The sequence below is a fragment of the Pseudonocardia sp. ICBG1034 genome (assembly GCF_020131375.1).
Taxonomy (GTDB): domain Bacteria; phylum Actinomycetota; class Actinomycetes; order Mycobacteriales; family Pseudonocardiaceae; genus Pseudonocardia; species Pseudonocardia alni.
This window is the reverse complement of record NZ_JAHLEK010000010.1, coordinates 1-56575: the sequence shown is the minus strand read 5'-3', so window position 1 is coordinate 56575 and position 56575 is coordinate 1. Positions and strand designations below refer to the sequence as shown.

At 69.7% G+C, this 56575-nt stretch carries 54 protein-coding genes and 6 pseudogenes (1 of these 60 cut by a window edge); 34 read left to right on the top strand and 26 right to left on the bottom strand.

The window, feature by feature from the left end; translation table 11 throughout:
* Both KPF22_RS00795 and KPF22_RS00790 read left to right on the top strand, forming a co-directional pair.
* A protein-coding gene (locus KPF22_RS00795) for a DUF664 domain-containing protein (RefSeq protein ID WP_208622862.1) crosses the window boundary here: on the top strand, positions 1-52 show its end. 482 nt of this gene lie to the left of the window's left edge; the window shows 52 of its 534 coding nt (coding positions 483-534); its start codon lies off the left edge, out of view; it ends in the stop codon at positions 50-52.
* Positions 53-193: 141 nt separating this feature from the next.
* The gene (locus tag KPF22_RS00790; RefSeq protein ID WP_100877172.1) at positions 194-679 is read left to right on the top strand and encodes an HIT domain-containing protein; all 486 of its coding nucleotides are present in this window, start codon (positions 194-196) and stop codon (positions 677-679) included.
* On the opposite strand, the gene KPF22_RS00785 is transcribed toward KPF22_RS00790, so the two are convergent.
* The 11 genes and pseudogenes from KPF22_RS00785 to KPF22_RS00740 form a co-directional block, all read right to left on the bottom strand.
* Positions 642-1283: a hypothetical protein gene (locus tag KPF22_RS00785; RefSeq protein WP_100877173.1), complete on the bottom strand. Its 642-nt coding sequence runs from the start codon at positions 1281-1283 to the stop codon at positions 642-644. The genes KPF22_RS00790 and KPF22_RS00785 overlap by 38 nt on opposite strands.
* Before the next feature lie 54 nt (positions 1284-1337).
* Positions 1338-2066, bottom strand: a pseudogene (locus tag KPF22_RS00780) (DUF4158 domain-containing protein).
* Positions 2067-2957: 891 nt separating this feature from the next.
* Positions 2958-3227, bottom strand: coding sequence for a transposase (locus KPF22_RS00775; RefSeq protein ID WP_374107443.1), 270 nt, complete (start codon positions 3225-3227; stop codon positions 2958-2960).
* Positions 3212-3337: a hypothetical protein gene (locus tag KPF22_RS31725; RefSeq protein WP_255624024.1), complete on the bottom strand. Its 126-nt coding sequence runs from the start codon at positions 3335-3337 to the stop codon at positions 3212-3214. The genes KPF22_RS00775 and KPF22_RS31725 overlap by 16 nt, the downstream gene beginning before the upstream one ends.
* A 113-nt stretch (positions 3338-3450) precedes the next feature.
* Positions 3451-4911 (bottom strand): cytochrome P450, encoded by a 1461-nt coding sequence (locus KPF22_RS00770; RefSeq protein ID WP_100877177.1) that lies wholly within the window; start codon positions 4909-4911, stop codon positions 3451-3453.
* A 417-nt stretch (positions 4912-5328) separates the two neighbouring features.
* Positions 5329-6369 carry a BtrH N-terminal domain-containing protein gene (locus KPF22_RS00765; protein WP_208622863.1) on the bottom strand — a complete coding sequence of 347 codons (1041 nt, stop codon included), beginning with the start codon at positions 6367-6369 and terminating at the stop codon, positions 5329-5331.
* Positions 6370-6422: 53 nt separating this feature from the next.
* Complete coding sequence (locus tag KPF22_RS00760; protein WP_224400935.1) at positions 6423-6872, bottom strand: PaaI family thioesterase; 450 nt, start codon at positions 6870-6872, stop codon at positions 6423-6425.
* Between the two features lie 167 nt (positions 6873-7039).
* Positions 7040-7339 carry a ferredoxin gene (locus KPF22_RS00755; RefSeq protein WP_224400934.1) on the bottom strand — a complete coding sequence of 100 codons (300 nt, stop codon included), beginning with the start codon at positions 7337-7339 and terminating at the stop codon, positions 7040-7042.
* 75 nt (positions 7340-7414) lie between these two features.
* Complete coding sequence (locus KPF22_RS00750) at positions 7415-8716, bottom strand: cytochrome P450 (RefSeq protein WP_100877224.1); 1302 nt, start codon at positions 8714-8716, stop codon at positions 7415-7417.
* A gap of 78 nt (positions 8717-8794) precedes the next feature.
* Positions 8795-9160, bottom strand: a pseudogene (locus KPF22_RS00745) (acyl-CoA dehydrogenase family protein).
* The gene (locus KPF22_RS00740) at positions 9160-10317 is read right to left on the bottom strand and encodes an acyl-CoA dehydrogenase family protein (RefSeq protein WP_100877225.1); all 1158 of its coding nucleotides are present in this window, start codon (positions 10315-10317) and stop codon (positions 9160-9162) included. Before KPF22_RS00740 ends, KPF22_RS00745 begins: the two are co-directional and overlap by 1 nt.
* Before the next feature lie 384 nt (positions 10318-10701).
* Here KPF22_RS00740 and KPF22_RS00735 point away from each other — a divergent pair, with 384 nt between their 5' ends.
* The gene (locus KPF22_RS00735; RefSeq protein WP_100877180.1) at positions 10702-11331 is read left to right on the top strand and encodes a TetR/AcrR family transcriptional regulator; all 630 of its coding nucleotides are present in this window, start codon (positions 10702-10704) and stop codon (positions 11329-11331) included.
* A gap of 373 nt (positions 11332-11704) precedes the next feature.
* Here the strand turns inward: KPF22_RS00735 and KPF22_RS00730 are convergent, their stop codons facing one another.
* Positions 11705-12340 (bottom strand): TetR/AcrR family transcriptional regulator, encoded by a 636-nt coding sequence (locus KPF22_RS00730; RefSeq protein ID WP_157818132.1) that lies wholly within the window; start codon positions 12338-12340, stop codon positions 11705-11707.
* 960 nt (positions 12341-13300) lie between these two features.
* On the opposite strand from KPF22_RS00730, the pseudogene KPF22_RS33525 reads away from it, so the two are divergent.
* Positions 13301-13600 (top strand): annotated as a pseudogene (locus tag KPF22_RS33525) (site-specific integrase); the annotation flags it as partial.
* 292 nt (positions 13601-13892) lie between these two features.
* Here the strand turns inward: KPF22_RS33525 and KPF22_RS00720 are convergent.
* From KPF22_RS00720 to KPF22_RS33520, 5 genes are all read right to left on the bottom strand, one after another.
* The gene (locus KPF22_RS00720; protein WP_224400982.1) at positions 13893-14276 is read right to left on the bottom strand and encodes a hypothetical protein; all 384 of its coding nucleotides are present in this window, start codon (positions 14274-14276) and stop codon (positions 13893-13895) included.
* Positions 14273-14470, bottom strand: coding sequence for a type II toxin-antitoxin system HicA family toxin (locus KPF22_RS00715; RefSeq protein WP_100877226.1), 198 nt, complete (start codon positions 14468-14470; stop codon positions 14273-14275). Before KPF22_RS00715 ends, KPF22_RS00720 begins: the two co-directional genes overlap by 4 nt.
* A gap of 64 nt (positions 14471-14534) precedes the next feature.
* A complete protein-coding gene (locus KPF22_RS00710; RefSeq protein WP_157818134.1) occupies positions 14535-14684 on the bottom strand; it encodes a hypothetical protein in 150 nt (49 codons plus the stop codon).
* A 64-nt stretch (positions 14685-14748) separates the two neighbouring features.
* Positions 14749-15177 carry an ABC transporter permease subunit gene (locus tag KPF22_RS00705; RefSeq protein ID WP_224400933.1) on the bottom strand — a complete coding sequence of 143 codons (429 nt, stop codon included), beginning with the start codon at positions 15175-15177 and terminating at the stop codon, positions 14749-14751.
* 2 nt (positions 15178-15179) lie between these two features.
* On the bottom strand, positions 15180-15368 hold the full coding sequence (locus tag KPF22_RS33520) for a putative RNA methyltransferase (protein WP_357461251.1): 189 nt from the start codon (positions 15366-15368) through the stop codon (positions 15180-15182).
* On the opposite strand from KPF22_RS33520, the gene KPF22_RS31720 reads away from it, so the two are divergent.
* Together KPF22_RS31720 and KPF22_RS00700 are read left to right on the top strand one after the other, a co-directional pair.
* Positions 15337-15465, top strand: coding sequence for a hypothetical protein (locus tag KPF22_RS31720; RefSeq protein WP_255624023.1), 129 nt, complete (start codon positions 15337-15339; stop codon positions 15463-15465). The two genes, KPF22_RS33520 and KPF22_RS31720, sit on opposite strands and share 32 nt — an antisense overlap.
* Positions 15466-15521: 56 nt before the next feature.
* Positions 15522-16193: a hypothetical protein gene (locus KPF22_RS00700; protein WP_100877183.1), complete on the top strand. Its 672-nt coding sequence runs from the start codon at positions 15522-15524 to the stop codon at positions 16191-16193.
* Positions 16194-16581: 388 nt separating this feature from the next.
* Here the strand turns inward: KPF22_RS00700 and KPF22_RS33515 are convergent, their stop codons facing one another.
* A complete protein-coding gene (locus tag KPF22_RS33515) occupies positions 16582-18006 on the bottom strand; it encodes an Lsr2 family protein (RefSeq protein ID WP_374107442.1) in 1425 nt (474 codons plus the stop codon).
* Positions 18007-18415: 409 nt separating this feature from the next.
* Between KPF22_RS33515 and KPF22_RS00690 the strand changes: the two genes are divergently transcribed.
* The 3 genes from KPF22_RS00690 (at position 18416) to KPF22_RS00680 (ending at position 21201) form a co-directional block, all read left to right on the top strand.
* Entirely contained in the window at positions 18416-19324 is a 909-nt protein-coding gene (locus KPF22_RS00690) for an aminoglycoside phosphotransferase family protein (RefSeq protein ID WP_100877184.1), read from the top strand.
* 337 nt (positions 19325-19661) lie between these two features.
* Entirely contained in the window at positions 19662-20312 is a 651-nt protein-coding gene (locus KPF22_RS00685) for a hypothetical protein (protein WP_100877185.1), read from the top strand.
* A 181-nt stretch (positions 20313-20493) separates the two neighbouring features.
* Positions 20494-21201: a hypothetical protein gene (locus tag KPF22_RS00680; RefSeq protein WP_100877186.1), complete on the top strand. Its 708-nt coding sequence runs from the start codon at positions 20494-20496 to the stop codon at positions 21199-21201.
* A 450-nt stretch (positions 21202-21651) separates the two neighbouring features.
* Here the strand turns inward: KPF22_RS00680 and KPF22_RS00675 are convergent, their stop codons facing one another.
* Together KPF22_RS00675 and KPF22_RS32855 are read right to left on the bottom strand one after the other, a co-directional pair.
* Positions 21652-22359 carry a DUF4352 domain-containing protein gene (locus KPF22_RS00675; protein ID WP_157818136.1) on the bottom strand — a complete coding sequence of 236 codons (708 nt, stop codon included), beginning with the start codon at positions 22357-22359 and terminating at the stop codon, positions 21652-21654.
* A gap of 61 nt (positions 22360-22420) precedes the next feature.
* Positions 22421-22576: pseudogene (locus KPF22_RS32855) on the bottom strand (nicotinate-nucleotide--dimethylbenzimidazole phosphoribosyltransferase); the annotation flags it as partial.
* Positions 22577-22744: 168 nt separating this feature from the next.
* Between KPF22_RS32855 and KPF22_RS00665 the strand changes: the two are divergent.
* Together KPF22_RS00665 and KPF22_RS00660 are read left to right on the top strand one after the other, a co-directional pair.
* Complete coding sequence (locus tag KPF22_RS00665) at positions 22745-23410, top strand: AlpA family transcriptional regulator (protein WP_100877188.1); 666 nt, start codon at positions 22745-22747, stop codon at positions 23408-23410.
* Between the two features lie 1045 nt (positions 23411-24455).
* Entirely contained in the window at positions 24456-25097 is a 642-nt protein-coding gene (locus tag KPF22_RS00660) for an inositol monophosphatase family protein (protein ID WP_100877189.1), read from the top strand.
* 1393 nt (positions 25098-26490) lie between these two features.
* Here the strand turns inward: KPF22_RS00660 and KPF22_RS00650 are convergent.
* Positions 26491-27141, bottom strand: coding sequence for a TetR/AcrR family transcriptional regulator (locus KPF22_RS00650; RefSeq protein WP_224400932.1), 651 nt, complete (start codon positions 27139-27141; stop codon positions 26491-26493).
* A gap of 49 nt (positions 27142-27190) precedes the next feature.
* On the opposite strand from KPF22_RS00650, the gene KPF22_RS32850 reads away from it, so the two are divergent.
* From KPF22_RS32850 to KPF22_RS00630, 4 genes and pseudogenes are all read left to right on the top strand, one after another.
* Positions 27191-27415, top strand: a complete 225-nt coding sequence (locus KPF22_RS32850; protein ID WP_208622865.1) for a hypothetical protein — start codon at positions 27191-27193, stop codon at positions 27413-27415.
* Positions 27416-27534: 119 nt separating this feature from the next.
* A complete protein-coding gene (locus KPF22_RS00640) occupies positions 27535-29001 on the top strand; it encodes a carboxylesterase/lipase family protein (protein ID WP_157818137.1) in 1467 nt (488 codons plus the stop codon).
* A 225-nt stretch (positions 29002-29226) separates the two neighbouring features.
* Positions 29227-29487 (top strand): annotated as a pseudogene (locus KPF22_RS00635) (transposase); the annotation flags it as partial.
* 137 nt (positions 29488-29624) lie between these two features.
* Positions 29625-31435: pseudogene (locus tag KPF22_RS00630) on the top strand (serine hydrolase domain-containing protein).
* Between the two features lie 141 nt (positions 31436-31576).
* Here the strand turns inward: KPF22_RS00630 and KPF22_RS00625 are convergent.
* Positions 31577-32890 carry a hypothetical protein gene (locus KPF22_RS00625; RefSeq protein ID WP_224400931.1) on the bottom strand — a complete coding sequence of 438 codons (1314 nt, stop codon included), beginning with the start codon at positions 32888-32890 and terminating at the stop codon, positions 31577-31579.
* Positions 32891-33703: 813 nt separating this feature from the next.
* Between KPF22_RS00625 and KPF22_RS00620 the strand changes: the two genes are divergently transcribed.
* Complete coding sequence (locus KPF22_RS00620) at positions 33704-34075, top strand: hypothetical protein (protein ID WP_224400930.1); 372 nt, start codon at positions 33704-33706, stop codon at positions 34073-34075.
* 135 nt (positions 34076-34210) lie between these two features.
* Here the strand turns inward: KPF22_RS00620 and KPF22_RS00615 are convergent, their stop codons facing one another.
* Positions 34211-35140, bottom strand: a complete 930-nt coding sequence (locus KPF22_RS00615; RefSeq protein WP_157818140.1) for a hypothetical protein — start codon at positions 35138-35140, stop codon at positions 34211-34213.
* Between the two features lie 185 nt (positions 35141-35325).
* On the opposite strand from KPF22_RS00615, the gene KPF22_RS00610 reads away from it, so the two are divergent.
* From KPF22_RS00610 to dnaB, 4 genes are all read left to right on the top strand, one after another.
* On the top strand, positions 35326-36498 hold the full coding sequence (locus KPF22_RS00610) for a nucleoside hydrolase (RefSeq protein ID WP_100877230.1): 1173 nt from the start codon (positions 35326-35328) through the stop codon (positions 36496-36498).
* A 38-nt stretch (positions 36499-36536) separates the two neighbouring features.
* Positions 36537-37952 carry an ABC transporter permease gene (locus KPF22_RS00605; protein WP_157818141.1) on the top strand — a complete coding sequence of 472 codons (1416 nt, stop codon included), beginning with the start codon at positions 36537-36539 and terminating at the stop codon, positions 37950-37952.
* Positions 37953-39926: 1974 nt separating this feature from the next.
* Complete coding sequence (locus tag KPF22_RS00600) at positions 39927-40673, top strand: hypothetical protein (protein WP_157818142.1); 747 nt, start codon at positions 39927-39929, stop codon at positions 40671-40673.
* 5 nt (positions 40674-40678) lie between these two features.
* Complete coding sequence (gene dnaB, locus KPF22_RS00595; RefSeq protein WP_100877200.1) at positions 40679-42052, top strand: replicative DNA helicase; 1374 nt, start codon at positions 40679-40681, stop codon at positions 42050-42052.
* Between the two features lie 70 nt (positions 42053-42122).
* Here dnaB and KPF22_RS00590 read toward each other — a convergent pair whose 3' ends face one another.
* The 3 genes from KPF22_RS00590 to KPF22_RS00580 all read right to left on the bottom strand — a co-directional run bounded on the left by KPF22_RS00590 (position 42123) and on the right by KPF22_RS00580 (position 44360).
* Complete coding sequence (locus KPF22_RS00590; protein WP_100877201.1) at positions 42123-43058, bottom strand: ParB/RepB/Spo0J family partition protein; 936 nt, start codon at positions 43056-43058, stop codon at positions 42123-42125.
* Positions 43055-43717: a ParA family protein gene (locus KPF22_RS00585; protein WP_208622866.1), complete on the bottom strand. Its 663-nt coding sequence runs from the start codon at positions 43715-43717 to the stop codon at positions 43055-43057. The genes KPF22_RS00590 and KPF22_RS00585 overlap by 4 nt, the downstream gene beginning before the upstream one ends.
* A gap of 349 nt (positions 43718-44066) precedes the next feature.
* The gene (locus tag KPF22_RS00580) at positions 44067-44360 is read right to left on the bottom strand and encodes a hypothetical protein (RefSeq protein ID WP_100877202.1); all 294 of its coding nucleotides are present in this window, start codon (positions 44358-44360) and stop codon (positions 44067-44069) included.
* A gap of 1732 nt (positions 44361-46092) precedes the next feature.
* Here KPF22_RS00580 and KPF22_RS00575 point away from each other — a divergent pair.
* From KPF22_RS00575 to KPF22_RS00510, 14 genes are all read left to right on the top strand, one after another.
* Positions 46093-46437 (top strand): hypothetical protein, encoded by a 345-nt coding sequence (locus KPF22_RS00575; RefSeq protein WP_157818143.1) that lies wholly within the window; start codon positions 46093-46095, stop codon positions 46435-46437.
* On the top strand, positions 46434-46994 hold the full coding sequence (locus KPF22_RS00570) for a DUF6879 family protein (protein WP_100877204.1): 561 nt from the start codon (positions 46434-46436) through the stop codon (positions 46992-46994). The genes KPF22_RS00575 and KPF22_RS00570 overlap by 4 nt, the downstream gene beginning before the upstream one ends.
* 5 nt (positions 46995-46999) lie before the next feature.
* The gene (locus KPF22_RS00565; protein ID WP_100877205.1) at positions 47000-47869 is read left to right on the top strand and encodes a helix-turn-helix transcriptional regulator; all 870 of its coding nucleotides are present in this window, start codon (positions 47000-47002) and stop codon (positions 47867-47869) included.
* Positions 47870-48075: 206 nt separating this feature from the next.
* A complete protein-coding gene (locus KPF22_RS00560; RefSeq protein WP_100877206.1) occupies positions 48076-48366 on the top strand; it encodes a WhiB family transcriptional regulator in 291 nt (96 codons plus the stop codon).
* Complete coding sequence (locus tag KPF22_RS00555) at positions 48363-49394, top strand: hypothetical protein (protein WP_100877207.1); 1032 nt, start codon at positions 48363-48365, stop codon at positions 49392-49394. Before KPF22_RS00560 ends, KPF22_RS00555 begins: the two co-directional genes overlap by 4 nt.
* Before the next feature lie 116 nt (positions 49395-49510).
* Positions 49511-49726, top strand: a complete 216-nt coding sequence (locus KPF22_RS00550) for a hypothetical protein (RefSeq protein WP_100877208.1) — start codon at positions 49511-49513, stop codon at positions 49724-49726.
* Positions 49723-50025 (top strand): hypothetical protein, encoded by a 303-nt coding sequence (locus tag KPF22_RS00545; RefSeq protein ID WP_100877209.1) that lies wholly within the window; start codon positions 49723-49725, stop codon positions 50023-50025. The genes KPF22_RS00550 and KPF22_RS00545 overlap by 4 nt, the downstream gene beginning before the upstream one ends.
* A complete protein-coding gene (locus KPF22_RS00540; RefSeq protein ID WP_179763170.1) occupies positions 50022-50549 on the top strand; it encodes a hypothetical protein in 528 nt (175 codons plus the stop codon). Before KPF22_RS00545 ends, KPF22_RS00540 begins: the two co-directional genes overlap by 4 nt.
* A gap of 10 nt (positions 50550-50559) precedes the next feature.
* Positions 50560-51006 carry a hypothetical protein gene (locus KPF22_RS00535; protein ID WP_100877211.1) on the top strand — a complete coding sequence of 149 codons (447 nt, stop codon included), beginning with the start codon at positions 50560-50562 and terminating at the stop codon, positions 51004-51006.
* A gap of 6 nt (positions 51007-51012) precedes the next feature.
* The gene (locus KPF22_RS00530) at positions 51013-52041 is read left to right on the top strand and encodes a hypothetical protein (RefSeq protein ID WP_157818144.1); all 1029 of its coding nucleotides are present in this window, start codon (positions 51013-51015) and stop codon (positions 52039-52041) included.
* 110 nt (positions 52042-52151) lie between these two features.
* Entirely contained in the window at positions 52152-54368 is a 2217-nt protein-coding gene (locus KPF22_RS00525; RefSeq protein WP_100877213.1) for an ATP-binding protein, read from the top strand.
* Positions 54369-54603: 235 nt separating this feature from the next.
* On the top strand, positions 54604-54873 hold the full coding sequence (locus KPF22_RS00520; protein ID WP_179763270.1) for a WhiB family transcriptional regulator: 270 nt from the start codon (positions 54604-54606) through the stop codon (positions 54871-54873).
* Positions 54870-55373 (top strand): SsgA family sporulation/cell division regulator, encoded by a 504-nt coding sequence (locus KPF22_RS00515; RefSeq protein WP_179763171.1) that lies wholly within the window; start codon positions 54870-54872, stop codon positions 55371-55373. The genes KPF22_RS00520 and KPF22_RS00515 overlap by 4 nt, the downstream gene beginning before the upstream one ends.
* A gap of 944 nt (positions 55374-56317) precedes the next feature.
* A complete protein-coding gene (locus KPF22_RS00510) occupies positions 56318-56551 on the top strand; it encodes a hypothetical protein (protein ID WP_224400929.1) in 234 nt (77 codons plus the stop codon).
* Positions 56552-56575 lie beyond the last annotated feature (24 nt).

The window sequence follows — 56575 nt, the reverse complement described above, 5'->3', positions numbered from 1 at the left end:
CGGCCACGCCGACATCCTGCGCGAACAGATCGACGGTTCCGTCGGTCGATAGCGACGGCCGGCATACCTCGAGCTGGCGCGAGCTCGGACCGGCGCGGCGGTGCTGGGTGTCAGCATCCTTGCGCATCGGGGAACTGCAGGCAGAGTGGAAGCTGATCCGCGCGAAACGGTGAACCCTCATGAAGGGGGACGGATGTACGAGAGAATCGCGGCCGCCGAGCGAGGCGAGAACCCGACGGTCATGATCCGTATGTCGACGGGCTGGGCGGTCATCGGAGACACGCAGCACCTTCCCGGCTACAGCCTGTTGCTCTATGCAGGCACGGCCAATCATCTCAGTGATCTCGACAGGGTCGAACGCGCCGATTTCCCGATGGACATGTCCATCCTCGGTGAGGCCGTGGCGAACGTGTGCCAGCGGTTCGACAGTGGATACCGAAGAATCAACTACGAGATACTCGGAAACTCATTCGAGCATCTTCACGCACACGTGCATCCACGTTACGAGTGGGAGCCTCCCGCGCATCGCCACAGCCCGGTCTGGACCTACCCCGACCGCAAGTCACCCCGCTACGCACTGTCAGATCGTTACCATCTTCTGCGCGAGGCGATGACCGCCGAGCTCCAGCAACTCGTCCATCTCACCTCGGTGGGGGAACGGTCGGACTCCCCGGTGTGAACCTCTGCTCAGGACGGATCGCGCTGTTCGGGATCGGACAGATCCGGTGCCGGAGCCAGCGGACCGGGCGGGTCATCGCCGGGGCGAGCTTCGGGTGGCGGTCGGTCTGTCCGGGGCCAGCGCGGTAGAGCTTCACGCGGTTGATCTGCTTGATCCGCGGCAGCAGCTCGGCGTCCGGATTGCGCCACCGCTGCGCCCCGGTCACCCAGACGTCCTTGCAGCGCAACCGCTCGCGCAACGCCTGGAACGTCGCGATCTCGTACGCGCTGCGCACCACGCGGCGCCGGCCGCGGGTGTCGCTGCGCCACACCAGCGGCTCCCAGTTCCCGCCCAGCCCCGGATGGAACGGGACGTCCTCATCGAGGGGGTAGTAGGAGCGGTTTCCCGACGCGGCGTGCCGCCCGATCAGCTCCAACGCGTCCAGCACCGGGCGGTGGGTGTTCGACGACCGGAACTCCAGCACGTCGAGCAGCCGGATCAGGCCACGCCGGTGGTGGTTGGTGTACGAGGCGCGCAACGTCGTGCGCACCGTGTGCTGATACACCGGCCCCTTGGTCTTGTACTCGTGGACCAGCTCCCGCAGCGTCTGCTCCCCACCCGACACGGCCCTGGCGGACCGCGGTCAGCTTGTCGATCTCGGTGAGCATGCTCTCTAAGCTCACCGCGCCCTGCTCGCTGCGGATCCCAGCAGCTCCGGACCCGCACCCGCCGCGTCCGACCTGGTCACCGTGCCCGCATCACCGGCTGCGCCGGCGTCGTCTGCGTCGTCGACGGCGTCCTGGTCGAGCTCCACCACGGCCGCTGCGTCGCCCTCGTCCACCGCGGTGTCCACGGCGGCGTCGACGAGCTCGCGAACTCGCGTGGACTGCGGGGCGGCGAGCCGTCCGGCGATCCGGTCGAACAGCGTCTCCTCGGCCCGGTACAGCGCGACCGACACGATCCGCCCCACCCGATCCGGTGTCGGCGGCTCGATCCGTTCGTCGCGGCAGCGCCCCAGCAGCACCTCCCGCACCAGCTCTGGGCGCCGCTCGGCCCGCGCCACGTGCGCGATCAGCCAGTCGATCAGCTTCTCGGAGTCCTCCACCGAGCACTCCCGAAACCCCAGCACCCGGCGCACCTCGGCCCGATGCACCCGAGCCGTCCGGCTCGACTAGTCGTAGTAACCCAGCTCCGAAGCCGGCACCCCGACCTGGCCGAAGACGAACTGGACCACCTCGTCACCGAACTCCGAACGCCCCGCCGGGAACCGGCCCGCGCGCACGAAGAACTTCAGCATCAGCGCGAACCCCAGCCGAGTCGCCCCGGCCTTGTTGCGCAACAACGCCGTCTCATCAGCCAGCAACGTGAAGTGCTCGACCAACTCGTCGAGCTCCAAGACCCGGGCCACACACGCCTCCACCACACCGGCCCCGACCAGCAGGAACCACGCTAGCGCGTGATCACCGGTGCCCGATCCCGGGCCCCCAGCGCAGATCCGCTCACTGGACACGCAGCCGATCACGCAGAGGAGCGATAACCACTCACTTCTCCTTGGTGTCGCGCTCCTTAACAGCAACCCGTCTACCAGAAGCTGTCCCAGCGCGGCGTCGACGCCGACCGCACCCTGCGCCAGCTAGGCACCCTGGGGATCGGCATCGAACCGGTCACCGCCACCGACGCCACCCTGTGGCCGGCCACCCGCACCGCCGGACTCTCGCTCGGCGACCGGTGCTGCCTGGCCCTGGCCACCCGCCTCACCGGACCCGCGATCACCGCCGACACCGCCTGGACACAGCTCGAGGTCGGCGTGACGGTCGTACCCATCTGCTAGACCTACAGGTGCACCACCGTGCACCCGGCCACTCGAGGGAGAGCCACGATGAGACGCTCCTGGTCACGGTCCAGCTGGTCGTGCTCGCGGTCCTGGTCCTGACGGTCGCCCACGCCATCTATCGCGGGAACACCGTGCCCGACCTCAGCCCTGATGGCGCAAACTGAGTCTCTCCACTCCCGCTAGATCAACTGCCCCAGGTTGAGCTGGACGGGGCCCGGCGTGGCGTCGGGACCGAGACAGGTTGCCGCTGAGCTGCCGTGATGAGTGGTCGTCGGCGGAGTGGTGGGAGGCCCGGGTGTTGTCCTGGCCGCGGCATCGCTACCGCTCCAACCGTTGCCGCAAGACGGGGTGCCGTTAAGGGGCGCGACACCAAGGAAAAGTGAGTAGCTATCGCACTCTGGTGTTGTTGCCTGGCGTGTCCGGGGTGCGGGGACCCAGTCCGGGGCCGGGGTCGGCTGCCGATGATCACGCGCTAGCGTGGTTCCTGCTGGTCGGGGCCGGTGTGGTGGAGGCGTGCGTGGCCCGGGTCCTGACCGGGTCGAAGCTGGCGTCGCGGTCGCGCAGGACCTCGATTCGTACCGGGCCGATCTCGGTCAGCGCGGTCTTGGCGCGGGTGCCGTTGCGGGAGTTGCCGCTGTCGTGTCTGGCCCGGTCGTGAGGCTCGTAGCCCAGGTGCTCGCTCATCTCGGCCTCGAGCGCGGTCTCCAGCACCGCCTTGGTCAGCCCGGCGAGCAACGCGCCCGGCCGACGAGCTCCACGCCGTCGGCGCGAGCCGCTTCCACGAGCTGCTGGGCGAGTTGTCGCTGATCAATGCGGTCGGGCACAAGTTCGATCGTGCTGGTCATAGCTGTTCCTCCCGCCGAGCTGCGCTTGGCGTGTCGGACCCGTTACATCCAAGACCGGACAGTCCCAGTCACCGCAGCTCGTCCATGTGCCGGTCGGTTGACAGGTGAGGTGATCAGTGCAGAGGGCGAAGGTGCATGAGTAGTCCGTCGGCCGGGACCGGTAGGGAGGTGTTGTCCCAGCGCGGGCGGTACGCGGGGTCGACGCTCCAACGGTGGGCGCGCAGCATCTCGTGCATGATGGCGGTTACCTCGAGGCTGCCGAAGAGCATGCCGATGCACTTGTGCACTCCGCCGCCGAAGGGGATCCACGCGTCTCGGTGGTTCTTGTCTTCGCGTCGGGGCTCCGCGAAGCGGTCGGGGTCGAACGTGTCCGGCTCGCTCCAGCACGACGGATCGAAATGGTTGACGGCTCCGGCAACCATGATCAGTTGCCCCGCCGGTATGTGGTGTCCGCAGACGGCGGTGTCCGCCACGGTGCGGCGCATCACCACCGGCACCGGCGCGATAAGTCGCAGGGATTCCTTGATCACGCGGTTCAGCGTGTCCAGCGATTCCAGGGCTGCGCGGTCGGGCGGGGCGTCTCCGAGCGCAATCGATTCGGCGCGCGCTTGCTCCTGCCACTCCGGGTTCGCGCCGAGTAGGTAGGCGGCGGCAGAGCTTGTGATGGTCGATGTATCGTGGGCGGCCATCATGAGAAAGATCATGTGATTGATGACGTCGTCATCAGAGAAGGTCTCGCCGTCCGGTGTTCGAGCCTGACATAGCGCTGAGAACAAGTCGGCCCCGTTACTGGCCCGTTTGGCGGCGATGTTCGCCTGGAAGTACCGTTCGAGAACGCGACGACCACGAAGGCCGGCGTGCCAACGTGTGCCTGGGAGGTCCCATTTCACGATGCTGCTGGCCGCACGGACACAGTCCACGAAGGCTTTGTTGACCTCCTCGGCTTCCGGTCCGGGCCGTTCATTCATGAATACTCGGGTGGCGACATCAAGCGTGAGGCTTTTTAGGGCAGGGTAGAGGCGGATGGGTGCATCTTGTCGCCACGTCGGCACGGTCTCCCGGACGCAGGCAACGGTTTCGTCGGTGTAACCCCGCAGGCGTTCGGCGGTGAAGGCTTCCTGCATCACTCGGCGGTGAAAGCGGTGCTCATCGAAATCTAGGAGCATCAGTCCGCGGTGAAAGAAATTGTCGATTAAGAAGCGCCAGCCCGCCTGCGAGAAGGCCTTGTCGGCGTTCGTGAGTACAGCGTGCGTCGCCTCCGGTCCAGCGACCTGGACGACGCGCTCACCTAGGAACCCGGTCCAGGAGACCGGGCCGTACCGCTCGAATCGCGCACGAGTGAATTCGGAGCCGAAGCGGATGTACTCGAGTGTGCGGCCGAGCCCAGGCAGGCCCTGATCGCCGAGAACGGGCAAGAGGCCTGAGCCTGGCGGTGGCGCAGCGAGGGGCGTGCCCGACGCATGGCGTACCTGGTCGAGCAGGCGCCGATCGATCTCAGTAGGTAGAGGAGCGAGCAGTGCTGAGGACATTCGTTCGCGGACGGCGCGTCGAGCGTAGTTGGTGAGGGTGGTCATGCGAGCTCCTTCGGCGATACGTCATGCGATGACTTCAACTGGACCGCGAACAGATGGACGGATGCGCTCGATGCACTGGGAGGATATTTGTAGCGACCGCCTCCAGAATGGGCGACGCCCCAGTAATCACCGAGACTGGATAGAGCAGCGGACTTGTTTTCAAGAGTCGGGCCTGGCACCGAGCGACGCTGTCTGAAGCTGAGCCGAACAACGAGCGCCCTCGTGCGGTGGAACTAGTCGGAGTCGATGCCCATGAGCACCTTTCTGCGCGCGCCCTATCTCGCCTCGAACGGCCGATTCCCTGAAACCCGACTCTGTCCGTCCAGGCCCGTGATGGCCAATCATCAGAAGGTCGGTGACCTCCACCTGGCACCGCACCAAGGGGGGTCCGGCCGGCGAGCGGCGGCCGGTCAGCCCTCAGGAGGCGAGGACGCGGGCGAGGTCCTGGAGGTGATGTGCGCCGTCGGTCTCAAGTTGTGGCAGGCGGCGGGCGCGGTCTTGGACGTTGCGCCAGCGAGTGGCCGGGGGACCCGCCGTCTTGTCGACGGCTCGGGCGGCGATCTCTGACCAGGTACCGGCGAGTTCCTCGTAGATAACGGCGGCGGGGTGGGCGCGCGCGTCGATGTCGGTGAGTTCGGCGAGGAACTGTGCTTGGAGGCGGCGGAATAGGCCGCCGCCGGTTCCAGCCTTCTCGATGAACACCGCGAGGGTGCTCAGGGCGGCGTGCAGGTCGTGCTCGGGGGTCTCCCCGGTACGGTCGAGGACGTCGGGCCATGCCTCGAGGTCGGCGAGGAAGGTGGCGACGCCGCCGAGACCGTGGCCAGCAGCTGGCGCCCCGGGGACGGTGATGATGTTGCCGTCGGTGGGGGCAGTCATGGACTGTGCGGATTGCGCGCAAGCGCTCGCGGCGGCGGTGCGTTGGTCGGGCAGGGAGTCGGGGAAGCGCAGCGGGTAGCAGGTGTGCCTGGTCGGGGTGGGGAAGCCTGTGGAGCTGCGGGCGGCGGCCAAGGCCGCGGCGGGGATAACCTGCGGTTCGGCACGGTCGTTATCGATAACACGAACCTGTTGGCGGTTAGGTTCGTACCCAGTGACGACGATGTCGTGGCGGCTCATCTGCATGCGGACCCGGAGGTAGGGAAGCTCGCTCATGTCGGCCCAACACAGAAGGGGGCGGCCGGCGTTGAGCTCGCGGTCCAGCCAAGCGCGACCCTCGTCTGGGTCGTCGGTGTCATGGGCGAACCCAGCGATGCCGAGGCGTGTGGACAGCGATTCGGTCAGACCGCTGCCACGGCCGACGAGGTAGAACGGGGTGCCAAGCCCTGGTCCGCGTAGGTAGTTGAAGCTGAGGCATCCGCCGAGCCCGAAAACGGTGCCCTCGCTGAGCGGTTTGCCGCCCCAGGACAGACCGGCCCACTCGAGCAGGTCGCGGAGCGCACCGGAGCCGCAGTGCCCGGCCATACGATGTGGGTAGTCCTCGACTCCGATCCAGCCGTGCCCGTCTGTCGTCGTTGTCATGGAAGAGGCTGGCCTTTCACGAGTTCGGGTTCGTCGGTGTCCGCAGCTGGGATGGTCGAGGGGTTAGCGAAGACGTGGCTGATGGCCTCCGGGGAGCCATAGCGATGGAAGTGGGCGAGCGGGACCACGATGAACACAGCGCTGGCCTCGAAGCAGAGCCGACCGCTGGGGTCCGTGCCGGTCGCGTGCATGTGTAGTCGTCGGCCGTCGCGCCGCTCGAGCCGGGCCCAGATGCTGTAGGTCGTGCCGAGGACGGCAGGGGAGTGATAGTCGACCTGCAGCGATCCGGTGACGGCTGGCTCGCCGACTACGTAGAGCAGGAAGCCGAACAGGTCGTCGCAGGCGGTTGCGACCACTCCACCGTGTGCGAGACCGGGCGCGCCGACGTGCCGGGCTGTGAAGACGACGTCGGAATGGACGGCGTCATCCTTGCGGAAAACACGCATCGCGAGCCCAGCCGGGTTAGCGGGGCCACAGCCCAGGCACTGATCGCTGTGCGGAGTCAGTTCTCGAGACCCCGAGGCCGGCGCGCACTCGTCGTCGCGATCGGTTCCAGCCGCTGAGCGTGCCATTCATGGCCTCCGTCGAAGTGTGCCCGTGATATGCGATGGGATCACTCAAGCAGAGTCAGCGCGGCGGTGGGGCACACCGCCGCCGCCGATCTGATTTGCTCGCGGTGCTCCTCAGCAGGTTGATCGGTCTGCAGGTGCACGACGCCGTCGCTGCCGACCTCGAACACGTCCTCGGCTTCCAGCTCGCAGAGTCCGTGCCCAGTGCAGCGGTTGTAGTCGACCCGAACTTCGAGCATTGTGTCCTTCTCTCGCCGGTTCTCGTCTCGGCACCGGGTAAGTTCGTAGATGATTCGGCCTTCTCGGACTTCCTTACAACCCTCGTTGATGCTTTCGAGGCGCACTCCCCCGAGTGATGAGCTCGCTCAGTTTGCGCGGACCATGGTGTAGAGCTTCGCCCGAAGGGACACCCGAAAAGATCAGCCCTGGCGCCAGCAGGGCAAGCGCTTGACGACGTTGAAGAAGTTGCCAGGCGTGAGCTCGGGTTCCCCGACGACGAGGTCGGGCATGCGAGTGAGCAGCTCCGTGAAAAGCGCCTTGAGCTGGAAGCGTGCGAGCTGGTTGCCTAGGCAGTGGTGGATGCCGCCGCCGCCGAAACTGATGTGCGGGTTCGGGTGGCGGGAGAGATCGAAGTCGTGGGGGCGCTCAATGCGTGTCTCGTCCCGGTTGGCCGAGCTGTAGAACATGACCACTTTGTCGCCCGCGGTGATCTTCTGGCCGGCCAGCTCGCAGTCCCGGGCCGCAGTTCGCCGGAACGTCATGATTGGGGTCGCCCACCGCACCATCTCTTCGACCGCGTCGGGCATCCGTCCCTCGATGTCGGCCAACAGCCACGAGCGCTGCTCGGGGAACTCGGTCAACCCCAGGAGGCCGTGGCTGGTGGACTGCCGGGTTGTGTCGTTGCCGGCGATGGTGAGCAGGACGAAGAAGGCGCCAATCTCGTGGTCGGTTAGCTGCTCACCGTCGATCTCGGCCTGTGCGAGAGCTGTGATCAGGTCGTCGGTGGGGTGTTCCCGGCGCTGGCCGGTCAGCTCCGCGGCCAGGGTGTGCATGTAGGTCATCGCCTGGAACAGCGCGGTGAAGACCTCTTCACGGGTCTCGCCGACGAGCTCGGGGTCGTTCCAGCTGGTCCCGACCTTCATGTGGTGGGCGGCTTCTTGTCGCTGGCCGTCCGGCACACCCATGATGTCGTTGATGTTGTGCATCGGCAGCAGCTCGGCGCACTCAGCGACAAAGTCGGTCCGGCCGCCGTCGCGCTCTAACGCGGCGATCAGGTTGTCGACGACCTTCACGGCGTTGGCCTGGATGCGGTCGTTGATCCGGCGCATCTGCTTGGGGGTGAAGGCGGCTGCTACCAGGCGCCGCAGCTTGGTGTGTCGGGGCGGGTCCATCCCGATGATGGACTGGCCGGCTTCGACGAACTCGGCCGGAAGGTTCTCCATGAGGATGCCGGGCCCGGACAGGAAGTCCTGGTGCCGCTTGGTCACCTCCACGAGGTCGTCGTAACGGGTGACCGCCCAGAAGCCGAAGTCGTGCTCGTCCTCGAGTAGCTGCTCCTGGAACGGCGGATGCCAGGTAACCGTGCCTCGCTCGCGCAGCAGTGCGAACGTCTTCTCCCGCACGTCGGCCGAGGTCGACCAGAACGCTCGGGAGGAGATGTCCACGTCGTCGTAGGAACGGTCGGGGTTGCCGCTGGCTGAGCGGGTGACATGGTCGGTCATCGCTGACTCCTTCGTCGCACGAACCTCGGTCGACATCACGTCCACTGAGCGGAATATTGGACGGTAAGGCTTCTCATGTCAAGACATGAGAGCCTCGTACGTCCACTTTTGCTCGTGGGTGTGACGTGGCCGGGAGGCCCGATAGGCGCGTCGGTGGACCCCTATATGCCGTTCATCGTGTCGATGATCCGCATGTCGCGGAGGAAGCGGGCGCCCGATCTCCTCGGAGAGGACCACAGTGAACAGGTGGTCGGCGCCTTGCCCGGCGTAGGCCTTGTCGTACTCCAGGCCCAACCAGCCCAGTGCGCCGCGCTTGCCGAACGGCTAGTGGGTGGGCAACCTGCCGTCGCGTTCCCAGGCGTCGACGTACGGGTCGATCTCCCGCTCGACAAATGTCCGCACGGACCTCCGAAACGCGGTGTACTCCTCGGTGAAGGCGACCATCAGCCATCCAGTCCCAGTCGCGACGCGACGACCTCGTCCATGATCTCGTTCGTCCCGCCGCCGATGCCGAGGATGCGGGCGTCTCGGTAGTGCCGCTCCACCTCGACGCCATGCAAGTAGCCGGCGCCGCCGTGGAGCTGGACGGCCTCGTTGACCACCCAGTCACAGGCCTCGACCGCCTGGTTCTTTGCCATCGCCAGTTCGATGACGACGTCCTCTCCGGCTTCCCAGCGCACGAACACGTCCCGCACGTAGACCCGCGCCACCGTCGCCCGCCGCGCCATCTGGGCGATCCGGTGTCGGACGACCTGCCGGGTCGCCAGCGGCGCACCGAACGTTTCCCGCTGCCTTGCCCACGCGATCGTCAGGTCCACGCAGCGCTGCGCGGTCGCGGCTGCCTGGACCGCGAGCGAGAGCCGCTCCGAGCCGAAGCGCTCCATGATTTGCCGGAACCCGCTGCCCTCCGGGCCCACCAGGTTCGACACCGGCACCCGCACCTCGTCCAGGGAGATCGTCGCGGTGTCCGAGCAGTGCCAGCCCATCTTGCGCAGCGCGGTGCGGTGCACCCCGAGGCGGTCGGTCTCGATCACCAGCAGTGAGATCCCGCGGTGGCCGGGGCCACCCGTGCGCACCGCCGTCGTAACGAAATCTGCGCGGGTACCGGAGGTGATGAAGGTCTTCGCGCCGGTCACCACGTAGTTCTCGCCGTCGCGTACCGCGCGAGTGGTGATGCCTGCGACGTCGGACCCGGTGCCCGGCTCAGTAATGCCCAGCGAGCCGATCAGCTCGCCGAGCAGGGCGGGACGAACAAAGCGATCGGCGAGCTCCGGCGTACCGAACGAGGCGATGTGCGGGCAGGCGATCCCATGGGTGAACAGGCCCGCGACCACCCCGCTTGAGCCGCCCGCGAGAATCAGCTCCTCAGTAGCGATCGCCGAGTCGAGGTGCACGCCCTCGCCGCCGACCGCCTCGGGGAATCCCAGCGCCAGGAGCCCCAGCGCTCCAGCCCGCGCGTGCAGCGAGCGCGGCATCGCACCGGCGTCCTCCCACGCCGCGAGGGAGGGCAGGATCTCCCGCTCGGTAAAGCGGCGGACCAGGGCCCGCAGCTCACGGCGCTCCTCGGTGTCCCACACGGCGTGGGCGAGCGTCGCGGTCACCGCAGCACCGCCGTGGGCGAGGCGGGCGACCCGCACCCGGGATCTTCACGTCCCGGGCGCAGCGGAAGTTGGTCGAGTCCGCGGAAGGACAGGGCGCGCCGCCACTGCGGCGCTCCTGCGACGGTGAGGTGAGGGAAGCGGGAATCGCTGAGTAAGGTCTCAAGCAGTCCCTGCTCCAACGCGACGTCGGCCTCTCCTGCTGCCCCAGCGGCCGAGCTCATCGGGCGACCCGGCCTTCGGCGGCGCAGTACCCAGGGTCCAGGACTCGAACGGCCCACCAGCGGACATCAGCCATGAGCGCACGATGGGCGCAGCGCCGCCAGGTGTCAAGACGTACAGATACGATGTGTCCAGTTCTGAGGGAGATCAGTACACTCCAGAGCCATGAGGGCTGCGGATGACAGCGGACGACGTCAGACCATCGAGGCTGCCCTCTCCGTCGCCGCCGAGGAAGTGGCCGCTCACGGATGGGACGGCCTGCAGATGCAGACCGTCGCCGCCCGCGTGGGCGTCAGCCGCCAGACCCTCTACAACGCGTTCACCAACAAGCACGGACTCGCCCAAGCGCTCGTCCTCCGGCTCACCGAGCAGTTCCTCGCCGGTGTCGAGGATGCTCTGACGCGGGCGGACGACATCGTCGGGCAATGGCGCGCGGCCGTTCTCTACACCCTCAAGACAGCCGCAGCCGACCCGCTGCTCAAGGCTGTCCTCACTGCCGAGAGCCGCGACGAACTGCTACCCCTGCTGACCAGCGACGCCGGACCGGTCATCAACGTCGCCCGCCAACGACTCGCCGGAGCGATCCTGACCGCACGCCCCGACGTCGACCCGGCCACCGCACGCCACGCCGCCGAGACCGCCACACGACTGGCCATCAGCCACATCGTCCTCCCGCTCCACCCCAACGAGGAGGCCGCCGCTCTCATTGCGACCATCGTGGACCGCTACATCGGAACACCAACAGCCCTCGGGCTGACGACGCGACCATCACCCGCTGGTCGCTCGGGAGCCTGACCCGGTTCCCCGGACACGATCCGTGTGCTGATCATGCCGCGGTAGCGGCGATGGCGTGAAGTCATTCGTAGTCGGCGGGGGCGAGGTGGCCGATGCTGCTGTGGCGTCGGCGGGGGTTGTACCAGACCACGCCGAAAAAGTTCACGCTCTCCGAGCGGGGCCGGGAAGATGTGGGTCAGCAGCTCGTCATTTGACCCGGCGGCCCGCCGCGGCGCAGCTAGAGTGCGAGACGCAGAACAAGATCGTCGGAGTCTAAATGATCCAGCTACGTGGCTGCCGCTGAATCTAGATATCTAGATCGGCACAGTAAATCTTGGCTCAATTAAGGTCAGCTGCGCTAATTGGTCGAGGCCGCTCGCCGGATGCGGGGCCGTCAATGCGACCGTAGACGACCATGACCGGTCACAATCTCCACATGCCGGGCGAGTAAGGAGACCAGGTCGCGCCGGTCGCACGAGAACGTCCCTGTCGATGCCAGTCCCATCGCAACGGCCCGCACGACGGTCGCGGCCCGGACGGCGTCAGCCGTCGCAGGGGTGTCGTCTTCGCCATGGGCTGCGCGAACGATGACGTCCTGCCACATCAGGTCGACTGCCGCGACTGCTGCGACTGTGATCTCGCCCGGCCAGCATCGGATCGCGCGCTCCAGCGCAGGTGGGTGGGAGAGCAGTACCTGGATGACCCTGGCGGGGTCCGGCGGGTTGGCTCCGGCGAGCTGTTGTATCGCGTTGTGGTGCGTCTCCACCCATCGCATGACCACCGCCCGGAGGTAGGCCGACCATGTCGGGAAATGGTGGTAGAAAGAACCGGTAGTACTACCCAGCTCGTTGCACACCCGTCGTACCGACAGGGCGCGATTGCTTCCGTTCTCGTCGAGGATCCGTAGCCCGACGGCGAGGTAGTCGCCTGGTGCGAGGGGGGAGGCCGCGCGCTCGGTCACGGTGTCGAAGACGATGCAATCCTCCGGCACCTGATCCGCGAGCCCCTCACGCTCCACGACGCTCGTCACCTGCATCCGCTTCAGCAGGTCCGCGTCGGCAACTGGAGGCATATCGTGGGAACCGGGCAAGGGGTACCAGAACCATGGTCGACACCTCGTCGTCGTCGATTATTGCGGCGGACCGGCTGTGATGGTCAGTCGCGCGCAGCCAGGCGCCTCGGTCACGCAGCAGGCAGGGTAGCGCCTAAGCATTGTGTCGTCATCGCGTGCGCCGTCGGCTACGCCCACTCCCGGCCGTAGCCGGGGGCTTCTGCGCTCTGCTGCGATGGTGGGGCCTCGGGCCGTCCAGGCTGGCGTGCGCCAGGGGGTATTGCACCGCTCAGCGCCGGGTCATTCTCTATGGCCTACCGTCGTTGGGGGCTGTACACCGGCGGCAGAAGCTCGAGCATGGCGCATCTATACACCGGGCTGACCAGAGGAACGGGGGGGGGTCGGATGCGGGTCGGCGCAGCCGCCTGGAGAAGAAGGCTAACCCAGGATCCCCGCGGCTACGGCCCTGCTACGGGGCTCACAACCCGAGCCGGGTCACGGCGTTATCAGCGAGTGGGGCGTGGTCGTAGGTTTCGATCATGGAGTCGCTGGTGTGGCGGGTCTGGCGGCGTACCGAGCGGCGGTCGGCGCCGTTACGGCGGGCGGTGGTGACAAACCTGGCCTCCACTGATCTGCCTCGTCCTCACCCTGCTCACTCCCGCCTGGCTGAGGGCCAAGGCCCGGTCCGGCGGGCACCGGGAGCGGAACGAGCTGCTCGCCGAGTCCTACCGCCGGTACCTGCCTCGCCGCGATGGCGGGTAGTCCGGCACACGCCGAACTGGCCGGACACTGCACGGTCGTCGCCCCGCGCCCAGGGGCCCTTGCCCGGGCCCGGAGGAGACCTCGGAGACCGCCAGTCAGCGCCGCCACCGCCGCACACTGCGTCGTCGCGGCGCGGGTCCCAGGTGAAGCCGGACCGGTCCGCTACCGTGGCTGATCGTGTCCAATGGCCAGTCCCGCGAGCTCACCGCCGCGGCCGCGGCCGCCGGGCTGGTGCCCGTCACCGACCTCGACGGCGGCCCGCTCTCGGTCGAGGAGGCCGCCTACGGCCAAGCCTCGAAGGCCGCGGCGACCATCGAGGCCTACCGCGCCGACTGGGACGAGTTCTGCGACTGGTGCGCCGGCGCACACCATGCGCCTGCACCCGCCCCACCGGCCGCGGTCAGCGGGTACCTGACCGCCCTGGCTCGAGCCGGAGCGAAGGTCTCCACCATGAGCCGGCGCATGGCCGCGGTCCGGTTCTTCCACGCCCTGCAGGACCTACCCGACCCGACCAGCCCGGCCCGGGTCACCACGGTCTGGGAGGGCATCCGGCGCGTCCATGGCGCCCCACCCGATCAGGCGCCGCCGCTGATGCCCCCACAGCTGTTCGACCTAGTCGCAGCCACCGCCATCACCCGCGACTTCCGCACCCGCCCATCAGAGCCGGAACTGGCTGGCGCCCGCGACCGCGCCCTGCTGCTGATCGGGTTCTTCTGGCGGGCTCGGTCGCTCAAGACGCTGGCCACCAACCGGCTATCCTCTTCCCACGTCACCGGGACGCCTTCCGCAGGTCCGACACTCGGGACCGGGACAGCTGAAGGACGCGAGCGATCTCCGTCCCGGACAGCCCGAGGTCGTCGAGCAGCGCGACGGCGGCGCGGGACTCCTTCGCCGCGGCCTCCTGCTCCAGCTGCGCGGCCCGGGTCCGGGCACGGGCCGCGGTGATGCGCTCCTGCACCGCCGAGTCGAACACCGGCCGGATCTCGACCGGGGCGTCACCGTCGCGGTCGTCGAGCGCGAGATAATCCCGCACCATCGCCTCCGCCCCACCGAGGGTCCGAGACTGCGTCACCCCGACCTCGGCGCCGTGCTCGTCGGCGATGTGGAGTTCCCATCCGCGCTCCCACCGGCGCGCGGTCACGAAGTACCTCACTGCAACCACCCTTCCGGCAGGCACGCCATGCGCTTGCCGATGCTGCGCACCACCCCGGGCGAGATGGTGCGATGCCGGGGGACCGGCGTGGTGTGGGCGCCGCAGGGGCAGCCCCACTTGTTGTGCGGTCCGGCCTCGGACAGCACGCGGCAGTCGTGAGTGAGGAGGGCCCGCTCGACGTCGCGGAGCTTCATGGACGGGACCACACCGACGAGGGTACGCCCCGGAAGGACTGCCGTGTCCACCCCGGGTGGACAACTACGGCTGTGCGCCGAGCCCTGACCCGCCGCGCCGGAGCTTCCCCGACGCGAAATCGACGAGGATCTCGTCCCCGAACGCCAGGTCGCCCCGCGCCGCGGGGGTGTTCTCGACGGCACCTCCGCAGGCCGACACCAGGAGCGTGGCCACGGTTGCGAGTGTGAGCAGGGTCAGGGTGCGCAGCCGGCGGGACCGTCCCCGGGGCGCAGTCGTGTCAGGCACCGTTGCCTACGGAGCCCGCGCCGAACCGGCGGGGCAGGTAGCTGAGCAGGAACATGATCGCGCAGTAGACGAGCGCGGTCGCCGAGGCCTCGCGCAGGGCGCCGCCGTTCTCGAACTGGTCGTAGATGGCGATCGAGAGGATCTCGGTGTCGGTGGTGTAGGGGAACAGCGGGACGGTCAGCTCCCGCATGCTGAGCATGAGCAGCAGCAGGAACGTGGACAGGACCGCGACGCGCAGCAGCGGCAGAGTGATCACTGCGACGGCCCGGCTGCGGCGGGCGCCCAGCATCACGGCGCTGTCCTCCAGGTCACGGTCGGTGGACCGGATCGAGGCCGCGATGCCACGGAAGCCCTGCGGCATCTGGACCGCGACGAACCCGATGATCAGGACCCAGAGCGTGCCGTACACCGGCAGCGGCATGATCAGCCAGGTCCACAGCAGATGAGAGCGGTGATGGTGGAGCGCAGCGGCCGGTAATGGTCGCCGGTCAGAAAGGCCTCGCGGTCGTCGACCATCGCTGCGGTGTCGCCGCGGTGGCGCCGGCGCCCGGGCAGCAGTGACAGATGCCCGGTCCGGGCGATGTCGAACGCATGCCCGGACGGGCACCGCATGGTGCGGCTGGCGCGGTTCAACGGGCTGGCGCAGTGCGGGCAGGTCAGCCACTTCGCGACCGCGTCGAGTGCGCGGCTGGCGTCACCTGAGGAGTAGCGGTGCCGGCCCGCCGGCGATCGCGGTCCTGTGGTCTCAGCTGTCAGACTCAGACGATGGGACCTGCTCCACCCCACGATCGCGGCCACCCTCCGATCGACTTCCCGTTCTTCGGGGGCTTCCCGTGGACGGGCCCGACCTGGGTCGAGTTCTACGAAGGCGCGCTCGGCTACCCGATGACCACTCTCTGGCTGGGGCACCGGGTCGAGAACGGCCGTGCCCACATCTCCGTGGGCACGAACACCTACCGACCCGGCGGAATCGAGCTGGGCGAGGAGCTCGCCTTCGGCAGCCTCTTCACGTTGTCCGAGCGCATGCGCCCAGACCGAACCGCCGTCGAGTTACCCGAGGGCTTCAACAAAGCCCAGGTCGACCACGTCTACGAGTCCTCCCAGAGGTGGCGGGAATGGCCCACCATCCCGTGCGAGGTCGACGGACGGGAAAAGGTCCTGTCCCACCGCCGCTACGCTTGGGGCTGGGCCGGGTTCATCTGCGACGTCGGGGTGGCCGGGGTCAAGCTCGTCGCCGTCGACGTCGAGCCGGACACCATCGCGTTGCGAACGGTCAGGACACCGCAGACCTACGGCTTCGACCCCTCGCAGCGGCTGTCCGTCTCCGATCTCCACGAACAAGCGGACCTGGCCGGGGACGCCCGTCTGCCACTGCCGTGGGCCGACACGGTCCATCCCGACCAGCAGGCGCTGATCGATCACCACGGTCTCGGGTGATGAGGACGGGATCTGCTGCGGGGCGCTCGGAACTCGCGGTCGGCGCTGCGCGTGCAATCGGTGGGAACGCGGTCGTCGTCGACCGGTGCCACCCGTTCGCCGCCGCGATCGACACCGACGGAGCGGTCTCTGCGACGGCCTCGTGGGCTCATCTGCTGTCCCCGCCGAACGCGTGGCACCACCCCCGCCGCCGTCTGCTGCACCTCGACGCGACCTCGGTCGCCGTGCACGACGTCGGCACTGCCACGGCCGCACGCCTGACCGACGGCCGCGACGGACCGCTCGCCGTCGAAGCGGTCGCCCTCGCCGGACTCTGTTGCCGATCATCGGCTCGGTGTAACCACCACCGATCGCCCCGGGCGCCGTCGATGTAGGCCGGCGCGCGGGACTATCCGCTGAACTGGGCGGGCTGTGGCCGCTTCGTCGGCGCGGCCTTCTCCGGCGCGGACGGCGAGGTGTTCGAGTCGTGGTCGCGGTAGGCCTCGACGACCTCGGCAGGAATACGGCCCCGCGCGGAGACGGAGTATCCGTTCTCCCGAGCCCACACACGCACCGCTTGGTTGTGGCGCCGGGCCTCGGTCGAGCCCGCCGCCGTGGCAGCGTCGCGACGTTGTGCGCGCCGGTTGCCTCCTGCGGTTCGCGCGGCGGAAACGAACGGGGCGAGCTTGTCCCGGAGCGTCGCTGCGTTGGCCGCATTGAGGTCGATCTCGAACTGCTTCCCGTCGAGGGTGAAAGCGACGGTCTCATCAGCGGTCGCGCCGTCGAGGTCGTCGATCAGCTGTACCGTTTCAATTCGCGCCACCGTGTCACCCTCTGCTGTATTGATGCTCGGCGACGAGGGTAGTGGATGCTCTCCGGGAGACATGTCTTCCCCCGGATTAGCGATACTGCGGGCCAGCGTTGTCGTGATGGCTCGGGCGGTGGCGCTTCCCGGATGATAGGCGAGGTAGGTGGCCAGGACCCGCAGGGCGGTCAGGGCCTCGTTCTCCCGCTCGACCCACTCGCTTCGGCGGGCATCGCGTGCGCTCTGCAATTCCGACTGCAGCTGACGAGACAGGGCGGTTCCTGCCACGATGACGGGGTCTGACATCACGGTCCTCTCGCACAGCGCCGGGGACGGGAAGCCGCCCGTGTTGTGCAGGTCGGACCCGCGTGCGAGCAGCATCACCCACCTGTCGCCGCGCGGCGCGATCGCGATGTCGAAGAAGCCCTCGTCCAGTCCGGCGAACACGCGCGGCGGCGTCCAACCGGTCAGGCCGTCCTCGCTCTCGACGCATTGCAGCTCGTAGTCGGGGTGCTCGCCGGGACCGATCTCGTGCGGGTTGGCCTGATACCACATCCGGTAGCGACCCCTGGAGTGAATGACGCGCGGTTCGAGCACGCTCCACCGCGGGGCGCTGCCCTCCAGCACCGGCTTTCCGCGCCGCTGCCACTGGCCGTCGGTGTGCTCCAGCACGCCGATCGCGTAGCTGCTCCCGGGCCCGTAAAGCTTGGCGTTCGCGCGGCCCGAGTAATAGATCCGAGCGCCGTTGCCCGCAGCCGGCGGGACGTAGCTCGGGGTGTGCATGCCCGCAGCGTCCCGACTGCCCTTCGGCGGGTCGGCGGTCAGCGGTCGGGCCCGGCCCCGAGGGGCGCGGTCGACCCGCCATGGACCGCTGGGACCGGTCGCCTCGTCGACCAGGTGCGCGCGGAACAGGCGGTTGCGGAACGTGGTGGTGAAGCCGCCGACGAACAGGGTCCACCGGTCATCGACGAGGTGGACGTTCGGGTCACCGACACCGAGAAGCCCTCGCGGCATCGGACCGTCAAGCATGTCCCACAGCACAATCGGCGCGGGGCTGCCCTGCGATCGCCACAGATCGGGCTGATCGGCGTCCGTGGGGGCGACCTCCTGGCCGGAGACGCGCGGCAGCGCGCTGACTCCCCTGCGGATCAGGTAGGTCGGTTCCCAGAAACTACCGCGGTGTCCGGTTCGGCAACAACCGGTTCACGCGATGCCCGCGGTTCCAGTGCAGCTACAGCGCTCGGCCGCGGCCGGCCGAGTCGCGCGCTGCCGCCGAGCGCTCGTGCCCGCGACCGCACTCGTGCCCGCGGCCCGACACGATCGCTTCACGGCGCCTGTTCACTAAGTGTGCTGAGCGAGGGTGCGGGTGAAGTCCGGGCAGTGCGCGGGCTGGCCTGGTGTGGTCTCGGTGTCGGCATGCCCCGCTACGGTCTGTTGCGTGTCGCAGACCGAGCCGGAGATCACCGAGGGCCTGGTCCGCGAGCTGCTGCAGGACCAGCATCCCGACCTGGCAGGTCTACCTCTCGGTGAGGTCGAGGGCGGCTGGGGCAACCAGATGTGGCGCCTCGGGGACACGCTCGCGGTGCGGATCCAACGCATGGACACCACCCCGGAGCCGCAACTCAAGGAACGGCGTTGGCTACCCCAGCTCGCGCCGCGACTGCCGTTACCGATCCCCGTCCCGGTCCGCACCGGCACGCCGTGTGAGCGCTTCGGGAAGCTCTGGACCGTCATGACCTGGGTGCCCGGTTGCCCGCTGGACCAGGGGGTGATCGCCCGGCCCGAGCACGCTGCTGACACCCTCGCCGCGTTCCTCCAGGCCCTGCACAGTCCGGCACCCGACGACGCACCCGAGGACGGCATTGGCCTCGGTGCCCACCCCCGCGACAGCACCGGAGGCTTCGAGCACTTCCTGGGCTCGATCGACACAGCCGCGTTCGATGTCGATACCGCCGGAGCTCGTGCGGTCTGGGAGGACGCCGTCGCCACGCCCGGGTGGGCCGGGCCGCGGGTGTGGGTGCACGGCGACTTGCACCCCGCGAACGTCGTCATCGCGGACGGGACGCTGACCGGGGTGGTCGATTTCGGGGCCCTGTTCGCCGGCGACCCCGCGGTGGATCTCGCGGCCGCCTGGGTGCTGCTCCCAGCGGGTATGGCCGAGCACTTCTTCTTCGCCTACCGAGCGGTCGACGAGGCGACGATGCGGCGTGCTCGGGGGCTGGCGCTGCTCAAGAGCTTGTTCCTGATGCTGATGGGCCAGAACGGCGAGCGCGGCCTACCCGGCGGCAAACCGGCCTGGGGACCGGCCGGCCGGGAGGCGCTGGACCGGGTCCTGAACCATGAGTGACCCGGCAAATCGAGCGGTGACCGATCGTGCGGGTCCGGGGCCTGCCGCATCACCGCCCCGGGACGCCGCAGGTGCCGGCTACGGGCGGGAGTGGGCGTTGTTCTGCGACTACGCCGCCGCGATCGGGCAACCAGCTCTGCCGACCACGGTGCCTACGCTGGTCGGGTTCTTCGCTGCAGTGCCGGCCCGCCCGGCCACCCAGGCGCGGCGGGTGCGCGCGATCGCCGCCGCTCACCGCCAGACCGGGTATCTGCTCCCTCGCCCCGAGACCGGGCCCGCCGCGCTTCCGCGGCCGCGGCCGCGGGCTGCTCGCGTGGGCGTCCCTGATCCGGGGGAGATGATCGCTGCCTGTGCGACCCGCGGCTGGCCCCACGGGCTCCATGGCCGCCGTGATGCCTTCCTCGTCGTCGCCACCGTGGTCCTGGACCTGCCGCGGGCACGGGTGCGGGAGCTGGTGCCCGCCGCGGTCACCGTCGACGACGAGGGCGTGCGGGTCGGGACGCAGCCTGTGCTTGTCGACCTCGACCCACGGCGCTGCCCGACGTGTGCCGTCGTGCGCTGGCTGGAGCTCCTCGGCGTCCTCGACGGGCTGGGCCGCGGATCGGCCCGCATGGACCTCACCCGCGCCCACGCCCCGACCGCCACCGGCCCGCACCGTCACCAGTGCCAGGGACCGCAGCGGTGGTGCGCCGCCGCCACACTCCTGCCGGCCATCGACCGCTACGGCTGGCACGACGACTACCGCCCCATCACCGCGCGCACCATCCGTACCCGGCTCGCACTCACCGCCGCCCGCGCATCACAGCCCTGCGAGCACGACGCGCCGACTCCGCACCCGCGAACACCGGCTGCGGCCGCCCCCCTGCAGGCGACCGCGGGGCGAGAAACACCCAGTCTGGAACAGGTCCTCACCCTCCTCGACAGCATCGCCGACGACGCCGACGCGCTCAACGACCGGATCATCGCGCTGCTCGAGGGAAACCCGTGAGATCCCTACGCCCTCGCCGGCCACTCTTCGCACACCCCCAGTACAGGAAGGCAGCCATGACCAGAACCGCACCCAGTACGGTCACCGCTCGCCCCACCCCGCGCCTCATGATCACCATGGCCGGGCCCGAGGCGGTGTGGACCGCGGTAGAGGACCCCACCGCGCACCGAGGGCGACGGTCATGACCGGCCCGCAGGCGGGTGATCCTCGGATCGAGGAGCTGTTCGAAGCGGTGGCCGCTCTGCGCGCCACACTGCGCGCTCACGACGAACGCCACTCCTACACCGAGCGCAGACTCGGCGAGCTCGATCAATACAGCCGGGAGCAGGCCGCGGTCTTGGCAGAGCTCGCACCCCAGATCGACGAACTCGCGGCCGCGACCGCCCCAGGCCCGCCCGACCGCGGCGAGGCCGGGCCAGTGGTGTGGGCGCGACTGTCCGCCCAGGAGGCTGTAGCCGCGTGGGACGAGCTGGCCCGCTGGATGGACACCATCGCCATCCCCACTCTCGCCCCGACCTGCCGCCAGATCCCGCCCTGCTGGCCCATGCACCACTGGGGCCGCGAAACCCTGTCCTGGCTCCACCAGACCCACGTCCACGCCTACGGCCCCGACGGCTCCCCGGTCCTGGTCGCGGACTGGCACACCCGTTGGGTCCCGACCGCCTACGCCATGATCGACACCAAACAAGCCGCCCGCGCCGGCTACTGCTCCACCAGCGAGCACCGCTGCGACCGGGTCGAAAACGCCGAGCCCTTGCGTACTCAGGACTGGGGGCCCTGGCTCATCCAGGCCTGTAACGACGACATGGCGGTGCGGGCCACCCCGCACGCACACCGAGACGAGTCGCCGCCCACCCCCGCCCAGCCCAGCGGAGGGAGCCCGGCATGACTCGCTCTAAGGACGCCTCTCCCACCGGTAGCGGCGACGGCCGGGAAGGTCGGTGGCGCACGCTGGGTGACACTCCCGACGAGGCTGCGGCCCGGTCGGGTCTGCCTACCGGTGGCCGCCCCTGTTCTGACGGGCGTGAGCCGGTGATGACGGAACGCCATACTTGACCTTGGTCAACAAGAGCTGCCGTGCAGCTCCCCGTCGAGCAGCGGCCCGCTTCCGACGCACACATCGTCCCGATGTCCTCATACCGCCCTCATCCCAGCTTCCAGGGTTCTGGCACGACATGGCTGTGCTCCGTCGCCGCGCGGGACGACCACGACCCCGCATTTCGGGTGAAGTGCGGGGTCGTGGCCTTCTTGCGGGGGTGCCCGGTCGGAGGTCTGGTGCGTGACTACTCAGGTGACCCCGACCGGGCACCGGTCGGTGAGTGGTATGGAGTTCAGGGAATCACTGGAAGGTGATCTCGTGCATGATCCCGAAGCCGGGGTTGTAGACCACGGTGGTGACGCCGGTGGTCTGGGTGTCGGCGCAGACCTGGCCGGAGACCTTCCCGCCTGGGGTGAGCTGCCCGGTGTTGAGCGCCTTGTCGGCGTTGAACGGGATGTTCGCCGTCACCTCGACCCCGTCCTTGGTGCGGAACTTCCAGTCGAACGGGGAGAACGACTTCTGGGAGTCGGCCTCGTTCCGGAGCGTGACCGTGGCGCATGCCTGGGTACCGAGGTAGGGCTGGGAGAGTTCCTTTGGAGCTTGAGCGGTGACGATCATGCCGCCCGCGTTGACCTCTTCGCCGAACGAGGCGGTCTTCTTCCCGTAGCCGTCGGCGTTCTCTTCGGCGGCCGGGACCGCCTCGGCCTGCGCCGGCGCCGCGGAGGCCGGTGCGGCAGCGGCAGGGGCCGCGGCTGCGGTGGTGTCAGCGGGTTCGTCCTTGCCGCCGTTGATCATGCCGACCAGGACGAGCAGGCCGACGACCGCGACGACCCAGCGTAGCTTCCCGCCCTTCTTCTTCGGCGGCTCCGGCGGCGGGGGCGGGGTGGCGGCCCACTGCTGCTGCGGCGGGCCCCCACTGCTGGGGCTGCCCGTACTGGGGCTGGCCAGCGGGTCCAGGCCGGTAGGGGGCGGGTTCTGCGGGCTGTTGGGGCCGTACGGAGTAGTCACGTCCGGCATATCCGCGATCGCCGGAAGGGCGTTTCCTCCCCGACGCCGGGATGCCCATGTCCCCGGTGAGCAGGCAGCGGTTCCCGGCGGCGACCAGGTCGCGGGCGACCTCGATGCCGTGCTCGAGTGCGGCGCGGGCCTGCTCGCGGGTCATGGCCGGGCCGGTGGTCATGTCGGCGGTGCCGCGGGCGACCTTGCGGGGCAGCAGGCCGGGCACCGGGTCGAGCTCGGATCACCGTCGCCGAGTCGATCGGCGTCGGGAACCGCGCCGATCATCAGAAGTAACTACATGCGGTAGCAGCTCCGCCACGGCTGTCCTGGCGAGCCGCTCACCACACACATACGACAGTAGACAATTGTCTATTAGAGTCGTAGGGTCGGGAGCGTGGACTCCTCCCCCGCCGACCGGCTCCTCTCTCTGTCGATCACTCTGGCCATCGACCCGCCGATCCCGGCCGATACCGATGTCCACGAGATCGGCCAGGCCGTGGCCGCAAGGATCGGCAACGACGGGGTCGCGATGACCACGGCCCCCATTCGCGGTGAGCCGATCGGCCGCCTCGGCTGGGTCATCCCCACCACCACCAATCGCGCCATGGGCAGCGGCCTCGCCGACTTCGCACGCGTTCTGGAGGCCGCCGCTCGTGAGGGTCTCGAACGCGTCGTCCCCCTGACGACCCCGGAAAACCGCGGCCGCGTCCGCACCGTCGCCCTGGAAGTCCTCACACTCGACGAGGTCGATCGTCGCCTGGCCATCGACCGCTTCCCCGACGTTGTCGGCATCGACGAGGTCTGCCACATCCTCGGCGTGAAACGAGCCATGGCCTACCGCCACACCTCCCGCGACAGCTTCCCCCCGCGTGTCCGCGAGGGGGTCGCGATCTGGTTCCGCGCCGGCGTCGAGCGCTACGCCGCCGAGCTACGTGGGGAACCAGACCCCATGATCGAGAAGATGCGCAGCCTCGGATACCCCACAGCGCCCGTTGAGATCGGAACCTCGCCGACGGCCGCAGCCGGTAGGGAGGACATCAAGACCACCGGCCCCAGCTGATCCGCAGCCGAGGACGCCCGGCACGGCCTCGCGCGCGTCGGAGATTCTGCGCTGGCGGGTGGCACCGCCCCGGCCTGACCCACCGCTCACACCGGTCCCCGGAGACGCTGGCTACCGTGCCTGGACCCAACTTGCCACAGCGGCGCGGTTGTGCAGGCTGCAACCGAGCACGTCTGCCTGCGACCTAGCGAGCTCGAAGCTGATCGAAGACCCGTTAGGAGACGGAAGTACGAGACGCTCTAACGATTGAGCGTTCCGGATGCTGGCCGGCGACAAGCTGACCTGACCTGCTCGGGCTTCCGATCTGCCAACCGCGAGAGTCGCAGCACGGGCAGCAGCGAAAGTGACGGCCGAATCCTTTCGCCAGGGCAGCGGATAGACGACGACGCCTCGATCGGCGGCCACGGTCAACGTCGTGGTGAAGCTCAGGACGTCGACGACTACGGCGATATCGCAGTCCGAAACCACAGCAGCGGCTCCGGCGAGACCCCACTCCATGCGGAGCGAATACGCGCTCTGCCCATGGGCAGCCGACCCTGATATCACGCGGTGAACAGTACTTCGATCAGCGATGCAGCGGATGATCACAGTCACCCGAAGACTAGTCCATGACGCGCGGCTCCTCGTCGCACCGGCGAAGACTGTCTTCTCCGTGCAGATAGGTTCCGGGAGGGCAACGGGCGCATCCAGCGGACGTTCCTGGCCCAGCTCGTCCACTACGCGGGATACGAGCTGCGCTGGACCGGGATGGACCCGGCCGAGAACAACCGAGCGTCCGCGCTCCCGTTGGCCGGTGGCAGTTCCGCCCTGCACCGGGTCAGACTCCCTCGTGACCAGTAGCCCGGACCAGATCTGGACTAGGGAGCCCCTGAGCGCGATTGGGCGGGCTCCCGGATCGCTGTCGTCATGCCTTCTCGCCGGTCGTACTGCTACGAACTCGTGGATCCGTTGCTCCACCTGAGTCACCCGACTCCGCAACCCTGCGCTCGACACCACGAACGTTCCGGTGGGACTAGATCTGCGCTGTGCTGCACTGTGGACGACTATGGGTAACTACGACCTGCACGCGGTGCTCGACTGCGCCGTGTCAGCTGCGCGGACCGCCGGGCGGGAGATCGCCCGCGCGGCGCAGGCGGACGGCGGGCCGGTACTGCGGATGAAGGACGGCGTCGAGCCGGTCACGGACTCCGACCTGCGCTCGGACCGGATCATCCGGGGCGTACTCGGCAGCTGCATCCCAAGCGTCCCAGTGTTGAGCGAGGAGTCCGGTGACCTGCCCGTCGTCGGCGAGGGACCGTTGTGGATCGTCGACCCGATCGATGGGACGGCGAACTTCGCACGCGGGCACCGCTACGTCGCCGTCTCGATCGCCTTTGCCATCGACGGCGTCGTCCAGGCTGGCGTGGTGCACGCTCCCCTGCTGGACGAGACGTTCACCGCGATCCTCGGGCGGGGAGCCGCTCTGGACGGAGCCCCGATCGGGGTGACCGACCGGGGCTCGCTCGCCGACGCGATCGTCAGCACCGGGTTCCCGCACGTCCGCCCCGACATCGACGCGCTCGTCGAACGCATCCGCCGGCTGATCACGCACTGCCAGGACATCCGCCGGGCGTCCTCGCCCGCTCTCGACCTCGCTTGGCTTGCCGCCGGACGCCTGGATGCGCACACCGAGACCCTGCACCCATAGGACGTCGCGGCCGGCGGCCTGATCGCGACCGAGGCCGGCGCTGTGCGCACACTCCTGCCGGGACCTGCCCGGACGCTGCCGCCGGACCTGGACGGCGCCGAGGTGCTCTTTGCGGTGCCGGGCATCAGTGACCTGCTCAAGCACCTGCTGAGCGAGTAGCTGGACCAGCCGCGGAGGGGCATCGTGAGCGATCGGGACGTAAGGGCCGCAGGAACGTAGGCATCGTGTGAGCCGGTTGTTGCCGAACCGGACACCGCGGTAGTTTCTGGGAACCGACCTACCTGATCCGCAGGGGAGTCAGCGCGCTGCCGCGCGTCTCCGGCCAGGAGGTCGCCCCCACGGACGCCGATCAGCCCGATCTGTGGCGATCGCAGGGCAGCCCCGCGCCGATTGTGCTGTGGGACATGCTTGACGGTCCGATGCCGCGAGGGCTTCTCGGTGTCGGTGACCCGAACGTCCACCTCGTCGATGACCGGTGGACCCTGTTCGTCGGCGGCTTCACCACCACGTTCCGCAACCGCCTGTTCCGCGCGCACCTGGTCGACGAGGCGACCGGTCCCAGCGGTCCATGGCGGGTCGACCGCGCCCCTCGGGGCCGGGCCCGACCGCTGACCGCCGACCCGCCGAAGGGCAGTCGGGACGCTGCGGGCATGCACACCCCGAGCTACGTCCCGCCGGCTGCGTCGTCATGCCGGCCTGGTCGTCGGAACGGTGCGCGTTGGTGGGTGACGCGGCCTTCTGCCCGTCGCCGATGTCGGGCCAGGGCACCGGGCTGGCACTAGTCGGCGCCTACGTGCTGGCCGGTGAGCTCGCCGCCGGCGGGTGGAACCCGACAGTGGGGTTCGCTGGATACGAGCGCCTGATGCGCTCGTACGTCGAGCGCGACCAAGGCGTCGTCAGGCCCGACAGCGCCGACGAGGCGGACGCGGGCCCCAGCGGGAAGGCCTCGGAAGCCGACGTCATTTGGGGCCGCCGCCGGCGGCATCGAGCTGCCGCAGTACCCGCATTCATGAGCCGTCGGGTGTGCGGCGACTCCGGACCACCGTGCCCCGCGCCACGTGATCGCGCAGAGAGCGTCGTTCGCTCTGCCCGGTACGGCCCCGATCCTCAGGGGGCTGGACATCTGGTCCACCGTCGTCGGACCCGCCTGGCTCACGCCTCCGCCCGGCGACGAAACAGTGACCCGTCCCGCACTCGTCACGGCACGATTTGACCTGCAGTGACCCCCGTGAGCGACTTACACCATCCGAGGGAACGCCACCAGGATCGAAGTATGTGCGCGACAGTCGGCAACTTTGCCCGACGGTCCGATCGCGCGCCCCGGACTGCTCCTGTCGTCGGCGCGGGCAGGGTGCGCCGGGCTGCGGCGGCAGGCGCACGGGAGTGGCAGGTCTCAGGCGGGAGTGTATGGGCCGGCGTCGACCGTCAGATCGAGTTGACGGTCCAGGATCGCGAGGACGTCAGTGGTGTCGCGCTGACCGAGCAACATCTTGGTGGCCAGCCCATCGCAGAGGGCCACGAGGGCGTCGGCGTCGGGTAGATGCGGGGCGATCTCGTCGTCGGGTCGACCACGTGCACCGGCGAGCAGAGAGGCGACCAATCGTTCGAGCTCAGGTGGGGCGTCCCGGAACTGCGCGGCGAGGTCACCATCGCCCAGGCTGCGCACGAAGTAGGCGATGTGCACGAGATGGCGGGTCCGGCGGTCCTGGTCGAGGGGCAGCAGTTCGAGCAGCACGCCGCGCAGCAGGGCCCGGGGCGACTGGTCGGTGGCCCGAGAGAGCCGCTCGGTAGCCGTTGCCGAGCTGTGCTCACCGAGGATCCGCAGCGCCGCGACCAGCAAGGCATGACGGTCGCCGAAGTAGTACTGGACTAGTCGCATCGACACGCCCGCCTCGGCCGCGACCTGACGCAACGTCACGTCCTCCAGCCCGGTCGTGCTTGCCAGTCGCCACACCGCTTCGGCGATCTGTCGGCGTCGTTCCTCATGGTTGACGCGCTTCGGCATCTTCCGCCGATACCCCCGTTCGTGCTGGTTGATCCACACCGTCCAGCCAGTTTATGGTTCGATCGCATCATAAACGAGGGGGGATGACGTGGGTAAGTACGTGATCGTGCAGGTCCTGGGTGTCGCGCTGCTGGTCCTCGGAGCGCAGGGAGCGATCCGGCTACTGGTCGACAACTCCGATAGCGGCCTGGTCGGCTGGATCCCGGGCGGTTTCACCGGGTGGTTGATTGCCGACGTGGTAGTCGTGCTGGTCGGGATCGCGCTGGCGTGGTGGGGTCAGGCCAGGGCCCGAGCGCACGGTTCTACGTCGTGAGGCGAAACGGGCCCCGGTGCGGGAGCCGCGCTCCGGCGATCCATGTGGCCGCGGTCGTCGTCGTGGTTGCGGCGGCGGTTGCCGGCTGCTCGTCCGGGACCGCAGGACCGGTTCCCGGCGTGGGCGGTGCCGACGAGGTCGTGTCGACCTCCGGCGGTCCGGTGCAGGGACGGGAGGACGGTCCGGTGGTGCGGTTCTCTGGTATTCCATACGCCGCAGCTCCGACCGGTGACCTGCGGTTCGCCCCACCCAGTCAGCCCGCGCCGTGGTCAGGTGTCCGGGATGCGACCCGGCCCGGCCCGGTCTGCCCGCAGGCCACCGCGACCCTGCTCCCGGGGCAGGTACCCGCGGAGGACTGCCTGTCGGTGAACGTGACCGCGCCCGCCGTTGCAAGTCCGGGCCTGCGCCCGGTACTCGTGTGGCTGCACGGCGGTGGGTTCGTGTTCGGCAGTGGCTCGGACTACGACGCTTCCTCGCTGGCCAGCCGGGGCGACCTGGTCGTGGTGACGGTCAACTACCGGCTGGGGATCTTCGGTGGGCTGAGCCTGCCCGAGATGCCCGAGCACAACGTCGGCCTCCAGGACCAGATCGCGGCCCTGCGATGGGTCCGCGACAACGCCACCGCGTTCGGCGCCGACCCGGACAACGTGACCCTGGCCGGTGAGTCCGCGGGCGCTCTGAGCACGTGCTCGCTACTGGCCTCTCCGGCAACCGACGGCCTGTTCGCACGGGCCATCATCGCCAGCGGATCCTGCCGAATGCGCCACCCCGCCGGAGCCCTGAGCCCGACCCTGCCCGCGGTGTCCACGTGGAACAGCGTGGAGGCCACCGACGCCTACTCCCGCTCGGTCGCCGCTTCCGTCGGCTGCACCGACCCGGCTACCGTCCTGGGCTGTCTCCGGGCGCAGCCGGTGGACGACCTTGTCGCTCTAGGCCCAGCCTTCACCACGCTCGCCGTCGGCGGAGCGGTGCTGCCCCGCGACCCGGGCGAGAAGCCGCGCGCCGACTGGGCAACAGAGGTGCCAGTGCTCTCCGGCAACACCTCCGACGAGCACCTGGGCAACGTCCTGAGCGCCTACCCCGCAGCGACCGCGCAGACCTATCGTTCCGCGCTGTCGCGCAGCTTCGGCCCGGACGTCGACCAGGTCGCCCGACGCTACCCGCTCGACCAATTCCCGGACCCCGTGCGAGCACTCGCCCGCGTCTACAGCGACAACGACTGGATATGCCCGACCGTGTCGACCAACCGCGACTACGCCCGCACCGCACCGGTCTGGACCTACCTGTTCTCCGACCCCGAAGCACCCACCCCGACAGGTGAGACGGTGCCCCGCCCGGCCGCCGTCCACGGCTCCGACGTCGTCTACACCCTGCCCCTGGCCGGCCAACCGTCTCCGCTGGCACCGGGCCAGCAACACCTGGCCGATCAGATGATCGATTACTGGGCCGCGTTCGCCCGCACCGGCGACCCGAACGGTCCCGGCCGCCCGAGCTGGCCCGCCACCACCCCGGGCTTCGTCCCAGCGCTCGAACTGACCCCGGAACCGGGACCCCGGCCAATCGACGCCTCGACTCGATGCAGCTGACGAACAGCCCACCGTCACGTGCCGCAGTAGAGCTGCCGCCTGCCACGCCGTCAACATTTCGCGCGCCGACCGCGGTCAGCGAGACGCCGACCCGGCTACCGGGCTGAGCCGTCACATGTCGGCAATCGATCGTTCTCGAGCTGCGAGTCTCCAAGACCTTGGTCTCAGAACTCGTGGTGTGTTGTTTCGGAGCGAGGGTGGCCGAGCCAAGCCTGATCGATGGCCATGGCGAAGTCGAGGCAGCAGCGGTTGGTCGATGATCGGTTGTGGGAGCTGCTCAAGCCGTTGATCCCGCCGCGCCCGCCGGGGCGAGGCCCGGGTGGGCGGCCACCGATCGACGATCGGGCTGCGCTGGAGGGCATCCTGTTCGTGCTCAACACTGGCTGCCGCTGGCGCGATCTGCCCGAGCAACTCGGGGCCGGGTCCGGGCACACCGCCTGGCGTCGGTTGCGGGCGTTGCAGGCCGCCGGGGTGTGGGACGGCCTGCGTCCGGGTCCGCGTCAGGCTAGCCACTCCTCCAGCCGGTCGACCGATCCGGCGCTCGGGTAGGAACTGCGACCTTCGCTGCCGTGCCCCACCGACCGCTCCTGCTGGTTCTCCCGGTCCTGCTGCTCCTACTGACCATGCCGTCTGCTGCGGCAGCCTCCCCGCCCGTGGCCGATATCGCGGCTCAGGTCGATGAGGAGGCCGCACACAGCGGTCTGCCAGGATTCGCCGTCACGGTGACCCGCGGTACCTCCCTGCTCTATGCCGGCGGCCGCGGCGTCGATCACGCCGGCGCACCCATGACCGCCACGACCCCGCTCAGCCTCGCGTCACTGAGCAAATCGTTCACTGCTGTCGCCGCCGTGCGCCTCGCCGCCCGGGGCCAGATCGCCCTCGACCGCCCGGTGACCGCCCAGCTGTCGGAGTTCCGCACAGCAGACCCGCGCGGTGCGCTCATCACGCCGCGCCACCTGCTCACTCAGACCTCCGGCCTCACCGATGCGACCGCTCACGCCGAGGCCATCGACAATGCGTGGGACCCGGCCGGTGCGGTCGCGCGCCTGCACAGCGCGACGCTGGCGACCGGTCCGGGTGCTCGGTTCGCCTACACCAACGCCAACTACGAGGTCATCGCGCGCTTGCTGGAAGTGGCCGGCGGTGCGCCGTTCCCCGAGATTCTGCGGCGGGAAGTCTTCGCGCCGCTGGGCATGGTCGACACGCACGTGGGGGTGCGTACCGACGCCCAGCCCGGGGCGGTGTCGGTGCTGGGGGTGTGGGCCCCCGCACTTGGCCTGCCTCGCTGCTGTCCTCGGGAGGCGCCGCGGGGGTCGTGTCCACCGCTCGCGACATGGGCCGCTGGCTTGCTTTTCAGAACGGTGACGGTGCTCCGCTGCTGTCCGCGCCCGACCTCGACTCGACTCATGTCCCCGGCGACCCTCGACGGACCTACGCCATGGGCTGGATCGTCGACGATGCCACCGCCGATCATTCGGTGCTCGGGCACACCGGCAGCATGCTGACCCGCAGCTCGGCGCAGATCATCGATCCCCGCACCGGCATCGGGGTCGCGGTGGCAACTGAGACCGCGTCGATGTCGGACGACACCTACGAGATGGCCCGACGGCTTTACGCCACGGCTGCCGGCGCGCCCGTCGGCCCGCCGCCGCCCGTGCGGCAGATCGTCGACGGAGTCCTGGCCGGAGCCTCCTTGCTCGCAGCGATACTGGGCGCGCTCGGCGTCGCCCGAGCACGCCGATGGTCCGAGCGGCGAGCGTCGTCCCGACGGTGGACCGTGGTGCTGCGCCTGCTCCCCTCTACCGCCGCCCTCGCCGTGATGCTGGGTCTGCCGTGGATTGCCGGCGTGCTGTTCGTGCCCGACGCGGTCCAGACCGACGATGAGGCCCTGCCCCAGGTTGACACCGAAGCCGCGGAACGCCATCGACGGCGACGTGATCCCCACGGCAGCTTCGAAGCCGTCCGCGACCCGGCGGCCCAGTTCTTCGATGTAGTCCAGGACGGCCTGGGTCTTCGCCTTCAACCCGTTCCGGTGGCGATCATGGAGCCCAGCGACGCCAGCCAGCCCAGGACCATGCTCGGGAGGCCGGCCAGCCAGGTGCCCACGGCTGTCACGGCGTCCAGGGCGGTCTGGCCCAGCCCGGCGAACCACGAGCCCGCCGCGGGCAGAGCGGAGCTGATCATGTCCGGCAGGCTCATGACCCAGTCGAGCGCGGCACCACCTGCGGAAACGATGGCGTCCGAGACCGCGGTGACGGTGTTCCGGAACCCTCGAAGTTGTTCCAGGCGTAGATCGGCGCGGCGGCGACCAGGCCGACCACGAGCGCGATCACGAGGCCGATCGGAGACATGGCGAACGCCAGGATCAGGATCATCCAGGCACGATCTGCTCGACGAACTCGACGCCGTACTGTTCATCCGCGACGCCGACTGACCCGGACCGGCGTGGGTCCACGACGACCGCGTACCCACCCACCGCGCGCACCCCCGACCGCGAGTTCCGAGCGCCCCACGGCGGACTCCGGCCCCGGTCCTGGGCGGGGCCTGTGGAGCAGCTCGCCACTGGGCTGAGTGCTCACAAGCCCAGTCGGGTCACGGCATTGCCCACGAGCGGGGCGTGGTCGCGGTCGTAGGTCTCGATCATGGCGTCGCTGGTGTGGCGGGTCTGGCGGCGCACCGAGCGGTGGTCGGCGCCGTTGCGCCGGGCGGTGGTGACGAACCCGGCGCGCAGTGAGTGGAAGCCCATCGGGCCCGGCAGGCCCGCGGCCTCGGCGCGACGACGGACCATGGCATGCAGGGCATCGCCGGTCATCGGGGTGTCGGCGAGGGTGCCGCCGCGGCGGATCGCCCGCAGCAGCGGTGTGTGCCCGGCCAGCGTGGGTGCCGGGGCCCGGAACGACCGGGCCGCCGGCCCGTGAGTTCCCGCGGCGCCGGCGTCGACGGGCGTGGAGGCGCGTGCGTCACCAGCGCTGTCGTCGGTGGGGCCGGGGTGCGGGAACAGGTGGCCCAGCTCGGGCCAGGGCGGGGTGGCCAGGACGGCGCGCATCAAAGCTGGGCGACCGTGCGGGGCGGCGGCGAGCAACCCCACCCAGCGCAGCACCGCGCACGGCGGGCAGGTGCCCGCCCGGGCGCCGTAGGGCAACACCACGGTAGCGCCACGCCCGGTCTGGTCGGTCTTGGACCGGGCGATGTGCACGTGCAGCCCGTCGACCGGGTGGAAGGCCACGTCGGCGACGGTGAGGGCGGCGAGCTCGCTGCGCCGCAGCGCACCGGTGAACCCGATCAGCAGCGCGGCGGCATCGCGGACACCGATCAACCCGGCCGGCCACGTCCCGAACCCCGTGTCCGCGAGCACGGTGCGCAGGTCGTCCAGCAGGAGCGGACGCATCTGATGGGTGGAGTGGGCGCGGGACCGCTTGATACCGGTCAGGACCGCACCGACGGTCGGGTCGCGGGTCGGGGACGGGTGGCCGGCATCGTGGTGGGCGGCGGCGATCGCGGCCAGGCGCCGGCCCATCGTGGCCGGGGAGAACACCGCCTCTCCGTCCGCGGTGCGGGTGGCCTCGAGGTCGGCCAGGTAGAGCCGCACGGTGTCCACCGCCGCCGGCAACGCCGGTAGCCCCGCTGCGGCACACCAGCGGCGGAAGTGTGCCCAGTCCCCCGCGTAGGCGGCGCGGGTGCGCGGTGCCCGCGCGGCGGTGGCGTGGGCGTCGGCGCGGGCGGCCAGCGCGGCCAGCGACGCGGCACGAGCGGCCGCGGCCGCGACGCCGTCGGGCAGCACCGCGGTGTCCAGCGGGGTGTCGAGCTCGGTCCCGGGCTCGGCCGCGGCGTCCGCAACGGGGCCCATGTCGGTGCCCGGGTGGGCGTCGGTGGTCTTATCCACGCTCATCCGGGCCCCTTCCCTGGACATGGACCTGCGCCCGCGATCGCGAGATAGGTCAGATAACGGAAGATTATCGCGTGTCTCAGCCGCACAGGTGGAAGTGACCAGGTGCGCCGCCCACGACGACCGAAACGAGGCAGATCCGCCCGCGGGAGACGGCCCTGAACAGGGCGGACCCCCCTGACCTTCTTCCCGACTGCCGGATCCTGGGAGGCTGGAGGCATGGCTCCGATCCGTAAGGTCCATGCCGCGTAGGCGCCCAGCCCAGGTACGGGCGAGAAACCAGCGACAGCCGCGCCCGACTGCGATACGCGGTGTCTCGCTCTCGACCAGCCGGGCGCTCGACCGACTCGACCGACCACGGCTCACCTCGGGCAGCGTCCGCACCGATCTTCTCTCGTGGCGTCGCGTCACCCTCAAGCCACGTTCCACGCTCCAGCGAGAGAACAACGACTGGGTCCAGTTCATCGGCCCGTTCAGCCGAGACGTCCTCGAGCAGGCCCTGCACGCCCTACCTCGGCATCGTCGCGCATCGCTCCGCCGCCAGATCGCCCAGCTCGACGCCCGGTTCCTGGACAAGACCCTGAACAATCCCACCGCCGACCCGTCACTCCCCTGGTGGTGGCGCCGCACCTGAGCTGCACCGACGACCCGAAGCCAAGTAGAACCGTGCGGACATCAGCACAACCAAGGCAGGACCCATCCCGACAACACGGGCCGGGGAGCCGGCCACGGGCGGCCTGCCCGCCAGACCGCCCAGGAACGCCGGGGAACGACCTCCCTGGCTCGGGGAAAGACACCACGACGAGGAGCACCCCGATGAGCACTTGCACTCACCCCGGCGCGCAGGTCCACGGCCTGATCGGCTCCGGCCCGATCGCGCCGAGCGGAGCAGACCCGGCTGACCTCGAGCCGATCGAGTGGAGCCACCTCGCCGAGCCGCTACGCCCGGGCGAACGCATGTCGGCCGCGATCGGTGCCTGCAGCAGCTGCGGGGCGCTGGTGGTCTCGGTGTCGACCTGGCACCCCACCGACGGCCACGGCGAACACGCGGTGCAGTACCGGACCCCCTGGACCGCGATGTACGGCCGGAACCCATCCGACCCTGTCGCAGCTGACCCCGCAGGCCGCCCACCGCTGCCGGCCACGCTGGTCGGACTCGGCGGCGAGGATCTGACACCGAGGGGCTGACCCCCGTCCCCCTTGCGCGCCGAAAATCGGGGTAGCCACGCACAACGACACGACGCACAACGACACGGCGCGCAACCGAGACCCCCGCTGCAGCACCCCCGCAGCGGGGGTCTCATCACGTCTGACGCACGCGAGCTACTCGAGTTCCCAATAGCGATCCGGGCGGGGATCGGTCAGCGCGTTGATGGCCTCATACTTCGCCTTGATCGCGGCATGACGTGACTCAGCGAGGGCGCCCGCCTCGGGGCCGCCGATCAGCTCGGCGGTGTAGAGCTCCTCAGGCCACGTCGCGACACGAGTCTCGCCGAGCAACGCCGGGATCCGCACCGTGGCTGGGCGTACCCAGCGAGACGGTCCGACAGCGACGCGGTCGTCATCCGACAAGGCACTCCGCTCATCGCGAGGAAGTTCCAGGCCGAGATCCGGGCGATGGCGCGCCCCGTGGAACTCCCACGGGTTCGTAGAAGGAGCGGCTCCAGGAAGCTCGTGACGAGTGACGCCCTCCGGGCTGACCTCAGTCACTGCCGGACGCGTCCGCTGCCGATCCCGGCGCACACGCCGTTCCTGGCGATGCTGCCACCACTGAGAACGACGAAGCCGGCTGTCGAAGCCCACCTCGCGAGCGAACATGGGCAAACCCCAGGTAGGTGTCACCCACGGAGAGCGGTAAGGAACCAACAGCGCAAACCGGATCATCGCCCCGTCAGGGAAGAAGCGCGCTTGCGCCGCAGCAGCAGCCTCGGCGATCGAATTGGAGATCGACATCCCGCGGTGATCCCCGAACTGCGCAAGCAAGGCCACCGGCTCAGTTCCCGGCTCGGTGCCACCCGCCATGCCGGTCCCATCTGCAACCTCCGGGACATAGATCCGAGCGTGAAGCACCGATTCCCAGCCGAGCAGCCCGTAACTGAGCACGGCCTCATCGCGCAGCCTCCACCGGTGTGGGCTCCGCGCCGGCAGCCGGCTACGAGCTCCCAGGTAGCCGGGTTCCTGCTCGCCCGGCGTCGGCAGGCGTTCCGGGCTCCCTGGCGTCGTTCGCTGCGTGGTCATGATCGGTGCTCGCACGACAACCTCCTCATCGCCGGGCCGGGCAAAGATCCGCGCCGATCAGCCAAGGGATCTCAGCTGATCGACGTAGGTCTCAGTGTCCACCGACCCCTGACAACCATGCCGACAGACAGCCGCGTTGTGAGCCGGTTTCGGCAGTACTGAGCCGCTAGACTGGACCTAGATCGGGGGAGGTGGCACCGATGAACGGCCCGGAGGACGACCTGTCGGCCGAGCAGGTGCGTGAGCACCGCGAGGCCATGATCGCGCTGGGGCGTCGGCTGCCCCAGACCACGCTCGCCGACACCGCGACCCAGCTGCAGACCGCCGAGCTCCGCGCTCCCGCGGTGGGCGCGCCGATGGTCATCGACACCGACATCGGTGGCGACGCCGATGACGCCCTCGCCCTGGTCGCGGCCGCCCGCCACAGTCGCGAACTCGCGCTGGTGATCACCGCCGACGAGACCGGCCCCGACCACCGCGCCCCCCACCCTGCTGGGCGGGGATACGGGCAGCGGGCCCGGTTCGCCCGGTACCTGCTTGATGTCGTCGGCCGCGGCGACATCGCGGTCGCTGCCGGCGCGACGACCGGACACACCGACTACTTCTGCGTCGAGGACCTCATTCCGGCCACCGTCGCCCCGGCGCCGGGCGGCCGGGATGCTGTGCTGGCTGCGGTCGCCGAGCTCGCCGGCCGGTGCGATGGCCCGATCCGGTGGGTCGGGATGGCGCCGCTGTCGAACCTGGCCGAGGTGTGTGATCACCTCCCCGAGATCGCCGGCCGGTTGCAGGTGACCCAGATGGGCGGGGCGATCCACTACCGTCGCCCCGAACGGGCCGAGCACAACATTCGTCTCGACGTCGACGCCGCCCGCCGGGTGCTGGCCGCGGTCGCCGACGGGCGCCTGGCCAAGCCGCGGTTCGTCCTGTCCGACACCACCTTCACCGACCAGATCGCCGTGCACGCCACCCACCCGCTGCACCGCCGTCTTGCCGGCCGTGCCGAGTCGTGGGCGGTGTTGTTGGAGGGGCACCTGCAGCGCTGGTACCGCGACCACCACGACTCGACGCTGCAGCACGACGCGCTGACCCTGTCCGCCGCGCTCGGGCTGCCGTTCGTGCGCAGCGCGACCGCGCGCATCGCGATGGACGACATCGGCCGCTGGAGCATCCCCGACGCCAGCGACGCGGGTGGGGCGGCGGGTACGGGGCTGCGGGTCAGCCGCAGCGCGGACTACCCGGCGTTCATGGCTTGGCTCGAACACGCCCTCGACCCGGCCACCCCGGCCGCGGCGGGCACCGTCGACCTGAGCGGCGCCGGGGCCCGGGCCGGTGCTGGTGTGGTGTCCGGGGCCGGGGTGCGGCGGCCGGCCTGAGCACCCCACGCCCCGGCACACCCGGCGGCCCGGACAGCGTGGCGGCGATCGCACACGCCTACGGGCTGCACACCGAGGCGGAGCGCGACGCGATCGCCCGCGCCTACCGGGTGTTCCATACCCACCACGCCCAGTTCGTCACCGCGGTCTCTGCCGAGATGCTGCGTGACCTGCACCGCGACGTCGACGAGCGCGGCGCTCGGATCGTGTTCCTCGGCCGCGACGGGCATCCCTACGCCACCGCCGTGCGGGGCCTGGACCCCGACTTCGCCGAAACCCACACGGTCGAGATCGTGCTGTCCCGCGCCGTGGTCGACGCCGCCCTGACCGACCTCGAAGACCGGACCGGCGCCCGCTTCCACGCTGTGGAGGCCTTCCGGGTCCGGGACCGGATCGATCCCGCCACCACCGTAGGTGCGTTCCAGGCCCTGTCTGACTACCTCGACGACGCAGGCGTCCCCACCGCGGGCGGGGTGCTCACCTTCGTCGACAACTCGTTCAAGGGCACCATCCAGGAGCTCTACACCGCCGCCTACCCCGACGTGGAGGTCCACGGCCGCTACGCCATCCATGGCACCCACCCCGACGACCCGCACCCCGGCAACAAGACCGGCTATGCGCTGCACCTGCCCGCCGACACACGCTGGCGTGGCTACCCCCTGGCCGAGCTCCCCGCCGAACCGGAGCTGACCCTCGGCGCGGCAGAAGCCGTTGCCGCGATCGAGCACACCCTGCACGGCCCCGACACCAGCCCCGCCGCCATCGACACCACCGGCCCGGTCCAGGGACCGCAACGCCGCCAGCCGGCGCCGCTGCGGGGATACAACCCCGCGCTCATCACCCCGCCCTACCGCGACGCCCGCGTACGAGAAGCGGTCAAGGTAGCGGCACTACTCGCCGTGCACGACGCCGCCGTGCAAGCCCGGCCCCGCTGGACAGGAGCACCGGCCCAGCAGACCCAGCCAGAACGCACGCACGCCATCGCCGCGTTCGCCGACGACATCCGCGCCTGGATCACGAAGGCTCCCCAGCGCGACCCGGGCCTCAGCGAGGTGCTCGATGCGTTCGTCCGGCGCCGCGACCGTGCCCTGCTCTCCCAGGTCTATGACCAGCTCGTTGTCGCCGGCCTGGACCCCGCCGAACCCGCGCAGCACTGGATCGCACTGCTCCCCACAACCCCGGACCACTCCCTCCCCGACCACGTCGACGCCGGCAGCGCCCACCACGATGGGCCGGCACCTCATGAGCCGCCCAGCTTCCAGACAGCGATGCAGCACCTCAGGAGCGCCGTCGACGCTGCCCGCCGCGGCGTCGCCGCCGATACGCAGGAGCAGACGCGCACACCAGCGGCACCTGCCACTCGGCCCCCGCGGCGAGACACCGGCACACAGGTCGACCCCTTGCAGAACCGACCTGATCAAGACCGGCCCTCCGGCTACGACAGCGGCTACTGAACCGCAACGAGCGCTCGACCAGCCAAAGCGAAAGTGTCGGTGCACCGTGTCACGCTGCGCCAATGAGCTGGATGCAGCGCCGGTACCACGCAGTGACCTGCACCAACGCTCAGTGCGACCCAAGCTGCGTGATCGCCGACCCCACCCGCACCGGGGGGCAGATTTGCCCGCGCGCCGCCGCAACCATCATGTCCCGACCGCTCACACTGATGTCATGAGCACGGAAACCGACCCCCAGGTCGCGGCCCGCTCGTTATGCGCGGGCCGCCCAGTCCTCTCGCGCCTCCGCCGCCACAACCTCGCCGACGACGTCACGTGGATCCTGCCTACGGACCTGCTACCGGACCTGCATGAACTCGAGGGCGTCCCCGTCGTGCACGCCGACGTACCCGGCCCGTTGCTAGCCCACTGGGTTCGCCGACAAGGCGACGTCCGCTGAACTTCGGAACATCGACGACCCCTTCCAAACCCAGTCCGCCAGACCGGCGGTCATCGACAGCAAACCGGAATCGGATTCGGCGCGTCGCGTTCCCTCTGACTGCTCTGATCGGGTAGAAAGTCCCCATGCCGCAACCGCATCGAGGAGACCGAGTCGCGACTCACGTCCGTCTCCCCCGTCCGATGCGCGAGGCCGCCGAGGCCATCGCTCGTCGTGACGGGATCGCCGTAGGCGACGCTGTCACGAAGGTGTTCGGCGAAGCTCTCGGGTTCGCGATCCCCGACTACTGCTTGTCCCCGCGCGAGCGAGCGACGCAGAACGAGTTGGAGCTGCCTCTAGACAAGGCCTCGTAACGAGATCGAGGCGGCCCCCCGGCCAGGGGGCCGCCTCGCTATCGCTCTCGCGCCAGTCGGTCATGCACCCGCCTGACGCCGTAGCCCTGGCGAACCGGGGCCAATCCCCCACCTGCGAAGAAGGGGCGCTTTCGCGTGTCCAGGATACACCCTGGACCGGGCGGCGACCATGACAGACACGGGACGACTTCGTCGTGCCCGACTGCCAGCGGCACCTCAGTGGCGTCTCTGCGACGCCGACCTGTCGTTGCCGGGTACTCGTTTACCGGTCCTACCTCGCACAACTCCTCCCCAACACCTCTCCTCGTCGAGCAACGCGCGTTGTTCGACCAGGTGGTCTCCTCGGTCACCTCGACGGGCTGGGATGGCGTCGCCATTCCAGCCCCCCAGCTGTGCATAAGTTGCCGACGGCGCTCCGGGACTGAGCGGGATACTCCGCTGCGCTCGGTGGTCTGCGGCAGGTGCTGGTTCGCCAGCGGTGGCGAGGCGTCCCCCGCAGAGTTCAACGGATCCGGCTCCTCCGGCGAGCTACAGGAGCCCGGGTCCCTGGGTTTAGCTGAGTCCCTGATCCCCCGTACGGCGCTGGATTGGTATCGAGGGCTGCTGTCCTCCTCTTGGTATCAGCAGGTCCGACGTGACGCTGCCAGCCGGCTCCGTGGCCTGCTCGCCGAGCTAGCTCGGCGAGCCGACTGGGACACCCACACCAGCTGGCCGACCTGGGACCGTCTCCAGCGGTCCAGCGGCTGGCGTCGAAGCTCGACTGCTGCCTGGCTCGCCGAGCTGCAGCGCCAGGGCTGGCTGCTACGCGTCGAGGGAGGGTCCACTCCGCAGTATCGACCCATGGCCCTGCAACATCTGAGCGGGAATCGGGCAGCGGTCTACCAGCTGCGTGTTCCAGCTGTGGAGGCCACAGACAGGGCCATCCCGACGCTGCCTCCGGCCGTAGCACCCGGGCCATTCGTGGCTGCTGCAGAGAGCAGACAGGACACAACTTGGACCCCAACCCACTCACCTAATAATCCTTCTAAGACGAAATCTGTGGTTCCTACGCGCGCGAGCACGCGCATCCACAATCCCCAGGTCAAGCCCCCTTTCCCGGGTTATTACGGCCCTACCGGGCCGGGCCAAGACGAACAGCAGGGCGGCTACTTCGGGAACCGGGTGCCAGTGACCAGAGCGGAGATGCTGGCTGCCGCCACCGAGCTGCGATCTGACCCCGCACTACGGCGACTCACACCTCGCTGGATTCGCGCCATCGTGCGGGGCTGGTGGGAAGCCGGCTGGACTAACAACGACCTGCGCTACGCCCTCGAGTACCGGCCCCGCCAGGACGGCCGCGCCATCCCTGCCCACCGCTGCCCAGCCAGCCAGTTGCGCAGGCCCGACGGCTGGCTACGCCATCGCCTGAGCTGGTGGCGCGACGGACACGGCCCGCTCGTCTCACCCACAGTCGACTCCCGCCAGCGCCGCTCGGCCGCCCTCGTCCGCGGCCACGCCGCCGCCCAACGACTGCCCTACGGCGCCACCGACCTGTCCCCCACCGACCTGCAGATCAGCAGCGACGACCACCGCGCCGCCCGTTCTGCGATTGTCCGTCAGTGGGCCGCCGAGTTCACCGCCCGCCGCAACGCTGTCCGCCCCGCCGCCGAGGTCGCCACAGTCGAAAGCAGCAAGCGCTACTACCGCCGGATCAGCCGCGCACTCGACGAAGGGCGCAGCCGCCGCACAGCCACTCCCCCGCTGCTCGATCCGGCGGATGGTCACGGGGGCGGGCCCGCCTCAAGCGCCTCGCCGGACACCAGCTCACCGCGCAACCACGAGAGCGACGCCCTCGATGAAGGGCGAACCGCTCACGAGCGCGCGCTCGCCCGGGCACGGGCCGAACGCACCTCCCGGCCTCTCCCACGCGCTCACCGGAGGCTCCGATGACTGCCATGTCCGCGCGTTATGACAAGAGTGGCGACACCGGCGCACCACCTGACACGTTCGACCGTCAGCCCCCGCAGGACCTCACGGCCGAGCAGTCGGTGCTCGGCGGCATGCTGTTGAGCAAGGACGCGATCGCCGACGTCGTGGAGGTCCTGCAGCCGGAGGACTTCTACCGGCCCGCCCACCAGACCGTCTACGAGACGATCCTGGACCTCTACAGCCGTGGCGAGCCCGCGGACGCGGTGACGGTCTCGGCGGAGCTGCAGCGGCGCGGTGAGCTCGTCCGCCTCGGCGGCGCGCCCTACCTGCACACCCTCATCGCGACCGTGCCCACCGCGGCGAACGCGGCGTACTACGCCGAGATCGTCGGCGAGAAGGCGGTCCTGCGGCGGCTGGTCGAGGCCGGCACCCGGATCGTGCAGCTCGGCTACCACGGTGCCGACGGCGGCGACGTCGACGACGCGGTGGACCGGGCCCAGGCCGCGGTCTACGAGGTCACCGAGCGCACCACCACCGAGGACTACACGGTGCTGGAGGAGCTCCTCCAGCCCACGATGGACGAGATCGACGCGATCGCCTCCCGGGGCGGCCAGTCCACGGGTGTGCCGACCGGCTTCGCCGACCTCGACCAGGTCACCAACGGTCTGCACCCGGGCCAGATGGTCGTCGTCGCGGCCCGGCCGGGTCTGGGCAAGTCGACCCTGGGTCTGGACTTCGCCCGCTCCTGCTCCATCAAGAACGGCATGACCAGCGCGTTCTTCTCGCTGGAGATGAGCAAGTCCGAGATCGTCATGCGCCTGCTGTCCGCCGAGGCCCGGATCCGGCTGGCCGACATGCGCGCCGGCCGGATGTCGGACGAGGACTGGACGCGGATGGCGCGGCGGATGTCGGAGATCTCCGAGGCGCCGCTCTACATCGACGACTCGCCGAACCTGACGCTGATGGAGATCCGGGCCAAGGCGCGCCGGATGAAGCAGCGCTACGACCTGAAGCTGATCATCCTGGACTACCTGCAGCTGATGACCTCGGGCCGCAAGGTCGAGTCCCGTCAGCAGGAGGTCTCGGAGTTCTCCCGGCAGATCAAGCTGCTGGCCAAGGAGCTCGAGGTCCCGGTGGTGGCGATGAGCCAGCTGAACCGTGGTCCCGAGCAGCGCACCGACAAGCGGCCGATGCTGTCCGACCTGCGTGAGTCCGGCTCGATCGAGCAGGACGCGGACATGGTGGTGCTGCTGCACCGCCCCGACGCGTTCGAGCAGGACGATCCACGCGCCGGTGAGGCCGACCTGATCCTGGCCAAGCACCGTAACGGCCCGACCACGACGATCACCGTCGCCCACCAGCTGCACTACAGCAGGTTCTCCGACCTCGCCCACGGCTGAGGCTCGGCCGATGGTGATAACCCGGTTATCGCTCCACCGCGTACGGCGCGACGATAACCGGGTTATCACCTCAGTGTCGGAGCGCTGTCAGTGCATCGATCAGAGCCTGCAGTCCGTCGTCGTCGAGCTGTCGACGCAGGCGGCGCGCGATCTTGTCGACGTCGACCGCCGCATCCCGATCGGGCTGGTCCGCCGCTGGAGCGGGAGAAGGCGAGTCGTTCGCGGGCTGGTCCGGCGACTCAGTGCTGGAAGGTCGAGCGCGCTCCCCCTCCGTCGACTGACCACGCAACGCCTCCAGCTTCTCCGCCTGTTCTTCCGGCGATGCCGAGGCCACGGTTCGAGCTTCCTTCACCGATATCTCGCCGATGCGGAGTTTCTCCTGCAGGTCAGGGGTGAGCTTGAGCAGCGACAGCCGCTGCGAAACCCAGGCCTGAGTCTTCGCCACCCGCTTCGCCGCCGTGCGCTGCGAGCCATGTCGTTCCACGAGACCTTGAAGCTCGCGGGCCTCCAGCAGCGGGGGAAGGTCTTGACGGTGGATGTTCTCGACCAGCGTGGCTTCTGCCAGCATCGGGTCCGCTCCCCCGAGTCGGTCCTCGATCGAGGCGACGAGGTGAGGCAGCTCCGCCAAGCGGGCCCCCGCGAGCCGGCGGTTTCCGATGAGGACCACCCACGCCGCGCTCCCGATCTGATCCGCATCCTCCGGGTAGTGAGCGAGGTAGACATCCCGAGCGACCACCGTCGCTGGCTGCAGCTGCCCGTGCTCCCGGAGGCTGTCGGCGAGCTCCTGAATCGCGGGGTCGTCGTCGTACCCGTAGCGAGGGTTGCGCGGATTGTGGGCCAGGTCGGAAAGCGGGATGCGGCGCTGGGACACGCCGGGATCCGGTGTTGTCTGGAGCGAGGCCTGCGCGGCGAAGACGTCGGAGCCGAAGGACACCCGCCCGCGCTTGCGCTTCTTCGTCGACGACCCGACTGCGGAGTCCGCGCTGCTCGCGGCCGCCTCGCTCATCGGGTGCGCCCGTAGCCGAGTTCGAGCGCCAGCCGCAGGATGTCCTGCTGGGCCTCCAAGGCCACACGGCTCTTGGCGTACTGGGTGCAGACGACACCCTCTGCTGCCGCCCGACTGTGGATCTTGTAACGACGAATGACCGAGTTCGCGAGCGGCCAGTTCTTCTTGCGGGCGAAGGTCAGGGTGTCGTCGAGATCGACCCGGCCGTCGCGTGGATCCCAGAGATTCACGACCACGGTGTAGGGGACTCCCAGGGGCTCGATGACCTGGGTGATGGTCGTGTCGGCAGGTACGAAGGTGAGCGGCTCTGTCGTGATCGGGACGATCGCGTCGTCGGCGCTCTTCAGGACCGACCGGAGAATGTGCTCATTCTCCAGGCTGCCCGGGGTGTCCACGAACACGTGCGAGAAGTCGGCGTCTCGCAACCTCTCCAGATCACTGGGGCTGTCGGTCTCGGTGTAGGCGAATGGGATGTCATCGCCGACCCTGCTTGCCCACCAGTCCATGGATCGCTGCGGGTCGGTGCCTACGACCAGGACGGATGGATCGTCTCCTCCGAGCACCTGGTCGACGACAGCAGCGAGGTTGACGGTGATCGTGGTCTTGCCGACGCCGCCCTTCTGGCAGCACACAGCATGAACTCTGGCCAAGATGGCCACCTCTCCGTGGACTTCACGGCCCGGAGTTGGGCCGCTACTTCGGATAAGTCAGAGCAGATGATGCCAGCTGTGGGTCCGTGCTCCGCGGTCATCCCCCGGCGTGTGCGGTTCCGAGTCAGGGCCGCGCGATAACCGGGTTATCGCCGTCAGCGCGCCGTCGATTTGGGAGCTGCGACCTATCGATGTTGGCGCTACCGGACCGGGAGCGCTGCTTGGGTTCGAGGGCGCCGAAGAAGCTTCTCGCCAGCAACGCGCGCCGAGGCCGCGCGAGACGGCGACCACCCAACGACGCTGCAGCGGGGGAGCGGGGACCGATAACCCGGTTATCGCTCACGCAGCGACGGCGGCTTCAGTCGTCGGCCTGGAATACACCCTGCGCGACCAGCCACTTTCGCCAGTAATCGACCCGATCGGGGTCGGCCGCGAACCCTTCGGGCCAGCCGTCGGTCGCGATCTGGCGCAGGACATCCCGGACTCGGCTGCGCCCAACACGAGCGCGGGAGGAGACCTTCCGCAAGTGCGGGTCCACGACGGCGTTCATTGCGCGCGCGGTGTCGCCCAACGTGAAGTGCACCGGCCGGTAGGCGACCAGGACCTCATGTCCGCGCTCGTCTGGCCTGGCGACCAGCGAACTCTCGCGCATCCCTGCCCTCCTCACCTCGGCCCGGTACCGAGAACTGTACCGATGTCGGCGCTCTGACTGAGCACTTGCAGTGAGTGTGTCCTCCGCGGAGGTGGGCTACTACGTGTCCAAGCTGCCGGGTGAGGCCCCGGCTGAGAGTGTCCGCGCCGGTGCAGCAGGCGCCGTCACGCCAGCGTCCTTCGGCCGGATAGACCCAGCCGGACCAGCGCATCTCTGACGCTGGCCCCGGCCGTGGGGCCGAAGGGACGGCTTTGGTGCGAGGGACCGAGAATCATCGGTTGACGAGGTGGTGTCGCGCATCGCCGCGAGGCGTGGTCACCGCGTTCGGGCGCAGCTATCCCGGCCCCGCGCGCCCGGCGTGTCATTGCGGTTGCGTCCTCGGTGGCGAGAGATCCGTTCGAGTCCCTACAGACGACCTCTGACCAGCTGGAACGCCCTCGGTTGCGGGGTCGCCGCGCGGACCTGATCGCCGAGGCGAAGTTCTACTATCAGGTCCGGACTCAATGTGCGGCTGACCAGCGACTACGTATTCTCCGGTGGCAGCGGGAGGAGTCGGCAACGACAGCTCAGTCAGCCCCACTGAGAGTGAGCTATGCCCGATATGCGAGTTCGGCGCTGTCTGCGGGCGCTACCGAGTAGACGACCTGCAGGATATGCGCTGGTCAGCGTCGTGGTGGCGAGCCACTTCGAGTGCGTGCCAGGCGGTCGGAGCCGAGTATCGCCTCGTCCGGTGCTCCAGAGCACCGTTTGACGATCCGGCGCGGCTCGAGGCGCTCAACGACTCGGAAGTGGTGGGCCTGTGGCCCCGGTCTTATCGATGCGGGAGCGTCGCAACCTGGGGGCGGGGTGACCGAGCACGTGGCTGCCCGACGGCCGGCCTCGCGCGTACGCGTGTGTCGCGTGGGCGTCACTCCGCGCGCCGGGCTAGGTCTCAGAGAAACTCCCGGCTCGAGCGGGACGGCGGTGGTCTTCGTCCACCGACCCTCGGCGAAGGTGGCGGGGCGAGCTGTGGGGGTGGCGCCGGCCCTGGAGGTCGTGAAGACCCGGCGCCCACACCCGGAGAACCTTGCGGACCGTGATTCCCAGAGGCGAGCTCGGCGCGGCCCGTCGAGCCCGTGAGTCCCGCGACCCGCCCCAGGATCGAGACGCCCTCGCCCGGCTGACCCCCGCGCCCTGGCGGGGCCGGGGCGCGGTGGCAACGAGCGTAGGAAGCACCTGTGCTCGCGCTCAGTGCCCCCCAGGACTTGAGAGCCGGGGCGCGCGCTGTCGCCTGCGTCGTGGGCACTCGACATCCCTCACTCGCCACAGCCGCGGCATCCGGCCATACCGAGACCGGCCGGCGTGGGTCCGTTTGCCTCAGGAGCTGCACGAGGTCCGGGAGTAGACCGCCGAGCAACGAGCAGACCGTGCCACGGCGGAAAGCGGCCAGGCGCGCTCGCGGTCGACGTCGCCGACGAGGCGGTCCGCGGCGGCGGCGCGTCCGTTGCACACACACCGAGCACCGAGCCGCTCCCCAGGGCGCCGGGAAATTTCCTCGCGACCTCTTACTGCGGTGGCGGGCCCGGACAACGCGACGTACGCGTGCGCGTGCGAGGCCAGAAAATTTCCACGCCTTCTAAGCTCGCCGACGGGCTCGGACCCGTTCTGTCCGACACCGTTGCCAGCCCGACTAGTCGCACTTAGTCTTCGAGGTACTAGGATCGCGGCTCAACGGGAAGGCGAACTCATGAGCATGCAGCTGCTCGCCGGGACGATGGAGTGCCGCAACGGCAACTGTCCGACCGCATGGCTGACCGAGCGGGGGGCGGTGATCGTGCAGGGCTACATCGCGTCCGCTCGGACGGTGCGGGTGCCGCGCGACATCGTCGAACGCGCCGCGCGCGAACTGCAGATGCACGGCCTGTCCGTCGGTGCCGTGCCGGCGCCGCGGTCCGAGACCATCCGAGCGGCGGGGGAGTGGTTCGTGGTGTCCGGCACCCCGACGACGCTGGTGTGCCCCAAGGGAGAACGCGCCCACGAGATCCTGGTGAGCGACGTGCTCACGGCCGTCGACGAAGCGACGAGGGAGGCCGTATGACCCCCGAAGACCTGGACGAGCTCTACCGCACCTACGAGCACTCCGCGTTCCGGCTGGAATGCCGCGACGTCTACGCAATCCCCGGCGAGGACCCGGACTTCGACGCCTTCCTCGCCGACAAGCCGTTCCCCGCGCGCACGGTCGACAACGACGACTGGCTGGCCAACGTCCACGCCCAGGTCGGCCGGGGCAAGTACTTCGGCCGGGTCCGGCTGCTCGGCCACCCGGTCACCGACTACACACGGTTCCAGCTGCTCTGCTACCCCCGGGAGAACATCCGCGCCGGCGAGGAAGTCCGCATTCTGGACCGACACTGGCTCAGCACGGGCGACGACGCCTGGACTCGGCAGGACTTCTGGATGTTCGACGAGCGGATCGTGGTGCTGCAGCACTTCGATGACGAAGGGAACTTCCTCGGCGTCTCTCAAGCCAGCGATCCCGCCCCCTACATCGCCATCCGTCGGCGCGCGGTCGAGCTGTCCGTCCCGTTCGACGACTACCGGCTGGTCCCGGCCCCACGATCGGGTGCCGAGACCCCTGAGCGCGCTGCGAGCTAACCCCCTTGACCCACGCCGACATCCACCCACAGCACCAGCGCCTGGCGGCGCGCTTGAAGGAGCTCCGCCAGGCCGCCGGGCTCTCGGCTGCGGCCCTGGGTGAGCAGCTCGGCTGGTCGCAGAGCAAGACCTCCAAGATGGAGAACGGCCACTCCGCCCTCGTACTTGCCGACATCGAGCAGTGGCTCGACACGGTCCACGCCGACGAGGACGTCCGTGCAGAGCTGCGCGCACTCGCCCAGGAGGCGGGGACCCGGGTACGGCCGTGGCGCAACAGTAACCGCCCCGACGGGCCCAGCCAGCAGGACGCCAGGGCTCGGCGTGACGCAACGACCAGCGGGATCGGGGTGTATCAGTCCGAGGTCGTTCCCGGGCTGTTGCAGACCCCGGACTACGCGCGCAGACTGCGCGAGATCCACAGCCTGCTCCCCGCCGCGGAGATCCCCGCCTCGGTGCTGTCGCTGATGAACCGTCAGACAGTCCTGTTCGACGAGTCCAAGCAGTTCGACCTGGTCATGACCGAGACCGCGCTGCGATGGCGTCCCGGCCCAGCCTCCGTGATGCTCGCTCAGCTCGACCGCATCGCCGCGCTGGCCAGCCTCCCCAACGTGCGCATCGGTGTGCTCTCCCGCGAGACGCAGGAGCGTGCCGAGGTCCGCCCCCTGCACTCCTTCGTACTCCTGCGCTACGACGACGCACCCACGACCGTCGAGATCGAGACACTCACCGCCGAGCAGGAAGTGACCGATCCAGCCGACGTCAAGCTCTACGAGCAGTTCCTCGCCGAGCAACAGCGGTCCGCAGAGCACGGACCCGCTCTACTCGCCCTGCTCGACCGCCTCCGCGCCGACCTCTCCTTGAGCACTCCAGGCTAGTCGCACGAAGACTAAGGCCCGCGATCAGCAAATTAGCTGGGCGCGGGCCATTTCTGTGCGCGCAGAGTTAGTCGCGGAAACCTCGGGCTAGACTCGCGACTAGTCACGGACTAGTCTGGAAGTAGAGATGCCCCGGCGGGTGCGACCGCCGAGGCATCTGAGCAGACAACCGGACTGATCCCCCATCACGAGGAAGCCAGGCGCCCATGAAGACCGTACCCAGAAGCGTCGACTCTCAGGCGGTGCCCGGCCGTCTGCCGTGTGCCGATACCGACGTGATCGAGCTGTTCTTCCCCGTCGGCACCGCTGGGCCGGCCCTGCAGCAGATCGCCGAGGCCAAGACCATCTGCCGTCACTGCCCGGTGCTCCAGGCCTGCCGGGCCGAGGCGCTGGCTCGGCCCGGCGCATTCACCCACGGCGTCGTGGGTGGACTCAGCGAGGACGAGCGGAACGCGCTGCTGCGGCGTCGCGCGGCACGACGAGCGGGGATCCGATGAGCGCCCCGACCAGCAACGGCCACCGTCCGACGCCGCCGTCCACTCTCTCGGCCGAGCAGTGGGGGAGCGAGCTCATCCCCTCCGGCACCACGCGTGAGGACGACCCGGTCGAAGAAAGCGTCGCCGACACCGACGAGGTCCGGGCGCTGGCTCGCCAGGTTCACCAGGCTCGAGGCCTCGTCGCCCTCCAGGACGACCCGGCCCTGCACGAAGCACTGTCCGAGCGAGAGCGGCGAGCTGACCGCAAGGTCACCGAGCGGATCCGCAGTGCCCGGCGGGCCGAGCGGCGCCGGACCGCGCTCGCCGAGGTCGCCGGCACCCGACGCGACAGGCAGGAAGCTCGCTGGGTCGGCAGGGCACGGACCAGCAAGGAACGCCTGCTCAACCCCAACCGGCGCCTCGCCGCGACCTATCGCCGCTACGTCGCGCTGTCCTGCGTACCTCCAACCCTCATCGGTTTCGGAGTGGTATTCATGTCGGCGACCGTGCACGACGGTGTCGTCGGCATGGACGGGCCGTGGGTGGGTTACCTGATCGAGCCGATGGCGTCGGTGCTGCTGGTCGTCAGCCTCCTGATCGGCTTCACCGCAGTACAGAACAGCCGGCAGGTCCCCCGAGGCCTCTACGTCCTCGACGGCGGCCTCGCGCTGGCCTCGCTGGTGTTGACGGTCGTCCCGTGGGGTCTGCGTTACGGCTTCGACGCGGGGTCGACTATGGCCCACACCCTGCCGTCACTGCTGGTCGTTGCGGCGGTGGTCGTTCAGCATCTGCTGCACTCGGTGTTCCGGCCGATCTTCGCCGAGCTCTACGAGGAGCTGCAGCCCTCGCGGCTGACCGACCAGACCGCCGACACCGTCGTGCTCTACGAGCGGACCCGTCGCGCGATCGACGACCAGCAGATTCCACTCTCTGCCTCTGGAGCACCGTCGCGAGAGGCGATCCGCAAGCGGTTCGGCGTGGGCAAGGTCCGCTCCCAGCTCGCCGGCGACGCCTACGAGCTCGTCCAGCAAACCCTCGACCCGCGGTAGCGCCAACCATGCGCCCGGGCCGCCGGCCCGGGGCGCTACCGCCGCAAGTCCTCTCCCCGGCGCCGCACCCCCAGGCGCCGGGGAGGGGACCCCTCCGATCTCCAGGAGCGCACCTCATGTCCGACCGGATCACAATCACGCTGGTCACAGGCTCCGAACGCCACCGGACCAGCGAGCCGATCGACGCCCCCGTCGACGACCCGCACCAGATCTGGGCGCACGTGCTCGAGCTCGCCGACCGGATCGGCGGCCTGGCCCGCCATGCCTACCTCGCCGAGATCGCCGTCGCCGAGACCGGCCTGCCGCTCTACGACCTGCGGTGCCTGGGATGAGCGGGCACCGCAGAAGCAACGCGGCCGCGGCCGGCGAGTTGCCACCCACGCTGCGTCGCTCCCGCCCGGACCGCCGCCGCGCCGCGCTCGCCACCCGATTCGCCAAGACCACCACCGACATCGAACGAGCCGTGTGCGCCTTCGACTACTTCCGAGGTGCCGCCAGCCGGCGCCACCCCCGGCCTGACGCCGCCGCCGAACTCGTCGCCGCCGTGATTGGCCAGCTCATCGAAGCGGGCGACCACCTTCTGCGCATGCAGGCACGAGAGCCCCTCAGCCCGAGGAAGGACACCGCATGAGCGAGCACGACGCCGCCCTCGACACCGCGGCGCCCGACTCGGGCCAACAGGAGACCCCGGCCCTGCCCAGCCCGCGTGTCACTGCGGCCACCCCGGCCGCGAACCCGGACGGCGAGCCGGAGGTCGAGGTCGACCGACCGCGTGCCGGGTGGCCAACCGTGCCCGATCGGCGCCAGGGAGCCCTGCACGCGGTCACCACCGCGGCGGCCGAGCTGCGTTTCGTGCACGAGCAGCCGGCCAGCCTGAAGCAGAGCCTCGCCCTGGCCCGTCAGGGCGCCTGGACGACCACCCGGACCGGCCCGCTGCGCCGCGCCGCGGTCGTCCACGTCTGGTGCATCCAGGCGCCCGTCCTGGTCATCGGCGCCCTGATCGCCTGGGCCGCCCGGACCCCGGGTCGCCTCTGGACGGTCGCCTTCCTACTGCTGAACGTCGCGACCGCGCTCGACCAGATCCCGGTTGTCCGCCTGCTCATACCCGAGTTCCTGACCTGGCCCTACTGGCCGCCCTTCTGCTGGATCAACTGAGGAGTCCGACATGAACGCTGCAGCCTTCGCCGGCACCGGCAGCATCGCCGCACTGGCCCTGCTGTTCGGCCTCTGGCTCTACTACCACGACGACATGCGCAAGACCACGAGCCTGCTCTTCCTAATTGCCGGGACCGGCCTCGGCGGCCTCATCGGCGCGCTCATCGCCCAGGCCTACGGCGTAGCGGCCAACGCCACCCCCCTGGCGACCCGCCTGCTCGGCTTCGGCGGCGCGGTCATCCTCGGCGGGATCGCCATCGTGATGACCCTCGAGGTCGTGATCAAGGGGATCTTCCCGAAGACGGCCAGGCCCAACCGCATCCATCCCTGGCTCGCGCTCGCGGCGCCGACCATCGGTCTCGCCAGTGGGGTGCCGATCCTCTACGGCCTCTACCGCCTGGTCGCCACCGGCATGGGCAACGCCGGATCCATCGCCCAGCAGTGGTTCGTGGGGTGATCGACGATGGAAACGCTCGTGCTGGTCGCGCTCATCACCTGGGGACTCGCCCGCTACGCAGGCACCGAGCTCATCGCCACCGCCCGCGGCACCGAACCACCGCGCCTGCGCGACCGCCAGCGCCGCGCCGAACGCGCCCACGAGCGCCGGATGGCCCGGGAAACCCGCCGCACCGGCCCCAGCGTCGGCGACGCACTGGCCCAACGCATCGCCGATCGCATCGCCCATCCCCGCGGCCCTCGCTCGCCCGGGCCCGCCCGGGCAGCGATGGGGGAGTGGTGGTCCGACGCCTGGGGCTACGCCACCGAGCGACGCCGTGAACGCCACCAGCGCCACGCCGACGGCGACCTGCTGCGACAGCGCCTGGCCCGCAACCTCCGCCAGCGATTCGGCGACACAACCGACCCGCACTGGCGACCGCGGCCGACCACCGCCCAACGCCCACCCCATCGCACGGACAACGCCGACCCGGTCGTCATCGACGCCGAGCCGACCCCAGCCCCGCCCACCGACCACACCAAACCCGCACCGGTCGAGGAGACCCCGACCGACGGCCCCCCGGAGGACCCCGAAAAGCCCAACCAGCACGAACCCGACCACACCCAGCAGCCCGAAGCCATCCACACCGAGCCCGACACCGAGCCCGAGCCGCGGTCCGCGGCCGAACACCAGTCCACCGCCACGATCCACCCCATCCGGAAGGACATCCCGATGACCGGCGCCAACCCGAACCTGACCAGCGGCGAGACCCTCGATCCCGGCAGTGCCAACCACTTCTGCGAGCAGATGCAGAACGTCGGTCAGCGACTTCTGACCGAGCTCGATCAGTCCGTCGCCTCCCTGACGCAGGCAGGCGTCAGCGGCGAACCCATCCGCCTGCTCGAGCAGATGCGCGAGAACGCCCAGCTGTTCACCAGCTCCGCCGGTGAGGCCAAGACCCACTTCGGCCGGCACCTCAACACCCAGGACCAGGTGCTCAGCGACGACACCCTCGCCGGAACCGTCAACGGCACCTACATCGGCACTCGCTCCTAGCCCGACAGCCCCGCCCCCAGGACTGACCCCGGTCGCTGGGCACCCGCGTCGCGGCGGAGCGGTGGCACTCCGACAAGCACTCCAGCACCACAACGACGAAGGGACTTGCGATGCCCAGGCAGCAGAGCGTCGCCGGCACCAACCTCACCCCAGAGGTCCTGGCCCGCGCCCTGCAGCGCCTGGTCGACGAGGACACCAGCCCGGCCACTCCCTCCGCCGAGCTCGCCGTGCGCCAGCCCACCACTGTGCTGCGCAAGGAGACGCCCCGGCGGTCGGCGATCAGCGATCACCACGATCACATCCGAGCTGAGAACGCCGCCCGCCGTGCCCCCTACCTGGCGACCTCCGCCACGGCCGCCGCCGGCTACCTCGGCTGGGGTCTGACCGAACTCGTCGGCCTCGCCGCCGGCCCCGGCGCCGAGCTGGCCACGACCACCGGCATCGGTCTCACCTCCCTCGGAGCGATCGCCGGTGCTCGCGCCCTGCTCCACAGCCGCATCCCGGCCTTCTGGCGCCGGCAGTCCTGGGCCGCGGGCGCAGGCACCGCGGCCTGGATCACCGCCGCCTCTGCCGTCGGCCCCGCCAACTGGACGATGACGGCGCTGCTCGCCGGAGGCGCTGCCGCGACCTGGGCCAGCTGGATGAAGCAGCACAGCATCCCCGACGTCGACCTCAACGCTCCCCAGCTGCCCGAGGCGAGCGACGAGACCACCAGCGGTGACTACGGCGACACGCTGGCCCAGCGCTGGTCCGAGAGCGTCAGCCGCCGCGGCAAGGCACTGCCCGGATCCATGCTCACCGACCGCGTCGATCTCAGCCGCGCCATCCGCTGGACCGTGCGCACCCCGGCCGGCGACGCCTCTTTCGACGACGTGTTCGGCCGCCGCCCCCGCATCGCTGGCGCGCTCGGCGTCTCGGCGAAGAACTTGATCATCGAACCGCACGAGGACAACGAAGCCTGGGCCTACCTGACCGTCATCGTGCGCGACTTGCTCTCCGGCGGCATCCCCTACCGAGGCCCGCGCTACGACAACGGCGTCATCCCCCTCGGCCCGTTCGCAGACGGCGAGGGCGACATGCAGTTCTACGCCGTCGAGGACATCGGCGTGCGCAACGGCCTGGTCACCGGTGAGCCAGGATCGGGAAAGTCAGCCTGCCTCGAGGCGATCGGGCTCGGTATCAAGCAGAGCGCTGTCTGGCACCTGCTGTTCGGCGACGGCGACCCCGACGGAGGGTCCAGCCCCGTACTCAACGACATCAGCGACTGGGCCGAGGCCGGGCCCCGCCAGGTGCTCGCCCAGCTCGAAGCCATCGAGGCCGCCCTCGAGATCCGCAGCCTGCTCAAGTCCACCCTCACCGAGGGCCCCGACGGCCCGGTTCGAATCACCGACCCCTCGCAGCAAAGCCCCCTGCGTAAGCTGCTGCCCAGCACCACCATCCCCGGCCTGATGTGGATCATCGACGAGCTGCAGCGGCTCAGCACCGACGCCTGGCTCGCATCGCAGGATTTCATCCCGCGCCTCGAACGTGTCGTGCGGATCGGCCGCAAGTACGGCGTCGCCGTGGTCGTCGGGACCCAGTCCCTGCTCGCTGGCGACTACGGCAACAGCACCGTGCTGCGTGGCTACCTGATGGCCCGCAACCTGTTCGCCTTCCGCAACATGAACCGCAGCGAGAACGCGGTGGTCGGCGGGATGGCCGTCACCCCAGGGTCTCTGCCTCCTGGAGGTGGCTACTGCTTCGCCATCGCCGGTGGCCGCTTGTCGATGGGCCGCGTCGCCTGGGCTCCCGACCTGGGGGAATGGGCCACAGCTCTCCCGTCATGCGCGCTCGACGAGAACACCGCCCTGGCCATGCGCGACTTCCAGCCCGCGATCGAGCAGAGCCCGGGCGCCCGCTTTGCCGCGCAGGTCGAGAAGCTCCACGCCTGGCGGCGCCGGAAGGAGTCCGGCGAACCCGTCGACGTCCCTGCCACGACCGTAGGCGACGCCGTTGAGGCCGCTCTGCCGGCGTTCATGCAAGGACTCCAGATCCCGTCCGCGCTCAGTGCGCAGAACGTCGTCGCGCTGCGCCCACGACCGACCAGCTCGCCGGCTCCCGACGGCCCGCAGGCCGCCCCGGACATCGAAGGGCTCCCCGCCAGCCAACAGGAGGTTCTACGCGCGCTCCAGGCCGGTTGTCGCCGCACTGGCGAGATCGTCGCCGCGACCGGTCTCAAGGCACCCGCCGTGTCCAAGTCGCTCGGCGCGCTCGCCGAGATGGGCGTCGCCCACAAGATCGCTCACGGGCAGTGGGAACCGGCCGGGACTGAAAGCCAGACCGGATGAAAGGCGCACCGACACCACTCGCTAATTGGTACGGTACTTGGTACTGTACTGGCTAATTGACGTCGTCATCACACGAGGCGGCCCGAGCGCTCACCTTCCACAGATCCCGCCCGGGCCGCTCCGACCTCATCGATCGGAGAACGAAGTGTCTCAGCTGTCCGCCCCCAGCCCGGGGAGCGCCACGGCCTCCTCGCAGCGCCCGGGCCTCGCCTACGTCCCGGAGGACTTCGACCACCTGTTGCTGGCACTCCTCAGCGAACCCCCGCCCTCCGAGCCGGACTGGCGGGAGCACGGACTGTGCGCCCAGACCGACCCCGACGCCTTCTTCCCCGAGAAGGGGGGATCCAGCCGGGACGCGAAGCGCGTCTGTGATCGCTGCGAGGTCCGGGACGACTGCCTCACCTACGCCATCGAGCACGACGAGCGATTCGGCATCTGGGGCGGCGCGTCCGAGAGGGAGCGGCGCCAGATCCGCCGCGAGCAGCAGTTGGAGGGGCCCCGATGACCGACACTCAGCCCGACCGCGGCGGTGTCGGTCTCAACAAGATCTGTACCCAGGTCATCGGGCGCATCTACCAGCTCCAGCTGGCCCCCGAGCCCGGCATTCGTGAGCTGCCGGTCCACGTCGAGATGACCTACCGCCGCAGCCGCCCCTTCGAGCTGGAGGTGCGATTCCGGACCTGCGGTGACACCACGAGCGTGACCTGGTGCATCGGCCGGGAGCTGCTCTCGGCCGGGCTCACCGGGGCGTCGTCCGAGGTGGACGACGCCGCTCAGCACCTTGCCCGCGACGTCCAGATCAGTACCCACGCTCTATCGCGGCACGACTGGACACTCATCACCCTCCGATCACCCAGCGGAACAGCCGAGATCGGCCTACCCAGCCACGAGCTCATCGAGTTCATCGACCGCACGGAAGACGTCGTGGCCGCTGGTATGGAAGGACCACTCGTTGCCGAGGCTGACCTCGCGGCCCTGTTTGACGAGCCAGGTCCGGTCTGGTGAGCAGACTGGCTGATCACTCGGCCGTGATCACACAGCTCGGCCCCTCCCGGACCGGGCCTGTCGGGGACTCGGCGCGAGCGCGGCGGTGCTGGTCCGGCTGACCTGTCGTGCCATCACCCACCGGGGTGGGCCCGGCGCCCGCCGAGCCCACCCCGTCACCCGACGACAAGCGCCAGCCCGGCCGGGCCAGCGCACGACGTCCGCAGGAACCCCGCGGACAGCCCACCCCGAGCCCGTCCCGTCCGATCGTCCTAGGAGAGCCGTGATACCCACCGCCGCCGTCCTCACCGACACCAGCGACAGCGCTAGTGCTACCTCCGCCGGGCGGGACAACGCGGCGCGGTCGTACGGATGGTGCCCGTCCTGCGGGGACTGGTTCTCCCACTGCAGGTCGTGCTCTGCATGCCCGAAGGGCGGCACACACACGACGAACTGTCCGAACGCGTCCCGGACCCGCTGCTGACCGGTCCCCGACCCTCCGCACGGTGCACCCCCGCGCGCAACTCCGTCGCTGATGTGCGCCTCTTCCTCGGTCCGCACGGCACCGACCCAGACCCCAGCAGCCAGCCCAACGTGACCATCGATCCCCGCCCCGGGACGGAGATGGGCTTGGCCACTGTGACCGGTCCTTGCCGCTGCGCCCGATCGGCCTGCACCCGCGCCGCCCGGGTGGGACGAGCTCGCTGCGCTCGTCGGCCTGGCGGCCGATCCCACACCGCTCGGGCGAGCTGGTCCGCCCGACCGGTCAGCCGGACCGGTCCCGGACGTGGCGCCCACCCCGACCGGGGCCGGCAAACGATGAGCACGGAGGTCAACATGGCAGCGAAGTCTTCTCCCGGAGATGGTTCCCACGGCCGCGGGATTCGCGGCGACAACCTCGCCGTGAGCACCCCGTCGCGGGTCTACACGCTGGTTCGCGCTCTGCTGTTCGGGGCGCGGTAACGATGAGCGAGGCGTTCTCCACCGAGGTCGGCCCCTGGCTACGCGGATGCGCCCAGCCCACGGTCGACCTCGACGCGGTGGCCCTGCTGTTTGCGCCGCCGGTGCTCTACGGCGAGTTCTATCCGTGGGAGGGCGCCTCGTTGGCTGCGCCCCCGGCCGGCACTGCCGGCCGGGGGCCGGCCTGGCCCCGGCCTTCGGCCGTGCCGTCGCCCGAGCCTGCGACGACGCCGCGGTGATCGGAGTGAGTTTCTCGGGTGGCA

Excerpts from the sequence above, each read along its gene's own strand:
- KPF22_RS00765 (WP_208622863.1), bottom strand. The coding sequence starts at position 6,369 with ATGGCCGGGCACTGCGGCTCCGGTGCGCTCCGCGACCTGCTCGAGTGG.
- KPF22_RS00590 (WP_100877201.1), bottom strand. The coding sequence starts at position 43,058 with ATGAGCGAGGCGGCCGCGAGCAGCGCGGACTCCGCAGTCGGGTCGTCG.
- KPF22_RS00625 (WP_224400931.1), bottom strand. The coding sequence starts at position 32,890 with ATGAGCGTGGATAAGACCACCGACGCCCACCCGGGCACCGACATGGGC.
- KPF22_RS33515 (WP_374107442.1), bottom strand. The coding sequence starts at position 18,006 with ATGCTTGACGGTCCGATGCCGCGAGGGCTTCTCGGTGTCGGTGACCCG.
- KPF22_RS00530 (WP_157818144.1), top strand. The coding sequence starts at position 51,013 with ATGGAAACGCTCGTGCTGGTCGCGCTCATCACCTGGGGACTCGCCCGC.
- KPF22_RS33520 (WP_357461251.1), bottom strand. The coding sequence starts at position 15,368 with ATGCGGTGCCCGTCCGGGCATGCGTTCGACATCGCCCGGACCGGGCAT.
- KPF22_RS00545 (WP_100877209.1), top strand. The coding sequence starts at position 49,723 with ATGAGCGGGCACCGCAGAAGCAACGCGGCCGCGGCCGGCGAGTTGCCA.
- dnaB (WP_100877200.1), top strand. The coding sequence starts at position 40,679 with ATGTCCGCGCGTTATGACAAGAGTGGCGACACCGGCGCACCACCTGAC.
- KPF22_RS00790 (WP_100877172.1), top strand. The coding sequence starts at position 194 with ATGTACGAGAGAATCGCGGCCGCCGAGCGAGGCGAGAACCCGACGGTC.
- KPF22_RS00570 (WP_100877204.1), top strand. The coding sequence starts at position 46,434 with ATGACCCCCGAAGACCTGGACGAGCTCTACCGCACCTACGAGCACTCC.
- KPF22_RS00550 (WP_100877208.1), top strand. The coding sequence starts at position 49,511 with ATGTCCGACCGGATCACAATCACGCTGGTCACAGGCTCCGAACGCCAC.
- KPF22_RS00575 (WP_157818143.1), top strand. The coding sequence starts at position 46,093 with ATGCAGCTGCTCGCCGGGACGATGGAGTGCCGCAACGGCAACTGTCCG.
- KPF22_RS00700 (WP_100877183.1), top strand. The coding sequence starts at position 15,522 with ATGGGACCTGCTCCACCCCACGATCGCGGCCACCCTCCGATCGACTTC.
- KPF22_RS00580 (WP_100877202.1), bottom strand. The coding sequence starts at position 44,360 with ATGCGCGAGAGTTCGCTGGTCGCCAGGCCAGACGAGCGCGGACATGAG.
- KPF22_RS00600 (WP_157818142.1), top strand. The coding sequence starts at position 39,927 with ATGCTGGCTGCCGCCACCGAGCTGCGATCTGACCCCGCACTACGGCGA.
- KPF22_RS00525 (WP_100877213.1), top strand. The coding sequence starts at position 52,152 with ATGCCCAGGCAGCAGAGCGTCGCCGGCACCAACCTCACCCCAGAGGTC.
- KPF22_RS31725 (WP_255624024.1), bottom strand. The coding sequence starts at position 3,337 with ATGACCAGCACGATCGAACTTGTGCCCGACCGCATTGATCAGCGACAA.
- KPF22_RS00560 (WP_100877206.1), top strand. The coding sequence starts at position 48,076 with ATGAAGACCGTACCCAGAAGCGTCGACTCTCAGGCGGTGCCCGGCCGT.
- KPF22_RS00735 (WP_100877180.1), top strand. The coding sequence starts at position 10,702 with ATGAGGGCTGCGGATGACAGCGGACGACGTCAGACCATCGAGGCTGCC.
- KPF22_RS00685 (WP_100877185.1), top strand. The coding sequence starts at position 19,662 with ATGATCGCTGCCTGTGCGACCCGCGGCTGGCCCCACGGGCTCCATGGC.
- KPF22_RS00705 (WP_224400933.1), bottom strand. The coding sequence starts at position 15,177 with ATGCCGCTGCCGGTGTACGGCACGCTCTGGGTCCTGATCATCGGGTTC.
- KPF22_RS00555 (WP_100877207.1), top strand. The coding sequence starts at position 48,363 with ATGAGCGCCCCGACCAGCAACGGCCACCGTCCGACGCCGCCGTCCACT.
- KPF22_RS00540 (WP_179763170.1), top strand. The coding sequence starts at position 50,022 with ATGAGCGAGCACGACGCCGCCCTCGACACCGCGGCGCCCGACTCGGGC.
- KPF22_RS00660 (WP_100877189.1), top strand. The coding sequence starts at position 24,456 with ATGGGTAACTACGACCTGCACGCGGTGCTCGACTGCGCCGTGTCAGCT.
- KPF22_RS00510 (WP_224400929.1), top strand. The coding sequence starts at position 56,318 with ATGAGCGAGGCGTTCTCCACCGAGGTCGGCCCCTGGCTACGCGGATGC.
- KPF22_RS00770 (WP_100877177.1), bottom strand. The coding sequence starts at position 4,911 with ATGACCACCCTCACCAACTACGCTCGACGCGCCGTCCGCGAACGAATG.
- KPF22_RS00750 (WP_100877224.1), bottom strand. The coding sequence starts at position 8,716 with ATGACCGACCATGTCACCCGCTCAGCCAGCGGCAACCCCGACCGTTCC.
- KPF22_RS00535 (WP_100877211.1), top strand. The coding sequence starts at position 50,560 with ATGAACGCTGCAGCCTTCGCCGGCACCGGCAGCATCGCCGCACTGGCC.
- KPF22_RS00715 (WP_100877226.1), bottom strand. The coding sequence starts at position 14,470 with ATGAAGCTCCGCGACGTCGAGCGGGCCCTCCTCACTCACGACTGCCGC.
- KPF22_RS00620 (WP_224400930.1), top strand. The coding sequence starts at position 33,704 with ATGAGCACTTGCACTCACCCCGGCGCGCAGGTCCACGGCCTGATCGGC.
- KPF22_RS31720 (WP_255624023.1), top strand. The coding sequence starts at position 15,337 with ATGTCGAACGCATGCCCGGACGGGCACCGCATGGTGCGGCTGGCGCGG.
- KPF22_RS00515 (WP_179763171.1), top strand. The coding sequence starts at position 54,870 with ATGACCGACACTCAGCCCGACCGCGGCGGTGTCGGTCTCAACAAGATC.
- KPF22_RS00610 (WP_100877230.1), top strand. The coding sequence starts at position 35,326 with ATGAACGGCCCGGAGGACGACCTGTCGGCCGAGCAGGTGCGTGAGCAC.
- KPF22_RS00680 (WP_100877186.1), top strand. The coding sequence starts at position 20,494 with ATGACCGGCCCGCAGGCGGGTGATCCTCGGATCGAGGAGCTGTTCGAA.
- KPF22_RS00760 (WP_224400935.1), bottom strand. The coding sequence starts at position 6,872 with ATGCGTGTTTTCCGCAAGGATGACGCCGTCCATTCCGACGTCGTCTTC.